This is a genomic window from Luteimonas sp. 3794, assembly GCF_031456825.1.
Classification (GTDB): Bacteria; Pseudomonadota; Gammaproteobacteria; order Xanthomonadales; family Xanthomonadaceae; genus Luteimonas.
Genome location: NZ_JAVDVJ010000017.1, coordinates 1 through 54,483 on the forward strand (window position 1 = coordinate 1; position 54,483 = coordinate 54,483).

At 67.9% G+C, this 54,483-nt stretch carries 60 protein-coding genes (1 of these 60 only partly in view); 29 read left to right on the top strand and 31 right to left on the bottom strand.

What is annotated here, in order from left to right; translation table 11 throughout:
- Positions 1–187 precede the first annotated feature (187 nt).
- Together J2X52_RS16135 and J2X52_RS16140 are read left to right on the top strand one after the other, a co-directional pair.
- Entirely contained in the window at positions 188–637 is a 450-nt protein-coding gene (locus J2X52_RS16135) for a DUF192 domain-containing protein (protein WP_310155720.1), read from the top strand.
- A 45-nt stretch (positions 638–682) separates the two neighbouring features.
- Positions 683–1,528, top strand: a complete 846-nt coding sequence (locus tag J2X52_RS16140) for a tetratricopeptide repeat protein (RefSeq protein ID WP_310155723.1) — start codon at positions 683–685, stop codon at positions 1,526–1,528.
- Positions 1,529–1,592: 64 nt separating this feature from the next.
- Here J2X52_RS16140 and J2X52_RS16145 read toward each other — a convergent pair whose 3' ends face one another.
- Positions 1,593–1,832 carry a rubredoxin gene (locus tag J2X52_RS16145; protein ID WP_310155726.1) on the bottom strand — a complete coding sequence of 80 codons (240 nt, stop codon included), beginning with the start codon at positions 1,830–1,832 and terminating at the stop codon, positions 1,593–1,595.
- Positions 1,833–1,860: 28 nt separating this feature from the next.
- On the opposite strand from J2X52_RS16145, the gene thiE reads away from it, so the two are divergent.
- From thiE to J2X52_RS16165, 4 genes are read left to right on the top strand one after another with little or no spacing between them, the layout of a single operon-like run.
- A complete protein-coding gene (gene thiE, locus J2X52_RS16150) occupies positions 1,861–2,487 on the top strand; it encodes a thiamine phosphate synthase (RefSeq protein ID WP_310155729.1) in 627 nt (208 codons plus the stop codon).
- Between the two features lie 23 nt (positions 2,488–2,510).
- The gene (gene hemL, locus J2X52_RS16155) at positions 2,511–3,806 is read left to right on the top strand and encodes a glutamate-1-semialdehyde 2,1-aminomutase (RefSeq protein WP_310155732.1); all 1,296 of its coding nucleotides are present in this window, start codon (positions 2,511–2,513) and stop codon (positions 3,804–3,806) included.
- Positions 3,803–4,699, top strand: coding sequence for an ion transporter (locus J2X52_RS16160; RefSeq protein ID WP_310155736.1), 897 nt, complete (start codon positions 3,803–3,805; stop codon positions 4,697–4,699). The genes hemL and J2X52_RS16160 overlap by 4 nt, the downstream gene beginning before the upstream one ends.
- Positions 4,696–5,316 carry an HAD-IA family hydrolase gene (locus J2X52_RS16165; protein ID WP_310155738.1) on the top strand — a complete coding sequence of 207 codons (621 nt, stop codon included), beginning with the start codon at positions 4,696–4,698 and terminating at the stop codon, positions 5,314–5,316. Before J2X52_RS16160 ends, J2X52_RS16165 begins: the two co-directional genes overlap by 4 nt.
- On the opposite strand, the gene J2X52_RS16170 is transcribed toward J2X52_RS16165, so the two are convergent.
- The 3 genes from J2X52_RS16170 to J2X52_RS16180 form a co-directional block, all read right to left on the bottom strand.
- Positions 5,301–5,759 (bottom strand): HIT domain-containing protein, encoded by a 459-nt coding sequence (locus J2X52_RS16170; protein WP_310155741.1) that lies wholly within the window; start codon positions 5,757–5,759, stop codon positions 5,301–5,303. The genes J2X52_RS16165 and J2X52_RS16170 overlap by 16 nt on opposite strands.
- Complete coding sequence (locus J2X52_RS16175) at positions 5,740–6,966, bottom strand: acetylornithine transaminase (protein WP_310155746.1); 1,227 nt, start codon at positions 6,964–6,966, stop codon at positions 5,740–5,742. Before J2X52_RS16175 ends, J2X52_RS16170 begins: the two co-directional genes overlap by 20 nt.
- 261 nt (positions 6,967–7,227) lie before the next feature.
- Positions 7,228–8,046: an NAD(P)-dependent oxidoreductase gene (locus J2X52_RS16180; protein WP_310155748.1), complete on the bottom strand. Its 819-nt coding sequence runs from the start codon at positions 8,044–8,046 to the stop codon at positions 7,228–7,230.
- 106 nt (positions 8,047–8,152) lie between these two features.
- Between J2X52_RS16180 and J2X52_RS16185 the strand changes: the two genes are divergently transcribed.
- Entirely contained in the window at positions 8,153–8,893 is a 741-nt protein-coding gene (locus tag J2X52_RS16185) for a hypothetical protein (protein WP_310155752.1), read from the top strand.
- Between the two features lie 133 nt (positions 8,894–9,026).
- Here the strand turns inward: J2X52_RS16185 and J2X52_RS16190 are convergent, their stop codons facing one another.
- Positions 9,027–9,704: a serine/threonine protein kinase gene (locus tag J2X52_RS16190; RefSeq protein ID WP_310155754.1), complete on the bottom strand. Its 678-nt coding sequence runs from the start codon at positions 9,702–9,704 to the stop codon at positions 9,027–9,029.
- Between the two features lie 70 nt (positions 9,705–9,774).
- Between J2X52_RS16190 and J2X52_RS16195 the strand changes: the two genes are divergently transcribed.
- On the top strand, positions 9,775–11,793 hold the full coding sequence (locus J2X52_RS16195) for a bifunctional DedA family/phosphatase PAP2 family protein (protein WP_310155755.1): 2,019 nt from the start codon (positions 9,775–9,777) through the stop codon (positions 11,791–11,793).
- On the opposite strand, the gene J2X52_RS16200 is transcribed toward J2X52_RS16195, so the two are convergent.
- The 3 genes from J2X52_RS16200 to J2X52_RS16210 all read right to left on the bottom strand — a co-directional run bounded on the left by J2X52_RS16200 (position 11,761) and on the right by J2X52_RS16210 (position 14,627).
- Complete coding sequence (locus J2X52_RS16200; RefSeq protein WP_310155757.1) at positions 11,761–12,354, bottom strand: LON peptidase substrate-binding domain-containing protein; 594 nt, start codon at positions 12,352–12,354, stop codon at positions 11,761–11,763. The two genes, J2X52_RS16195 and J2X52_RS16200, sit on opposite strands and share 33 nt — an antisense overlap.
- A gap of 31 nt (positions 12,355–12,385) precedes the next feature.
- The gene (mpl, locus tag J2X52_RS16205) at positions 12,386–13,903 is read right to left on the bottom strand and encodes a UDP-N-acetylmuramate:L-alanyl-gamma-D-glutamyl-meso-diaminopimelate ligase (RefSeq protein ID WP_310155760.1); all 1,518 of its coding nucleotides are present in this window, start codon (positions 13,901–13,903) and stop codon (positions 12,386–12,388) included.
- A gap of 145 nt (positions 13,904–14,048) precedes the next feature.
- Positions 14,049–14,627, bottom strand: coding sequence for an adenylate kinase (locus J2X52_RS16210; protein WP_310155763.1), 579 nt, complete (start codon positions 14,625–14,627; stop codon positions 14,049–14,051).
- Between the two features lie 122 nt (positions 14,628–14,749).
- Here J2X52_RS16210 and J2X52_RS16215 point away from each other — a divergent pair, with 122 nt between their 5' ends.
- The 4 genes from J2X52_RS16215 (at position 14,750) to J2X52_RS16230 (ending at position 20,365) form a co-directional block, all read left to right on the top strand.
- Positions 14,750–16,006, top strand: a complete 1,257-nt coding sequence (locus J2X52_RS16215; protein ID WP_310155766.1) for a 6-phosphofructokinase — start codon at positions 14,750–14,752, stop codon at positions 16,004–16,006.
- An 87-nt stretch (positions 16,007–16,093) separates the two neighbouring features.
- Positions 16,094–16,906 (top strand): bifunctional DNA-formamidopyrimidine glycosylase/DNA-(apurinic or apyrimidinic site) lyase, encoded by an 813-nt coding sequence (mutM, locus tag J2X52_RS16220; RefSeq protein ID WP_310155769.1) that lies wholly within the window; start codon positions 16,094–16,096, stop codon positions 16,904–16,906.
- A gap of 60 nt (positions 16,907–16,966) precedes the next feature.
- The gene (locus J2X52_RS16225) at positions 16,967–17,536 is read left to right on the top strand and encodes an ECF-type sigma factor (RefSeq protein ID WP_310155772.1); all 570 of its coding nucleotides are present in this window, start codon (positions 16,967–16,969) and stop codon (positions 17,534–17,536) included.
- A gap of 9 nt (positions 17,537–17,545) precedes the next feature.
- Complete coding sequence (locus tag J2X52_RS16230) at positions 17,546–20,365, top strand: serine/threonine-protein kinase (RefSeq protein WP_310155775.1); 2,820 nt, start codon at positions 17,546–17,548, stop codon at positions 20,363–20,365.
- Positions 20,366–20,375: 10 nt separating this feature from the next.
- Here J2X52_RS16230 and J2X52_RS16235 read toward each other — a convergent pair whose 3' ends face one another.
- Entirely contained in the window at positions 20,376–20,999 is a 624-nt protein-coding gene (locus tag J2X52_RS16235; protein WP_310155777.1) for a thymidine kinase, read from the bottom strand.
- A 79-nt stretch (positions 21,000–21,078) separates the two neighbouring features.
- On the opposite strand from J2X52_RS16235, the gene J2X52_RS16240 reads away from it, so the two are divergent.
- Complete coding sequence (locus tag J2X52_RS16240; protein WP_310155780.1) at positions 21,079–23,055, top strand: UvrD-helicase domain-containing protein; 1,977 nt, start codon at positions 21,079–21,081, stop codon at positions 23,053–23,055.
- A gap of 81 nt (positions 23,056–23,136) precedes the next feature.
- On the opposite strand, the gene J2X52_RS16245 is transcribed toward J2X52_RS16240, so the two are convergent.
- The gene (locus J2X52_RS16245; protein ID WP_310155782.1) at positions 23,137–23,793 is read right to left on the bottom strand and encodes a DUF480 domain-containing protein; all 657 of its coding nucleotides are present in this window, start codon (positions 23,791–23,793) and stop codon (positions 23,137–23,139) included.
- Between the two features lie 121 nt (positions 23,794–23,914).
- On the opposite strand from J2X52_RS16245, the gene J2X52_RS16250 reads away from it, so the two are divergent.
- Together J2X52_RS16250 and J2X52_RS16255 are read left to right on the top strand one after the other, a co-directional pair.
- Positions 23,915–24,835, top strand: coding sequence for a 5'-nucleotidase, lipoprotein e(P4) family (locus J2X52_RS16250; RefSeq protein ID WP_310155785.1), 921 nt, complete (start codon positions 23,915–23,917; stop codon positions 24,833–24,835).
- A 747-nt stretch (positions 24,836–25,582) separates the two neighbouring features.
- Positions 25,583–26,578: a hypothetical protein gene (locus tag J2X52_RS16255; RefSeq protein ID WP_310155787.1), complete on the top strand. Its 996-nt coding sequence runs from the start codon at positions 25,583–25,585 to the stop codon at positions 26,576–26,578.
- A 64-nt stretch (positions 26,579–26,642) separates the two neighbouring features.
- Here J2X52_RS16255 and J2X52_RS16260 read toward each other — a convergent pair whose 3' ends face one another.
- The 8 genes from J2X52_RS16260 to J2X52_RS16295 form a co-directional block, all read right to left on the bottom strand.
- Positions 26,643–27,338 (bottom strand): DUF6683 family protein, encoded by a 696-nt coding sequence (locus J2X52_RS16260; RefSeq protein ID WP_310155790.1) that lies wholly within the window; start codon positions 27,336–27,338, stop codon positions 26,643–26,645.
- Positions 27,339–27,363: 25 nt separating this feature from the next.
- Positions 27,364–28,086, bottom strand: a complete 723-nt coding sequence (locus J2X52_RS16265) for a hypothetical protein (protein ID WP_310155792.1) — start codon at positions 28,084–28,086, stop codon at positions 27,364–27,366.
- Positions 28,083–28,415, bottom strand: coding sequence for a hypothetical protein (locus J2X52_RS16270; protein WP_310155794.1), 333 nt, complete (start codon positions 28,413–28,415; stop codon positions 28,083–28,085). The genes J2X52_RS16265 and J2X52_RS16270 overlap by 4 nt, the downstream gene beginning before the upstream one ends.
- Positions 28,416–28,494: 79 nt before the next feature.
- Positions 28,495–29,277: a hypothetical protein gene (locus J2X52_RS16275; protein ID WP_310155796.1), complete on the bottom strand. Its 783-nt coding sequence runs from the start codon at positions 29,275–29,277 to the stop codon at positions 28,495–28,497.
- A 27-nt stretch (positions 29,278–29,304) separates the two neighbouring features.
- Positions 29,305–29,631, bottom strand: a complete 327-nt coding sequence (locus tag J2X52_RS16280; RefSeq protein ID WP_310155798.1) for a hypothetical protein — start codon at positions 29,629–29,631, stop codon at positions 29,305–29,307.
- Between the two features lie 101 nt (positions 29,632–29,732).
- Positions 29,733–30,233: a hypothetical protein gene (locus tag J2X52_RS16285; RefSeq protein ID WP_310155801.1), complete on the bottom strand. Its 501-nt coding sequence runs from the start codon at positions 30,231–30,233 to the stop codon at positions 29,733–29,735.
- Positions 30,234–30,450: 217 nt separating this feature from the next.
- Positions 30,451–30,753 (bottom strand): hypothetical protein, encoded by a 303-nt coding sequence (locus J2X52_RS16290; RefSeq protein ID WP_310155803.1) that lies wholly within the window; start codon positions 30,751–30,753, stop codon positions 30,451–30,453.
- Positions 30,754–30,756: 3 nt separating this feature from the next.
- Entirely contained in the window at positions 30,757–30,984 is a 228-nt protein-coding gene (locus J2X52_RS16295; RefSeq protein ID WP_310155806.1) for a hypothetical protein, read from the bottom strand.
- A gap of 202 nt (positions 30,985–31,186) precedes the next feature.
- On the opposite strand from J2X52_RS16295, the gene J2X52_RS16300 reads away from it, so the two are divergent.
- Positions 31,187–31,852, top strand: coding sequence for a GNAT family N-acetyltransferase (locus tag J2X52_RS16300; RefSeq protein WP_310155808.1), 666 nt, complete (start codon positions 31,187–31,189; stop codon positions 31,850–31,852).
- 73 nt (positions 31,853–31,925) lie between these two features.
- On the opposite strand, the gene J2X52_RS16305 is transcribed toward J2X52_RS16300, so the two are convergent.
- The 11 genes from J2X52_RS16305 to J2X52_RS16355 form a co-directional block, all read right to left on the bottom strand.
- The gene (locus J2X52_RS16305; RefSeq protein ID WP_310155811.1) at positions 31,926–32,648 is read right to left on the bottom strand and encodes a hypothetical protein; all 723 of its coding nucleotides are present in this window, start codon (positions 32,646–32,648) and stop codon (positions 31,926–31,928) included.
- Between the two features lie 22 nt (positions 32,649–32,670).
- Positions 32,671–33,156, bottom strand: a complete 486-nt coding sequence (locus tag J2X52_RS16310) for a hypothetical protein (RefSeq protein ID WP_310155814.1) — start codon at positions 33,154–33,156, stop codon at positions 32,671–32,673.
- Positions 33,153–34,511: a FliI/YscN family ATPase gene (locus tag J2X52_RS16315; protein WP_310155816.1), complete on the bottom strand. Its 1,359-nt coding sequence runs from the start codon at positions 34,509–34,511 to the stop codon at positions 33,153–33,155. The genes J2X52_RS16310 and J2X52_RS16315 overlap by 4 nt, the downstream gene beginning before the upstream one ends.
- Complete coding sequence (locus J2X52_RS16320; RefSeq protein ID WP_310155818.1) at positions 34,508–35,179, bottom strand: FliH/SctL family protein; 672 nt, start codon at positions 35,177–35,179, stop codon at positions 34,508–34,510. Before J2X52_RS16320 ends, J2X52_RS16315 begins: the two co-directional genes overlap by 4 nt.
- 24 nt (positions 35,180–35,203) lie before the next feature.
- Complete coding sequence (locus J2X52_RS16325; RefSeq protein WP_310155822.1) at positions 35,204–35,827, bottom strand: hypothetical protein; 624 nt, start codon at positions 35,825–35,827, stop codon at positions 35,204–35,206.
- A 3-nt stretch (positions 35,828–35,830) separates the two neighbouring features.
- The gene (locus J2X52_RS16330; RefSeq protein WP_310155824.1) at positions 35,831–36,577 is read right to left on the bottom strand and encodes a hypothetical protein; all 747 of its coding nucleotides are present in this window, start codon (positions 36,575–36,577) and stop codon (positions 35,831–35,833) included.
- A gap of 61 nt (positions 36,578–36,638) precedes the next feature.
- Positions 36,639–37,061 (bottom strand): hypothetical protein, encoded by a 423-nt coding sequence (locus tag J2X52_RS16335; protein ID WP_310155825.1) that lies wholly within the window; start codon positions 37,059–37,061, stop codon positions 36,639–36,641.
- A 36-nt stretch (positions 37,062–37,097) separates the two neighbouring features.
- Positions 37,098–37,421: a hypothetical protein gene (locus J2X52_RS16340; protein WP_310155828.1), complete on the bottom strand. Its 324-nt coding sequence runs from the start codon at positions 37,419–37,421 to the stop codon at positions 37,098–37,100.
- Between the two features lie 65 nt (positions 37,422–37,486).
- Positions 37,487–38,740 (bottom strand): FHA domain-containing protein, encoded by a 1,254-nt coding sequence (locus tag J2X52_RS16345; RefSeq protein WP_310155831.1) that lies wholly within the window; start codon positions 38,738–38,740, stop codon positions 37,487–37,489.
- A gap of 84 nt (positions 38,741–38,824) precedes the next feature.
- Positions 38,825–40,942 carry a type III secretion system export apparatus subunit SctV gene (sctV, locus tag J2X52_RS16350; protein WP_310155834.1) on the bottom strand — a complete coding sequence of 706 codons (2,118 nt, stop codon included), beginning with the start codon at positions 40,940–40,942 and terminating at the stop codon, positions 38,825–38,827.
- A 214-nt stretch (positions 40,943–41,156) separates the two neighbouring features.
- A complete protein-coding gene (locus tag J2X52_RS16355) occupies positions 41,157–41,582 on the bottom strand; it encodes a flagellar biosynthetic protein FliO (RefSeq protein WP_310155837.1) in 426 nt (141 codons plus the stop codon).
- Positions 41,583–41,651: 69 nt separating this feature from the next.
- Between J2X52_RS16355 and J2X52_RS16360 the strand changes: the two genes are divergently transcribed.
- From J2X52_RS16360 to J2X52_RS16390, 7 genes are read left to right on the top strand one after another with little or no spacing between them, the layout of a single operon-like run.
- Complete coding sequence (locus J2X52_RS16360) at positions 41,652–42,761, top strand: ATP-binding protein (RefSeq protein ID WP_310155840.1); 1,110 nt, start codon at positions 41,652–41,654, stop codon at positions 42,759–42,761.
- Positions 42,762–42,764: 3 nt separating this feature from the next.
- On the top strand, positions 42,765–43,361 hold the full coding sequence (locus J2X52_RS16365) for a response regulator (protein WP_310155844.1): 597 nt from the start codon (positions 42,765–42,767) through the stop codon (positions 43,359–43,361).
- Complete coding sequence (gene sctQ / locus J2X52_RS16370; protein WP_310155846.1) at positions 43,354–44,418, top strand: type III secretion system cytoplasmic ring protein SctQ; 1,065 nt, start codon at positions 43,354–43,356, stop codon at positions 44,416–44,418. The genes J2X52_RS16365 and sctQ overlap by 8 nt, the downstream gene beginning before the upstream one ends.
- Before the next feature lie 3 nt (positions 44,419–44,421).
- Complete coding sequence (locus J2X52_RS16375) at positions 44,422–45,423, top strand: EscR/YscR/HrcR family type III secretion system export apparatus protein (protein ID WP_310155848.1); 1,002 nt, start codon at positions 44,422–44,424, stop codon at positions 45,421–45,423.
- Positions 45,420–45,686 (top strand): type III secretion system export apparatus subunit SctS, encoded by a 267-nt coding sequence (sctS, locus tag J2X52_RS16380; RefSeq protein WP_232117257.1) that lies wholly within the window; start codon positions 45,420–45,422, stop codon positions 45,684–45,686. The genes J2X52_RS16375 and sctS overlap by 4 nt, the downstream gene beginning before the upstream one ends.
- Positions 45,686–46,471, top strand: a complete 786-nt coding sequence (sctT, locus tag J2X52_RS16385) for a type III secretion system export apparatus subunit SctT (protein ID WP_310155852.1) — start codon at positions 45,686–45,688, stop codon at positions 46,469–46,471. The genes sctS and sctT overlap by 1 nt, the downstream gene beginning before the upstream one ends.
- 47 nt (positions 46,472–46,518) lie before the next feature.
- Entirely contained in the window at positions 46,519–46,656 is a 138-nt protein-coding gene (locus tag J2X52_RS16390; RefSeq protein ID WP_310155855.1) for a hypothetical protein, read from the top strand.
- 697 nt (positions 46,657–47,353) lie between these two features.
- Here the strand turns inward: J2X52_RS16390 and sctU are convergent.
- Complete coding sequence (gene sctU, locus J2X52_RS16395) at positions 47,354–48,556, bottom strand: type III secretion system export apparatus subunit SctU (RefSeq protein ID WP_310155858.1); 1,203 nt, start codon at positions 48,554–48,556, stop codon at positions 47,354–47,356.
- Between the two features lie 283 nt (positions 48,557–48,839).
- Here sctU and J2X52_RS16400 point away from each other — a divergent pair, with 283 nt between their 5' ends.
- The 5 genes from J2X52_RS16400 to J2X52_RS16420 all read left to right on the top strand — a co-directional run bounded on the left by J2X52_RS16400 (position 48,840) and on the right by J2X52_RS16420 (position 53,955).
- Positions 48,840–49,154: a hypothetical protein gene (locus J2X52_RS16400; protein ID WP_310155861.1), complete on the top strand. Its 315-nt coding sequence runs from the start codon at positions 48,840–48,842 to the stop codon at positions 49,152–49,154.
- 93 nt (positions 49,155–49,247) lie between these two features.
- Positions 49,248–49,925 (top strand): hypothetical protein, encoded by a 678-nt coding sequence (locus J2X52_RS16405; RefSeq protein WP_310155864.1) that lies wholly within the window; start codon positions 49,248–49,250, stop codon positions 49,923–49,925.
- 66 nt (positions 49,926–49,991) lie between these two features.
- On the top strand, positions 49,992–50,912 hold the full coding sequence (locus tag J2X52_RS16410) for a hypothetical protein (protein WP_310155867.1): 921 nt from the start codon (positions 49,992–49,994) through the stop codon (positions 50,910–50,912).
- A 43-nt stretch (positions 50,913–50,955) separates the two neighbouring features.
- Positions 50,956–53,706, top strand: a complete 2,751-nt coding sequence (plsB, locus tag J2X52_RS16415) for a glycerol-3-phosphate 1-O-acyltransferase PlsB (protein WP_310155869.1) — start codon at positions 50,956–50,958, stop codon at positions 53,704–53,706.
- Between the two features lie 39 nt (positions 53,707–53,745).
- Entirely contained in the window at positions 53,746–53,955 is a 210-nt protein-coding gene (locus tag J2X52_RS16420; RefSeq protein ID WP_310155871.1) for a hypothetical protein, read from the top strand.
- 64 nt (positions 53,956–54,019) lie between these two features.
- Here the strand turns inward: J2X52_RS16420 and J2X52_RS16425 are convergent, their stop codons facing one another.
- Positions 54,020–54,232: a YdcH family protein gene (locus J2X52_RS16425; protein ID WP_310155874.1), complete on the bottom strand. Its 213-nt coding sequence runs from the start codon at positions 54,230–54,232 to the stop codon at positions 54,020–54,022.
- Positions 54,233–54,392: 160 nt separating this feature from the next.
- Between J2X52_RS16425 and bamE the strand changes: the two genes are divergently transcribed.
- Positions 54,393–54,483, top strand: partial view of an outer membrane protein assembly factor BamE gene (bamE, locus tag J2X52_RS16430; protein ID WP_310155876.1) — the start only. The gene runs 506 nt beyond the window's last position; 91 of the gene's 597 nt are visible here — the first part of the coding sequence; the start codon lies at positions 54,393–54,395; its stop codon lies off the right edge, out of view.

Sequence of the window (54,483 nt, forward strand, 5' to 3'; positions counted from 1 at the left end):
AACACCGCGTGAAGGCTGTTGTCGTTCTCGCCCCGATTCAACCGCTGCCCCGAAGTGCAGCCCGTCAAGCGGGGGGCGAATTATGCATAGATGAATTGAATTTTGGAACCCTTCGCGCAAGATTTTTTTCTTGACGCTCGCAGAGCGCTTGCCGAAGGTGGGAGCCGTCCCTCCTGTTGGTGCTGCCATGCGCGCTCTTCGTCTTCTTCTGCTCTCTGTGCTTGCGTCCTTCCTGCTGCCCGCGTGTGCCAGCGGCGGGGACTGGGTCGAACTTGCGGGCAATCGCTACACCGTCGAAATCGCCGCGACCGACGAGGCGCGCGCACGTGGGTTGATGTTCCGCGACGTGCTCAAGGACGGGCACGGCATGCTCTTCATCCATGACAGCGAGGCGCCGCAGGCCTACTGGATGAAGAACACGCGCATCGCGCTCGACATCCTCTATTTCGACGATGCCCGCAGGCTGGTGTCGCAGCAGCGCGATGTCCCACCGTGCTCCGGCGGCAATCGTTGCCCCTCGTATCCGAGCGAAGGCCCTGCGCGCTATGTCCTCGAGCTCAATGCAGGGGAAGCGCAACGGATCGGCTTGAAGGACGGCGAGACACTCACGCTGTCGCCGTCGATCCCGGTGCCCTGATCCACGCGTTTCGAGCGACTGGATCGCCACGCGGACGTCGACATCATGAGTGCGGAATTGCAGCTGCCCGAGTGGGCGTCGTTATCGGGCACCCCTGACACGGCGATGCCGCTGTTCGCCTGTGCCTTGCTGATTGCGCGCGACGAATACCCAGGGCTCAGTGTCGCCCGGTGCGACGCGGTCCTGCGGGCGCATGCGCGCCACCTGCAGATCGAAGTCGATGCTATCGGGCCGACGCCGCTGAAGATGCAGGCGATCAACCGGCATCTGTTCGAGGAGGCGGGCTATGCAGGCAACCACGACGCCTACTACGATCCGCGCAACAGTTATCTCAACGAGGTGATCGAGCGCCGGCTCGGCAATCCGATCACGCTCGCGGTGGTGCAGATGGACGTCGCGCGCCGGCTCGGCGTAGCCATGGAAGGCATTTCCTTCCCGGGCCACTTTCTGGTCAGCCTGCCGGTTGGCGACGGCATGCTGGTGATGGACCCGTTCAACGGCGGTCGTCCGCTGGGTATCGAGGAACTGCGGTCCCGCGCCTCGCCGCACGTCGACGGTGGGCCGCCGGACGACGACACGCTGGCCGGGCTGTTGCGCCCGGCGACGCCGCGGATGATGCTGATGCGCATGCTGCGCAATCTGCACGGTACCTACGCCGAAGCGGAAGACTGGGCGCGCGCCGTGCGTTGCGCCGACCGGCTGCTGTCACTATCTCCGGATGCGCCAGAGGCACTGCGCGACCGAGGACTGGGGTATCTGGCGCTGGGGCACGTGAGCGGCGCGCGCGAGGATCTGCGGCACTACGTGATGCGGTATCCGGATGCGGCCGATGTGGATACGGTGCGCGAGCAACTGATCCAGATCGGACGCGCGCGCGACCGCGCGCATTAGATGTCGTATCAGCGGGCCCCAGCGCGGCAAGCGCCGGGATCGACGACGCGCTCAGTGGTCGAGTTCAGAGCGCCATCATTTCGAAGTCGTCCTTGGTGACGCCGCAGTCGGGACAGGTCCACGTCTCGGGCACATCGTCCCACCGCGTGCCGGGCGCGATCCCTTCATCCGGAATGCCGACGGCCTCGTCGTAGATGAAACCGCAGACCACGCACATCCATGTCTGGTAGGCGCCCTGCGTCGTTTGATCGTTCATCGGATAATGGCCACATGCGGCATTGGAAACGGGGCCGCATTGTCCCATCGCGCTCGCCCCACCGGAACTCACGTCGATGAACGCTTCCCCGCCCGTCCCGCGCGGCCTCTACCTGCTTACGCCCGACGAGCCCGACACCGCACAGCTGCTGGCCCAGGTCGCAGCCGTCCTGCCGCATGCGACGTGGCTGCAGTACCGCAACAAACGGGCCGATGCCGCGCTGCGCCGGGCACAGGTGCAGGCCCTGCTGCCGCTGTGCCGCGCGACCGGCGTACCGTTGATCGTCAACGACGACTGGCGGCTTGCGGCAGATCTCGGTGCGGATGGCGCGCATCTGGGCGAGGACGACGGTGCGCTCATCGACGCGCGCGCGGCACTGGGCGCCGACGCGATCCTCGGCGCCTCCTGCTACGACGACCTTACGCTTGGCCAGCGCGCGGTCGAGGCCGGCGCGAGCTATGTCGCGTTCGGCGCGTTCTTCCCCTCATCGACCAAGCCCGACGCCCGCGTCGCGCGCAAATCGTTGCTGCGCGATGCGCAGACGCTCGGCGTGCCGCGGGTGGCGATCGGTGGCATCACGCCGGAGAATGCCCGGCAGCTCGCAGCCGCCGGCGCCGATCTGGTCGCCGTCATCAGCGGCGTCTTCGCCGCGCGCCATCCGGCGTCCGCCGCGCACGCCTATCGCGCCGCGTTCGACCTTTGAATCTTCTTCCTTCTGGAGTCTCCATGGATACGTCCCGCTCGCATGCCCTGTTTGAACGCGCCCGCAGCTTGCTGCCCGGCGGCGTCAATTCGCCGGTACGCGCGTTCAAGTCGGTCGGCGGCGAACCCTTCTTCGTGCAGCGCGCGGACGGCCCCTACCTCTTCGACGTCGACGGCAACCGCTACATCGATTACGTGGGGTCCTGGGGGCCGATGATCGTCGGCCACAACCACGCGGCCGTGCGCCAGGCGGTCAAGCGCGCGATCGGTGACGGCCTGTCCTTCGGCGCCCCGACCGAAGCGGAGATCACGATGGCCGAGCGCCTGACCGCGCTGGTGCCGCCGATGGAGATGGTCCGCATGGTGAACTCCGGCACCGAGGCCACACTGTCGGCGATCCGACTGGCGCGCGGTGCGACGGGGCGCACCAGCATCGTCAAGTTCGAGGGCTGCTACCACGGTCACGGCGACTCTTTTCTGGTCAAGGCCGGCAGTGGCGCACTCACCCTGGGCGTGCCCACCTCGCCGGGTGTGCCGAAAGCGCTGGCCGATCTGACCCTGACCCTGCCCTACAACGATTTCGATGCGGCCACCGCGCTTTTCGACGAGGTGGGCGCCGACATCGCCGGCCTGATCATCGAACCCGTCGTCGGCAACGCCAACTGCCTGCCGCCACGCGAAGGCTATCTGCAGCACCTGCGCGATCTGTGCACGCAGCACGGCGCGCTGCTGATCTTCGACGAGGTGATGACCGGCTTCCGGGTCGCACTGGGCGGCGCGCAGGCGCGCTACGGCGTGACGCCGGATCTGAGCACGTTCGGCAAGATCATCGGCGGCGGCATGCCGGTCGGTGCCTATGGAGGACGTCGCGACCTGATGGAACAGATCGCGCCGGCCGGGCCGATCTACCAGGCCGGCACGCTGAGCGGCAATCCGGTCGCGATGGCGGCGGGCCTGGCGATGCTGGAGCTGGTGTCCGCGCCCGGTTTCCACGACGCGCTCGAAGCAAGCTCCAACGCGTTGTGCGACGGTCTGGAAGCCGCCGCGCGCGAGGCCGGCGTGCCGTTCACCACGACGCGCGTCGGCGGCATGTTCGGCCTGTTCTTCACCGACCAGGCGTATGTGGACACGTACGCACAGGCTGTCGCCTGCGATACCGCCGCGTTCAACCGGTTCTTCCACGCGATGCTCGAGCGCGGCGTGTATCTCGCACCGTCGGCATTCGAGGCCGGCTTCATGTCGTCGGCCCACGACGCCGCCGTGATCGATGCGACGCTCGCGGCCGCGCGCGGCGCGTTCGCCGAACTGGCAGCCGCATGAGCGCGCCCGCGCCCGAGACGGAACGCGACGAACGCGCCAATCCGTTCGAGCGCGACCTGCTGCCTGCAAGCCCCGATGGACTGCGCAACCGGATATACCGGTTGCTGTTCCACCACGAGACGCCGGCCGAGCGCAATTTCGACATCGCGCTGATCGTCACCATTCTGGTCAGCGTGATCGTGGTGCTGCTCGACAGCGAGCCGGCGGTGAAGGACCGCTGGCATTCCGTGCTGCTCGCCGCGGAGTGGGCGTTCACCATCGTGTTCACCATCGAATACGGCCTGCGCCTGTGGGCGGTGCGGCGACCGCTGCGCTATGCGACGAGCTTCTTCGGGGTCATCGACCTGCTGGCGATCCTGCCCAGCTATCTGTCGCTGCTGTTCGCCGGCAGCCAGTACCTGCTGGTGATCCGCGTGTTGCGGCTGTTGCGCGTGTTTCGCGTGCTCAAGCTGGTGCAGTACTCCAGCGAGGCCAGCGTGCTGATCACCGCGATGGCCCGCAGCCGACGCAAGATCTCGGTGTTCGTGTGCGCGCTGATCACCATCGTGGTGATCTTCGGCGCACTGATGTACGTGGTCGAAGGCCCCGAGCACGGCTTCACCAGCATCCCGACCGGCATGTACTGGGCGGTGGTGACGATGGGCACCGTCGGCTTCGGCGACATCTCGCCGGGCACGCCGTTCGGGCGCTTCGTGACCTCGATCCTGATCCTGATTGGCTACAGCATCATCGCGGTGCCGACCGGCATTTACACCGCGGAACTCGCCAGCACGTTGCGCCCGAAGCGGCGCCACGTCCGCTGCCGCGAATGTGGACTGCAGGACCACGAGCAGGAAGCCTGGCATTGCCGCCGGTGCGGGACCAGCTTGCCGCCGGAAGAACCGACGCCGTGAGAACCCCGCCGCCGGTGCGGCTGGTGCTGTTCGATTTCGACGGTGTGCTGGCCCGCTTCGATCGCGCCGCGCGCATCGCGGTGCTCGCGCAACATGCCGGCTGCACGCCGGCGCGGGCCGCCTCGGCCCTCTACGACAGCGGCCTGGAGCGCGCGTACGACAGCGGCCTGCTCACTACCAAGGCGTATCTGCAGCAGCTCGGCGCTGGGCTTGGACATGCCGTCGACGCGGGCACATGGATCGACGCGCGTGTCGCCGGCAGCCATGCGGACCCGGCCGCGCTGGCACTCGCGGCGGCCGTCGCTGCGCGCGTGCCGATCGGCGTGCTGACCAACAACGGCGCGCTGATGGCCGATGCGATGCCCCGCATCGTCGCGCCGCTGTTTCCGGCGCTCGAGGGCCGTGTGCTGTGCAGCGGCGCGCTCGGTGTGCGCAAGCCGGATGCCGCCGCGTTCGCCAGGACACTGGCGCGGCTCGACGCGAGGCCGGCCGGGACGCTGCTCGTCGACGACGTGTTCGCGAACGTGCAGGGCGCGCGCGCCGCGGGACTGCATGCCGAGACGGTGATCGACGCGCGATCCATGCGGAAAGTGCTGCGGCGCTACGGCTTGGCCTGACTCTTGGCGAGCGCGGCGCGCAGCGCGGTGGCGAGCGCATCGAGTGCGTCGCGAGGTGCCGGTACCGGCGGCGCGGCCGGATAGATCCGCAGCAGACCATCGCCGATGCGTCGCGGCTGCACGTGCAGATGCACATGCGGGACTTCCTGTCCGCCGGCCTCGCGGTTGGACTGCCACAGGTTGAGGCCGTCCGGCGCGAAAGCGTACTCGGTCGCGCGTGCGATGCGGACCGCGACGCGCATCAGCTGCACGGCGGTGTCTTCGTCCAGGTCCAACAACGTGTCGACGCGCTGGCGCGGCACCACGAGTACGTGCCCGGGCACCGCCTGGCGCAGGTCCATGAAGGCGATCACCTGATCGTCTTCGTGGGCGAGGCTCGCGGGCAGCGCGCCCGACAGGATGGCGCAGCCGTCGGCGCTGGACTCAGCCGGTGGCGACGACATCGGCAATCGCCGCGCGCAGCCGCGCCAGGCCGTCGGCGATGTCGGCATCGGTGATGTTCAGCGCCGGCACGAACCGCAACACGTCGGGGCCGGCCTGCAGCATCAGCAGGCCGTGGCGCGCGGCGTGGTCGAGGATCGATGCGGCCTTGCCGGCGTGTTTGGGGCGCAGCACGGCGCCGAGCATCAGGCCGCGGCCACGGACTTCCGAGAACAGACCGAACTCGGCATCGAGCGCGGCGAGGCCATCGCGCAGCGCGCGCGATTGACGCTCGACGTTCGCGGCGATTTCCAGCGACGCCAGCTTGCGCAGGGCGACGCGCGCGACAGCGGCCGCCAGCGGATTGCCGCCGAAGGTGGTGCCGTGATCGCCGAACTGCATGGCCTCGGCCACCTTCGGGCCGGCCAACAGGGCGCCGATCGGAAAGCCGCCGCCGAGTGCCTTGGCCAAGGTGACGATGTCGGGCACGACGCCGTCCTGGACATGCGCGAACAGGGTGCCGGTGCGGCCCATGCCGCACTGGATCTCGTCGAGCACCAGCAGTGCCTCGTGCCGGTCGCACAGCGCGCGCACCGCGGCAAGATACCCATCGGCAGCCGGCATCACCCCGCCCTCGCCCTGCACGGGTTCGAGCATGACGGCGGCAACATCGCCATTGGCCATCGCGGTTTCCAGCTGGGCGATGTCGTTGAAATCGACGTAGCGGAAACCGCCGGGCAGCGGCTCGTAGCCGGCCTGGTACTTCGGCTGCGCGGTCGCGGTGACCGCGGCCAGCGTGCGGCCGTGGAAGCTGCCGCGCGCGGTGACGATGACGCGGCGATCGGGACTGCGGCCCTGCGCGGTGGCCCACTTGCGCACGAGCTTGATCGCGGCCTCGTTGGCCTCGGTGCCGGAATTGCACAGGAAGGTGCGCGTGGCGAAGCCGCTGGCCTCCACAAGCTCCGCGGCCAGCCGCAGCGGCGGTTCGCTGAAGAACACATTGCTGGTGTGCCACAGCTTGCCGGCCTGCTCGACCAGCGCCGCGACGAGGTCAGGATCGTTGTGGCCCAGGCCGCAGACGGCGATCCCGGCCGACAGGTCGACATACTCGCGGCCTTCGCTGTCCCAGACGCGCGCACCATCACCGCGCTCGAGCACGAGTTCGCGTGGCCGGTAGACGGGCAGCACGTGGCGCCCGGCGAGGGCGATGAGATCGGCGGCGGAGGACATGGACGGCAGCTTCGAAAGGCGTGGGGCGCCGATTGTACGGGGGTGGCAAGCACACGACGCAGAACATCCCGAAGGGGGCGGCAGAAGATGCCTGGCGGATACAGATGGCTGTTTGCGGGCGCTCCGCGGTGGATTCCCAGCCCTCACCCGATGCGCTTCGCACGTCGACCTCTCCCGGAGGGAGAGGCGCTGCGTCGCGTCTCTGAAGAGACTTCGAGCGAATCGGCTGCGCGGAAGCAGAGTGAAACAGCAGATCCGCGCTCAGTCGAGAAACAGATCCGGCAGCAACGGCTGCGCGGGATCGATTGCGTAGATGTCCAGATCGGTGACGCCGGCTTCGGCGAGGACCTCGTCGTCGATCAGGAAGCGGCCATGGAATCCGGTCGCCTCACGGACCAGCACCGCGTGCGCGGCGTCGGCCATGATCGTCGGGCTGCGGCCGTTGCCGCGCTCGACACCGGGAATCATGTTCAGCGCGTCGGTGCCGATCAGCGTGCGCGGCCACAGCGCATTGACCGCGACGCCCTGTGGCCCGAACTCGGCCGCGAGGCCCAGCGTGACGAAACTCATGCCCATCTTCGCCAGCGTGTAGCCGGTATGCGGCGCCCACCACTTGGGGTCGAGCGACGGCGGCGGACACAGGGTGAGGATGTGCGGGTTTGACGCCTGCAACAGATGCGGCAGGCAGGCCTGCGCGCACAGGAAGCTGCCGCGTGCGTTGACCTGCTGCATCAGGTCGAAGCGCTTCATCGGCGTGTCGAGCGTGCCGCGCAACCAGATCGCGCTGGCGTTGTTGACGAGGATGTCGATGCCGCCGAAGGCGTCGACCGTCGCCGCCACCGCGGCGCGCACCTGGTCTTCCTCGCGGATGTCGCACCTGAGTGCCAGCGCCCGACCGCCGGCCGCCTCGACGCTACGCGCGGCGCTATGGATCGTGCCGGGCAGCTTGGGATTGGCGACCTCGGACTTGGCGGCGATCGCAACGTTCGCGCCATCGCGCGCGGCACGTTCGGCGATCGCCAGCCCGATGCCGCGCGAGGCGCCGGTGATGAAGAGGGTCTTGCCGGCGAGGGTCGACATGCGGCGGTCCTGTACTGCAACGGAGTCGTCGCCATTATGCGCACGGTCGCCAAACTGTTCAGCGAGCGGCGCGATACTGGCGGCCTTCCCGCCGCAGGATCCGCCGATGCGCCATGTTGCTGCCCTTGCGCTGTTCGCCCTGACTCTGGCCGCGTGCGATGCCCCGCCGCTTGCCGCGCCACCGGCATCGACATCGGCATCGGCATCGGCCGCCGATGATCAGGCGGCCACGCCACCACCGACGCCGTCGCAGGCCGATACGGCTAACGACCTTGCGGCGGCGGCCGAGGGTGACGTGGTACTCAGCGCGCAATCGATCTGGCAGGGCGATCTGGCGGCGTGCCGCACGGGCGCAGGCGCCGTGGATGCCTGTCTGCTGTCGACGATGCGCGCCAGCGACGCTTCGCCCGAGGCGCTCGCGGCCAGCACGCGGCTGGTCGCGCTCGGCAATCCCGGCTATGTCAGTGACTGGCGCGAGCTCGAGGGCGTCGGTGTCGCCGAGATCACCTATCCCTTCCGCGCCAATACCAACCAGGGACTGTGGCTGGTCGACGCCGACGGTCGCGCGGTGGATGTCGACCACAACGTACTGCCCGCCGGCGCGGTGCGGCTGCGCGGCGAACTCAAGCCGTTTCTGGATGCGCATCCCGACGCAATGCCCTTCGCGCCGGCGCAGGCGGTCGGTAGCGAACCGCTGCCCGGCGGCGGCGTGCGCCTGCGCTTCGACGTGCCGATGCGCACCTGCCATGCCTGCCCGGATGTCGGCAAGCTCGAACTGGGCTACGACTTCGACGCCGACCGTCGCTACGAGGGCCGCAGCGTCATTGCGCTGCGTGCGCCCGGCTGAGCCCGCGGCGCGGGTCGGGGCGGGGTGACGGGCCGCCCACGCATGCGTGGCGGCGCACAGCACGGCGCAGGGGTGCCTGTCAGGGAACCGTCATGCGTTCAGCAGACAGGCACTGCCGAACGTCGACCCGCGCTCAGGGCTTCGGCCCCTGCCCCTCGTTGTCTTCCCACTTGAGGATCTTCCGCGTCACCACGCGATAGACCGGCTTGCCGGTGCGGAACCAGACATCGCGCAGCCATGAGGTGCGTTTGAGCACGCGCCTCTCGACCGGGGTGAGCGACGCGCGGCAGTACATGCGCTTGTGCTTGAGCAGGTGGCGCAGGTCCTCGCGCGCCAGCAGCCGCATCCAGCGCGAGCGTGGATGCCCGCGCACCGCGAGCTGGAAATCGATGATCGCCGGGCGACCGTCCTCAAGCACCAGCCAGTTGGCTTCCTTGGCGAGATCGTTGTGGGCCAGGCCGCGGCGATGCAGGCCCTGCAGCAGCCGGCGCGCGCGGCGGAAATAGATGAGATCGCCGTGCGGCGGACGCTGGTACATCGCGTCGCCGGGCATGAAGCTGCGGTCGAGTTGGCGGCCGTTCCAGCCCAGCAGCTGCGGCACGTCCTGCATGCCGGCCACTGCCGCCAGGCCACGGGCCTCGCGCCTGGCCAGCCACCACGCCGGCAACCGCAGCCACAGCGGCACATGGCGCAGGTCGCGCCGCACGAACAGGCCGCCATCGGCCCCGCGCATCAGCGAGATGCGGCCGAAGCTGTCGGATTTGAGCGCCTGCGCTTCGGTGGGCGCGGCGGGATCGGGAGCGGTCGGCATCGGCGCATTGTACGAGCGCGGGTCATCCGCCGGACCGGGACCGGTCATCGCCCGCTGTCATACTTCGGCGATGCTCACGGACTTCTTCAACAGTCTCGTCACCTGGGTCGGCAACCACCCGCTCGCCGCCGGCCTGGTGATCTTCCTGATCGCGTTCTGCGACTCGGTCATCGTGCTCGGCGTGATCGTGCCGGCGCTGCCGCTGCTGTTCCCGATCGGCGTGCTGATCGGGCTGGGCGAGATCTCCGGACCCTACGCGGTCGCCTGCGCCGCGCTCGGTGCACTGGCCGGCGACGGGGTCAGCTACTGGGTGGGTCGCCGCTGGGGCCATGGCGTGCGTGCGGTGTGGCCGTTCCACAAGTATCCGCAACTGCTCGACCGCGGCGAGACGCTGTTTCGGCGCAATGCGGTCAAGAGCATCGTGGTCGCCCGCTACGTCGGCGCGATCCGCCCCTTCGTGCCGGCGATCGCCGGCATGGCGCAGATGCCGTTGCGGCGCTATCTGCCGGTCAGCATCGCCGCCTGCGTGTCCTGGGCCGCGCTGTTCCTGGCGCCGGGCTGGCTGTTCGGCGCGTCGTATGACGCGGTGGCCGCCGTGGCCGACCGGCTGGCGCTGGTGCTGGGCGCATTGCTCGCGGTGCTGGCGCTGGCCTGGGCGATCATCATCTACACCTATCGCTGGTTCGACGCGCATGCCAATTCGCTGCTGGCGCGGCTGCTGGCGTGGTCGCGGGCACATCCGACGCTTGGTCGCTACGCGATCGCGCTGGTGGATCCCAAGCGCCCGGAATCGGCGTCGCTGGCGATCCTCGCCGTGTGCCTGCTGGCGATCGGCTGGGCCTGCTTCGCCCTGCTGGCGACGGTGATCATGCGCGGGGAGCCGCTGCTGATCGACCAGACCGTGTTCCAGTTCATGTACGAACTGCGCAACCCGCTGGCCGACCGCCTGATGGCCGGGCTGGCCTCGATCGGCGATGTGCACGTGCTCGGCCCCGCGGTCGCGCTGACGCTCGCGTGGCTGATCTGGCGCCGCCGCTGGCTGGGCGCCGCGCACTGGCTGGCCGCGCTGGCGTTCGGCATGGCGCTGACCGCGCTGCTGGGCGCGGTGATCGACATGCCCAAGCCCCCCACCGTGCACGGCGGCTTCGGCTTTCCTGCCGTCGAGATCACGATGTGCACGATCGTGTTCGGCTTCTTCGCGGTGCTGATCGCACGCGAACTGCCCGGTCGCACCCGTGTGTGGCCGTATCTGGTCTCGGGCGTGGTCGTGGCGGTGCTCGGTTTCGCGCGGCTGTATCTCGGCGCGCACTGGCTCAGCGACATCGTCGGCGGGATGCTGCTCGGGGTGGTCTGGCTGCTGGTACTGGGCATCGCCTACCGGCGCCACGTCGAGCGTTCGTTCTGGATGCGGCCGGTCGCGGCGATCTTCTACCTCACCTTCGCCGCCGCCGCGTTGTGGCACGCGCCACGCGCGGTGGATCCGCTGCTCGCGAAGTTCACCCCGAAGCCCTCGGCCGTCACCCTGCCGGCGCAGGCCTGGTGGGCCACGGAGTGGACGCAGCTGCCGGGTCAGTTGCGCGAGCGCGATCCCGCCCATCGTTGGCCGCTGGACCTGCAGATCGCCGGTCCACTGGCGCCCCTGCAGGCCGAGCTCGAAGCGCGGGGCTGGCGCGTCCAGCCACAGGCCGGCTGGATGCGCGTGATCAATCTGCTCGACGACAGCGTGCCGCAGACCGAGCAGCCGGTGCTGCCGGCGACGCTGGACACGCTGGCGGAAACGCTGCTGATGCGCCGCGACAGCGACGCGGACCGGGTCGAGGTGTTGCGCCTGTGGCGTGCGCCGGCAGTTCTCGATGACGGCACCGAGCTGTGGGTCGGCACCAGCCAGTCGATGCTCTACACCCGTCCCTTCAGTGCGTTCGGCCTCTGGCAGCCGCAGGCCGACGCGCACGGCGTGCACCGCGGTCTGCGCGATGTGCTCGACACATTCCCGTCTCGCGAAGACGTGCATCCGCAGTCCGGCGTACCGACGCTGCGGGTGCGCACAGGCGCGGGCTCACTCGTCGTCGACGACGTCGACCAGCCGTAACAGGGTGTCCAGACGCTCATCGGGGTCGTCGAGCTGCAGTAGCTGCTGGCGGTGCGACTGCTCGAGCGGCAGCAGCTCGGCAAGCCGCCAGCCCACCCAGGCCGCATCGTCGAAGTGCGGCTCGGGAAACGCCTGGTCGGCGCCGTCGATGTGCTCAAGGATCTTGCGTAGCACCACGCCGAGCAGCGCGTGCTCGGGCTGCAGGTCGATCCCGGGGTCGGCGGCGCACCAGTCGACATCGGCGATGATCAGGCCACTGTCGCGCACCCGTGTGCGGCGCACGTGGAACCGCCGCGCGCCGCGCACGCGCAACGTCAGGATGCCATCGGCGCCGGTGTCGAAATCCTCGATCCGGGCCTCGGTGCCGATGCCGGCCGGGGTCGCCGGCGCGCCGGCTTGGTCACCGTCGAGGATCAGGCAGATGCCGAACCCGCTGCCGCGTCGTCCGCATTCGCGGACGAGATCGAGATAGCGCGGCTCGAACACGCGCAGGCCCAGCGCGGCCCCGGGGACCAGCACGGTGCGCAACGGAAACAGCGGCAATGAGGTGTCGTCTGGCATGCGCCCAGTGTACGCAGGGCGCTGCGAAAGCTCAGTCGCGCAGGTGTTGCGCGAAGCGACGCGGGGCGCCGTCGAAGCCGCCGTTGGACATGAAGACCACATGGTCGCCGGACTGCACGCGCGCGGCGAGCTCGGCCAGCAGCGCGTCGACATCGGCGACCGCATGCGCTTCGCCGCGCACGGCGGCCACGACCGCGCCGGCATCCCAGGCCAGTTCCGGGCGATGCAGGAACACCACCGCATCGGCCAGATCGAGCGACGGCGCCAGCGCATCCGCGTGGGCGCCCAGGCGCATCGAATTGCTGCGCGGCTCCATCGCCACGACGATGCGCGCATCGCCGACTTTCGCTCGCAGCCCGGCGAGCGTGGTCGCGATTGCGGTCGGGTGATGGGCGAAGTCGTCGTAGACGGTGATGTCGCGCGCGGAGCCCAGCACTTCCATCCGCCGTTTGACGCTACGGAACGCCGCGAGTGCAGGCAGCAGCGACGTGATGTCGACGCCCACCGCCGCGCAGGCGGCGAGCGCGGCAAGTGCGTTGAGCACGTTGTGGTCGCCGAGCAGGGGCCATTCGACCGTGCCGATCGACGCGCCATCACGCAGGACTTCGAACACGCTGCCGTCGTCGCTGCGCTTGACCGCGCACCAGTCGAACGCCGGGTCGAAACCGAACCGTTCGACCGGCGTCCAGCAGCCCATCGCCAGCACTTCGTCAAGACGCGCGTCGTGACCGTTGACGATCAACCGTCCGCGCGCCGGCACCGTGCGCACCAGATGGTGGAACTGGCGCTGGATCGCGGCGACGTCCGGGAAGATATCCGCGTGGTCGAACTCGAGGTTGTTGAGGATCGCGACCGTCGGGCGGTAGTGGACGAACTTGCTGCGCTTGTCGAAGAAGGCGGTGTCGTATTCGTCCGCTTCCACTACAAACAATGGCCGGTCCGCAAGGACTGGCGCGTTCGATTCTTCTCCCTTTGGGGTGAGGACGTGGTGCTCGCGAACCACCGGTTCGCTCACGGCCGAACGCCCGGCGTGCTGCGCCGGGCCGGGGCGCGACGCGAGTTGGCGCGAAGCGCCGGATGAGGGCGACGCCGAGGATCCGCCCAATCTCGCCGACACGCCGAAATCCTCGGCGACGCCCCCGATCAGGAAGCCCGGCGCGCGGCCGGCGGCTTCGAGCAGATAGGACAGGATGGTCGTGGTCGTGGTCTTGCCATGGGTGCCGGCCACCGCCAGCACTTCTCGCCCGGGCAGCACGTTGTCGCGCAGCCACTCCGCGCCGGACGTATAGGCCCGCCCGGCATCAAGCACCGCTTCCACCGCGGGATTGCCGCGCGAGAGCGCGTTGCCGACGACGACCTGGTCGACGTCGTCGCCGATGTGCGCCGGGTCGTAGCCCTGGTGCAGGGTGATGCCCAGCGTTTCGAGCTGGGTCGACATCGGCGGATACACGGCCTGGTCGCTACCTTCGATCGCGTGGCCGAGTTCGCGCGCGAGCGCGGCGACGCCGCCCATGAAGGTGCCGGCGATACCCAAGATATGAAGTTTCACGAAGCCGATTCCTGGACGATCAGAAGACAAGCGGCGAAGTCATGCATGCCCGGCGCCGTCTCCCCCTCTGGAAGAGGGATGGGGTGAGGGACGCGGTCGGCATGCTCGCAGGGCCCGCCCGGACCATGCCGCCGCTGCGCGACGCTCAGGCCGCCGCCTGCTCCCGACCGATCGCCTTGACGATGCGGTCGAACACGTCGTCGAGCGAGCCGACGCCGTCGACGACGGTCAGCTGGTCATGATCGCGATAGAACGCGATCACCGGCGCGGTCTGCTGGTCGTAGACGTTGAGACGGTGACGCACGGATTCGGGGCTGTCGTCGGCGCGGCCCTCGGCCTGGGCGCGGCCGGCGAGGCGGGCGATGATCTGCTCGTTGTCCACTTCCAGCTGCACGGCGGCGTCGAACGGCGTGCCCAGCTTGACCAGCAGCGCGTCGAGCGCGGCCGCCTGGGCGAGATTGCGCGGATAGCCGTCGAGGATGAAACCCGAGGCCGTGTCGTCGCGCGAGAACCGGTCTTCCAGCATGCCGAGCAGGATCTCGTCGGACACCAGATCGCCGCGCGCCATGATCGCCTTGGCTTCAAGGCCGAGCGGCGTGCCGGCCGCCACTTCGGCGCGCAGCAGATCACCGGTGGAGATGTGCGGCACCCGCAGATGGTCCTTCAACCGCGCCGCCTGCGTGCCCTTGCCCGAACCGGGCGCACCGAGAAGAACCAAACGCATCGAACGCTCCTGCAACTGTGGGGAATCGCGCCACCGCCCCGACGTACACTCGGATGACACGGCGGCAGACGGCCGCGCCAGCTTACCGTATCCCGCCACGACCCATTGAAAGGACACGCACAATGACGTCCGGAACCCTGCTCTACGCCCAGTCCGGCGGTGTCACCGCCGTCATCAACGCCACCGCGTCCGCGGTGCTGCAGGAGGCGCGCAGCCGGCGCGTCAAAGTGCTCGCGGCACGCAACGGCATTCTCGGCGCGCTGCGCGAGGATCTGGTCGATGCCTCGAAGATTCCGCTGGCCACGGTGCGCGCGCTCGCGCATACGCCGGGCGGCGCGTTCGGCTCGTGCCGTTACAAGCTCAAGTCGATCGAGGCCGACCGCGCCAAGTACGAACGCCTGATCGAGGTGCTGCGCGCGCACGACGTGCGTTGGTTCCTCTACAACGGCGGCAATGATTCGGCCGACACCGCGCTCAAGGTTTCGCAGCTCGCCGCGCAGTTCGACTATCCGCTGACCTGCATCGGCGTACCGAAGACGATCGACAACGATCTCGCGGTCACCGACTGCTGCCCGGGTTTCGGTTCGGCGGCGAAATACACCGCGGTCTCGGTGCGCGAAGCCGCGCTCGACGTCGCCGCGATGGCCGATACCTCGACCAAGGTGTTCGTCTACGAGGCCATGGGCCGGCATGCCGGCTGGCTGGCCGCGGCGGCAGGCCTGGCCGGGCAGGGTCCCGATGACGCGCCGCAGATCATCCTGTTCCCCGAACGCGATTACGACGAGGCCGCGTTCCTCGCCCAGGTGCAACGCGTCGTCGAGCGCGTGGGCTGGTGCGTGGTCGTCGCCAGCGAAGGCATCCGCGACAAGGACGGACGCTTCGTCGCCGATGCCGGCGGCGGGCAGGACGCGTTCGGCCATACCCAGCTCGGTGGCGTGGCCTCGCATCTGGCCGGCCGGGTCAAGGACACGCTGGGCTACAAGGTGCACTGGACGCTGCCCGACTACCTGCAGCGCTCGGCACGGCACGTCGCGTCGAAGACCGATGTCGACCAGGCGATGGCGGTCGGTCGCGCCGCGGTGCAGTTCGCCCTCGCCGGCCGCAACGCGACGATGCCGTCGATCAAGCGCACGTCGGATGCGCCTTATCGCTGGACCATCGAGGCCGCGCCGCTGGAGAAGGTGGCCAACCACGAGAAGATCATGCCGGCCGGCTTCATCCGCCGCGACGGCTTCGGCATCACCGCGGCGGCGCGGCGTTATCTCGAGCCGCTGATCCGCGGCGAGGCGCCGCCGCCGTATGGTCGCGACGGGCTGCCGAAGTACGTGACGGTGGATGCGCCTGCCGTGCCCAGGTGCCTGCCGGACTGGACCGGCTGAGGCCTTTCGGCGCGGCGTTCAGCCCGGCACATTGAAACCGGCCGCGCGCGCCCGATACAGACCAGTCCCCGCACGCCGCCGGCCCCGATGCCCGAACTGCCCGAAGTCGAAACCACCCGCGCCGGCCTGACGCCGCATGTGCTCGGCCGCACGATTCGCAGCGTCGTGCTGCGGCGGCCGGACCTGCGCTGGCCGATCGCCGGCGAAGTCTCGAGCGTGTTGCCCGGGCAGCGCGTCGAAGCGATCCGTCGACGCGCGAAGTACCTGCTGCTCGACACCGATGCCGGCAGCGCGCTGCTGCACCTGGGCATGTCCGGGAGTCTGCGCGTGCTCGATCCCGACGTGCCGGTGCGTGCGCACGACCATGTCGATATGACACTCGATTCCGGCCAGGTACTGCGCTTCAACGATCCACGCCGTTTCGGCTGTCTGCTGTGGCAGCCGCGCGGCGAAACCCATGCCCTGCTGCGCGATCTCGGTCCGGAACCGCTCGACGATGTCTTCGATGGCGACCATCTGTTTTTCGCCAGTCGCGGCCGCCGGGCGCCGGTGAAGACCTTCCTGATGGACCAGCGCATCGTCGTCGGCGTGGGCAACATCTACGCGGCCGAGGCGCTGTTCGCCGCGGGCATCTCGCCAGTGCGCGACGCCGGGCGCATTTCGCGCGAACGCTATGCGCGCCTCGCGGCCGAGGTGAAGCGGATTCTGGCCTATGCGATCAACCGCGGCGGCACCACCCTGCGCGATTTCATCAGTCCAGACGGCGCGCCCGGCTATTTCGAGCAAGAACTCTCCGCCTACGGGCGCGGCGGCCTGCCCTGCCCGGCCTGCGGCACCCCGCTGCGGCAGGCCCTGGTGGGCCAGCGTGCGACCGTCTGGTGTCCGCGCTGCCAGCGCTGAGGACCGACCGCTGCCGCGCTGGAGAAGCGCTATAGTCGCGACGCGGGACGAGGGCCGGTCATGCGCGAGAGTCAGACTGCCGAGATCACCCAGTGGCTGGATGCCGCGCGCGGCGGCGATCGCGACGCGCTCGATCGCGTGCTCGCCACGCTCTACCAGGAACTGCACCAGATGGCCCGGCGCCAGCTCGCCGGCCAGCATGGGCACACGCTCGATGCCACCGCGCTGGTGCACGAGGCCTACCTCAAACTGATCGGCCGTCACGAAGCGCGCTTCGATGACCGCGCGCATTTCTTCGCCTATGCCGCCTCTGCGATGCGCAGCGTCGTCGTCGACTACGCGCGGCAGCGCCTGGCGCAGAAGCGTGGCGGTGATCTGCATCGGGTGACCGAACTGCCGGAGAACCTCGAAAGCGGCCTGCGGCTGGACGAGGACACGCTGGCGCTGGACATCGCGCTGACCCGATTGGCCGCGGTCGATGTGCGCCTCGCCCACGTGGTGGAGCTGCGTTATTTCGCCGGCCTGTCGGAACTGGAGATCGCCGCGCTGCTGGAGCGGTCGGAGCGCAGCATCCGGCGCGACTGGCAAAAGGCGCGGATGTATCTGCTGGCGTCGTTGCGGGAAGACTGAGCGCTGCGCATGGACAGCACGCGCTGGCAGCGGCTGTCCCCGGCCCTTGATGCGTTGCTCGAACTCGACGCCGATGGGCGCGCCGCGTCGCTTGCCACGTTGCGCCAGGGCGACCCCGATTTCGCCGCCGAACTCGAAGCCCTGCTGGCGCTGGAGGCCGATCGCGAGGATTTCCTCGCCGAGCCGATCGTCGCCGCGCTGTCGGGCATGTTGCCCGGCCGCCATGTCGGCCCCTACGAACTCGAACGCCTGCTCGGCGAAGGCGGCATGGGCCAGGTGTGGCTCGCGCGACGCGCCGACGGCCTGTACGAGCGCCGGGTCGCGCTGAAACTGCTGCGGCCGGGGCTGGCTGATCCCGACCTGCGCCTGCGCTTCACCCGCGAGCGGCAGATCCTCGCGCGCCTGGAACATCCGCACATCGCGCGCCTGCTCGATGCCGGCATCAGCATCGATCAACAGCCCTATCTCGCGCTGGACTACATCGACGGCGAGCCGGTCACCGACTGGTGCAGGCGGCATCAGCCCGGGGTCGCCGACCGCATCCGGCTGTTCCTGCAGGTGTGCGACGCGGTGAGCCACGCGCACACCAACCTGATCGTGCACCGCGACCTCAAGCCGTCGAACATCCTGGTCACCGCACTCGACGACGTGCGGCTGCTCGATTTCGGCATCGCTAAGCTGCTCGACACCGCCGGCCAGGCATCGGAGGCCACGCGCACCGGCCTGCGCGCATTCACCCTGCACTACGCCGCGCCCGAGCAGATCCGCGGAGAGCCGGTCACGACGATGACCGACGTGTACTCGCTCGGTGTGGTGCTCTACGAACTGCTCGCCGGACGCAAGCCCTACCAGCCCGCGCGCGCCAGCGATGCGCAGTGGGAACAGGCGATTCTCGACGCCGATCCGCCCCGGCCTTCGCAGGCGCTGCTGCGCGGCACGGAGGACGGCGTGGAGCCGGTGCAGCGCAGGCGCATGGCCCGTGCGATCGCCGGGGACCTCGACACCATCGTGCTGCGCGCACTTGCGAAGGCACCTGCCGATCGCTACGCATCAGTCGAAGCATTCGCGCTCGACCTGCGCCGCTGGCGCGAGGGCAGGCCGATCCTCGCACGGCCGCAACGCCTGTCGTATCGCGTGGGCAGATACCTGCGCCGGCATCGCTGGGCGGTCTCGAGTGCGACGCTGGTGGCCTTGACCCTGGTCGCATCGATGGTCGCGGTGACCTGGCAGGCGAACCAGGCGATCGAGGAATCGGCACGCGCGCAGGCGATGCAGGATTTCGTCGTCGGCCTGTTCGAGCAGGCCGGCGCCTCGGCCGGTGGTGCACCGCTCGACATTCGCCAACTGCTGGAGGCCGGGGTGCAGCGGGGTGATGCGGAACTGGCGCACCAGCCCGTCGCCCGCGCCGAACTCTATGGCGTGATCGCGCGACTGCGGCTCGGGCTGGGCGATTACGAGCAGGCGCTGGCGCTGCTCGAGCGCCAGTCGATGCTGGTGCGCGGCATGCCCGATCCGCCCCCGAGCCTGCGCCTGCAATCGGCCAGCGATCACGGGCGCACCTTGCGGTTGCTGGGTCGGCCACGTGATGCGATTGCCTGGATGCAGCCGCAGCAGTCGCTGGCACTTCAGCGCGAACAGGTGCTGCCGCGCCAGGCCGCCGAACTCTATACGCAGCTGGGGCGCGGCCGACGCGACATCGGCGAGCCGGACACCGCGCGCCTGCTGTTCCGCCGCGCACTGGCCTTGCGGCGCGACAGCCCGGTCCCGGACGAAGCCGGCACGATCGAAAGCCTCGCGGATCTGGCCTCGCTGCACAGTGCCGCCGGCGAAATCACGGCGGCGCTCGCAGCCACCGACGACACCCTCGCACGGCTGCGACAGCGTCTCGACGCGCGGCATCCACTGGCGGTCGAATTGCTGCGCACCCGCTGCGCGCTGCTGCGCGCGGACGGCCGGACGCGTCCGGCCGAGGCGAGCTGCCGCGAGGCGCTGGCGCTCGCGCTTGACCTGCATGGCGCGCGGCATCCGGCGACGCTCGATGCACGCCGGCAGCTCGCCGCCCTGCACGTCGACCAGGGGCGGTTCGCCGAAGCCGATGCGGAATTCCGTGATGCGCTGGTCTGGACCGTCGCGCGGCTGGGCGCACGCCACGCCGATGTCGCCCGCATCCACAACAGCCTCGGCATCGTGGCCTGGGAGCGCGGCGACGAAGCGGCCGCACTCGAATCGCTGGCACGTACGGTCGACATCTGGCGCCAGACCAGTCCCAACGCCTTGCTCGCCGACGGCCTGTTCAACCACGCCATGGTGCTACATGCGGCGGGTCGCGATGCCGAGGCGCATCCGCTGCTGCTCGAATCGCTCGCGCTGCGCCAGGCACGCTTCGGTGCACGCCACGGACTGGTCGGCGACACGCTGCGGATGCTCGGGGAAGTGGACGCCGCGCTGGCGCCCGGCACCGGCAGCCCGCGTCTCGATGCGGCAGCAGCGATCACCACAGCCGCCTACGGCCCGCAGCACCCCAATACGCTGCGCGCCGTGCTGTCGCGCGCGCGCGTCGCGGCGGAGGCCGGCAACCGTGACGCGCTCGCCGGGCTGGACCGTCTGGCGCACACCCCGCCGGACGACAATGAACTGCGCAAGATCGCGTGGATTGCCCGCGCGCATGCCGCGGCCCTGCGCTGCGGCACGGCAGGCGCCACGAACGCCCGCAACGATCTGGCCGTGCTGGCCGCCCAGGTGCGCGCCGCGCAACCGGAAGGCGGGGTGATCAGTCGGGAGATCGATGCGGCGAGGCAGCGCTGCGGCGCGCTGCTGGCGCGTCGCTGATGCGGTCGGGTCAGACCAGCGGCAGCGGCGGCTGCACCGGCTCGATCCGCCCCTCGCCCCGCACGATGCGCTTGAACTCCGCACGGCTCACCGACACATAACGCTCGTTGCCGCCGATCTCGACCTGTGGCCCGTCCTGCACCGCGTAGCCCTGCTCGTCGACGCGCACGGTCATCGTGGCCTTCTTGCCGGTGTGGCAGATGGTCTTGATCTCCGACAGTTCGTCGGCCCACGCCAACAGGTGCTGGCTGCCTTCGAACAATTCGCCGCGGAAATCGGTGCGCAGGCCATAGCACAGCACCGGGATCCGCAGTGCATCGACGACTTCCGACAGCTGCCAGACCTGGGTTTGCGACAGGAACTGCGCCTCGTCGACCAGCACACAGTGCAGGCTGCCATCGCCGTCGACCAGCGCGCGGATGCGGCCGAGCAGATCGTCGGTGCGCTCGAACGCGATCGCATCGGCCGACAGCCCGATCCGCGACGCGACGCGCCCTACGCCCGAACGATGGTCGAGCCGCGGCGTCAGCAAGGCGACCCGCATCCCGCGCTCGCGATAGTTGTGCGCGCTCTGCAGCAGCGTCGTGGTCTTTCCGGCGTTCATCGCCGAGTAGTAGAAGTACAGCTTGGCCATGCGGCCATTCTACCGGCGGGCTTCAGGCCCGGCGGAAGCCCGACCGCTACAATGCGCGTCGCTGACTCGCGTGGTCCCGATGCACGGTCTCAACCCCCAACAAGCCCAGGCGCTCGGTCATGTCGAGGGTCCGTTGCTGGTGCTCGCCGGCGCGGGCAGCGGCAAGACGCGCGTGATCGTGGAGAAGATCGCGCATCTGATCCAGTCGGGCCGCTATCCGGCCAAACGCATCGCGGCGATCACGTTCACCAACAAGTCGGCCAAGGAGATGCGCGAGCGTATCGCCAAGCGGATCCGTGGTGATGCGGCGGACGGGCTGACGATCTGCACCTTCCATGCGCTCGGCCTGAAGATGCTGCAGATCGACCACGCCAAGCTCGGCCTGCGGCGCGGTTTCTCGATCTTCGACGCGGACGACAGCGCGTCGCAGATCAAGGATCTGCTGCCGGGCGTCAAGCCGGACATGATCCAGCTGCTGCAGGGCCTGGTGTCGAAGGCGAAGAATGCCGGCCTGTCGCCGGAGCAGGCGCACAACGTGGCGATCAGCGCGCGCGAGTTCGAGGCGGCGGCGCTGTATGCGCGCTACCAGGAACGGTTGACCGCGTTCAACGCGGTGGATTTCGACGACCTGATCCGCCTGCCGGTGCAGTTGCTCGAATCCGACGACGACGCGCGCGACGCGTGGCGCGAGCGCATCGGCTATCTGCTGGTCGACGAGTGCCAGGACACCAACGACGCGCAGTACCGCCTGCTCAAGGCGATCGCCGGGCCGAAGGGCAACTTCACCTGCGTGGGCGACGACGACCAGAGCATCTATGCCTGGCGCGGCGCGAATCCAGAGAACCTGACCGCGCTGGGCGAGGACTATCCGACCCTGCGCATCGTCAAGCTCGAACAGAACTACCGCTGCAGCAACCGCGTGCTGCGCGCGGCGAACGCGCTGATCGCCAACAATCCGCACGAACATCCCAAGACGCTGTGGAGTGCGCAGGCCGACGGCGAGCGCATCCGCATCTGGGAATGCCGGGACAGTGCGCACGAAGCCGAGAAGGTGGCCGGCGAAATCCAGTTCCTGCAGTCCTCGCGCCAGGTGGAATGGAGCGAGTTCTGCATCCTGTTCCGCAGCAACCATCTCTCGCGCCCGCTGGAAAAAGCACTGCAGCTGCTGCGCGTGCCGTATCACCTGAGCGGCGGCACCGCGTTTCTCGATCGCGGCGAGGTCAAGGACGCGATGTCCTGGCTGCGCATGCTGGCCAATCCCGACGACGATTCCGCCTTCCTGCGCGCGGTGCAGTCGCCGGCGCGCGGCGTCGGTCAGACCTCACTGGCGCGACTGTCGGAACTGGCGCGCGCGGCCGACGTGCCGATGTCGCGTGCGATCGAGTCGATGAGCCTGCTCAAACAGTTGCCGCCGCGCGCGGCGAATGCGCTCAGCGAGTTCGGCGACATCCTGCGCGGGCTGCGCGAGGACGCGCGCCGACTCCCGGCCGGCGAACTGGTGCGCGAACTCAACGAGCGCTCCGGGCTGATTGCGATGCTCAAGGCGCAATGCAAGAGCGACGACCTGTTCCGGATCCGCTCCGGCAACCTCAACGAACTGGCCGACTGGTTCGAAGGCGCACGCGGCGCAGGCCCCGGCGAACTGGCCTCGCAGCTCGCGCTGCTGAGCCATGCCGACAAGGGCGACCCCGGCAACCAGGTGCGGCTGATGAGCATGCACGCGGCCAAGGGACTGGAGTTCCGCTACGTCTTCATCATCGGCATGGACGACAAGACACTGCCGCACGAGTCGAGCATCGACGAGGGCCGCATCGACGAAGAGCGGCGCCTGCTCTACGTGGGCATCACCCGTGCGAAGGAGCAGCTGTGGCTGAGCCATCCGCGCGAAACCCAGCGCTGGGGCCAGAAGCTGCGGCTCACGCCGAGCCGGTTCTTCGAGGAGCTCCCCGCCGCCGAGGTCCAGCGCGACGGTGCCGATCCCGTCGCCGACGCTGCCCGCAAACGCGAGCGCGCCGACCACGGATTCGCTGCGATCCGTGCGCTGCTCGACAGCTGACCTGTAGGAGCGGCCTTGGCCGCGAAGCGCTTTCCCGGTGAAGCCTTCGCGGCCAAGGCCGCCCCCACAGGAGTCCAGCGGTCAGACCGGCAAGCGTGCCGTCAGCGCGTCCAAGGCGTCGCGCAACGCGGCGACCTCGGCTTCGAGTGCGTCGACACGGGCCGCCAGACCCGCATCGCCTGCAGATTCGCGCGCGGGACCGGATGCGGCGATGGCGGCCACATCGACCGGACCGCACAGCAGATGCGCATAGCGGTCCTCGCGCCGCCCGGCCGACGGCGGAATTCGCACGACCAGGCCTTTGCCGGCCAGACGCTCGAGATGATGGCGCGCGTCGTCGGCATCGGCGAAGGGATGCATGCGCTCGCTGCGCGTCACCAGCTCGGCGAGGGTCTGCGCGCCGCGCAGCATCAGCAGCGCCAGCAGCACGACCTGCGGCTGCGGGACATCCAGTGCGGTGCCCAGCACGTGCTCGTGCCGCTCGGCGCGCGAGGAGAACGACTGCCGTGCGAACCGGTGGCTTTCCAGTTGCCGCAGCGCGTGCTGCACATCACCGAACGAAGCCGACATTACCGGCTCGCGCGCGGTCTTCTGGTTCGCCGCCGACTGCGCGGCGTTGACGGTCAGCGGATACACGTCCGGCGTGGTCGCCTGCTTTTCCACCAGACAGCCGAGCACGCGCGCCTCGATCGGGGTGAGTCTGGGCCAGCGGTCCTGGTCCTGCGCCTGTGCGTCCATTGAAGTTCCAGCCTCGAAGGGGGCGACAGGATGCGCCCCGCATGCCGGCCTGTCATGTTCGCAACGACTGCGGCCGTTAAACTCGCGTGTTCACACGATGACGACGGACCCGCCCATGCGCATGACCGCACCCGCCCTCACCCTGCTTGCCGGCGCATTGCTGCTGGCCGCCTGCAAGCCGACGACGCCTGCCGCTGCGCCTGCGGACCCCGCTGACCCAGCCGCGCCCACCACCTCCGCGCCGCAGGCGCCGGCCGCGACCGACCCCAGCGACAACCTCAACGCGGTGCTGTGGATCCAGCGCTCCGAGGAATACCGCGCAAACAGCCTTTCGATCTTCCGCGCCGCCGCCGACCACCTCGACGACGCGCTGGCCGAGAAGCACTGGGATGCCCTGGTGCCGGAAGAGCGCGAGTTGATCGGCGATGCGACCGCGCTGCCGCCGGCCGTGATCATGGACATCGACGAAACCGTGCTCGACAACTCGCCCTACCAGGCGCGCCTGATCCAGAACGGTCTGGAGTACGACGAAGTCACCTGGGCGCAATGGGTCGCCGAGAAGAAAGCCAAGCCGGTGCCGGGCGTGCTGGAGTTCGCGAAGGCGGCCGAGGCCAAGGGCGTGACCATCCTCTATCTCTCCAACCGCGCCCAGCACCTGCAGGAGGCAACGCTGGCGAACCTGCGCGCCGAAGGATTGCCGGTGAAGGACGAAAGCGTGTTCCTCGGCCTGGGCACCTTCGTCGAGGACTGCGAACAGAACGGCACCGAGAAGACCTGCCGCCGTCGCCTCGCCGGTCGCGACTACCGGGTACTGATGCAGTTCGGCGACCAGCTGGGTGACTTCGTCGACATCGTCGCCAACACCACCGAGGCCCGCGGCGAGCTGCTCGACACCTATGGCGACTGGTTCGGCGAACGCTGGTGGATGCTGGCCAATCCCAGCTACGGCGGCTGGGAACCGGCCCAGTTCAACAACGCCTGGGACCAGCCTGCAGGCGCCCGCCGCGAGTTGAAGCGCAACGCGCTGGATCTTGCGAACTAATGGAATCAATAACTTGAATCATAGTATTTCAAGTATTGTACTAGGTTCTCGGACGCGGTAGCCTGCGTCCGCCACACCATGTCCTCCGGCCCTGCCGGCTTGAAGGGAGACGAGAGTCTCCCTTTTTTTATGTTGCGACTCCCGTCGCAGAACAAGGCGATCTAGGGTCGACCCCAGGGTGTGGACGCGCTACGCGCCGCCTAACCTCGAAGCAAGCCACCAGCGAAGTGGCCCCCTGCGCGTTCCTTCCCGCCTGCCATCCAGCCCCCGGAGGCAATGGTGTCCCTACCCGGCCCGCCCGGCCCCCTCGGCCCGCCGAAGCTGCCGCCCCTGCCTGGCATGAGCCGCGGCGGTGCCAGTTCCGCGGGTGCGCCTCTGGCGCAGCATTTCGGCGGCTTCATGCAATCGCTGCCGGGGCGTCTGCTTCCGAGCATCTTTCCCGGAACCCAGGCCGGCGGCCAACCGGGCGCGACCGCGACACCGCAGTCGACTGTGGGCTCGCCCATGCCTTCGGCACCGCCAGGACTGCCCACGTTCAATCTCCCCGCTGGCGCGCCGATTCCGCCCCCGCCGCCGCCCTTCAGCGCCCCGGCCGGCCACGTCCCCGGGACGAACCCCGCCCACACTGCGCCGCAGATCGGCGGCGGGCTGATAAACGCCGCCGCGACCCCGCTTCGCAACATCCTCGCGCCGCCTTCCACGGCGCCGGGCGCCGCCGCACCGGGGACGGCATTCGGCCCGGGCACCATGGCCGGCCCCGCACAGGGCCTCGGCAACCTGCCCGGCAACGCCGGGAATGTCGCCAACGCCGCCGTCAACGTGGCGCGCACGGTTGCCAATGCGCTGCCCGGCGTACAGAACCCGATCCCGACCCAGATGGCGCCCACCCAGCAGCCGACTGTCCTGGCGCAATCCGCGTCCGCGCCGGCGGCCTTGCAGGCGCCGGCGGTCCCGGCCCAAGTATCCGCGACCTCGCCGCAGAGCGCGGCACAGGCGCCCCAGCCCGCGGTGCCCCCGACCCAGCCGCAAACGCCGGGTATGCTCGCGCAGCAGGCGACATCGCCGCCGCCCCAACAGGCGCAGCCTGCGCGAACGGACGCCATGTTCGCGCCTGCAGGCAATCCCGCTGCAGATCGTGCGGCGGTGCCCCAGCAGGCGCAGCCACCCTTGCAGGCCAATACGCCGAACGCACCACCGGGCGCTGCCCTGCTCGCAGCCGCTCCGCTGGCCACGACCGTGGCGCAGGCGCCTGTTGTGCAACAGCTTGCAGGCAACCCCCAGGCGCAGGCCTCCGGCAACCCCATCGCGGGCACGGCATCGCTCGATGCGGGCGGCCCCGTGCGCGCCGAACTCACCGGCACCGGCACCTACACCCTGGATGGTCCCGGCCTGCGCCGACGCGGGCGCATGAAAGTCGGCGCGCAGGACATGGGGCAGTGGATCCTCGCCGCTGCCCAGGGACGCCTGCATCTGGTGCGCCCCTACGATGCCGATACACCGCGCGAAGTCGCCAAGGCGTTCCAGTGGCTGTTCTGGGTGCTGGCCATCGTGGCCTACGGCTGCCTCGGCCTCGTGCTCGTCAGCTTCCTGCTGAGCTTCGGCGATCTGCCCGCGGCGCCGACCTTGCGTCGCTGGACGGGCGAATTCGCCTGGGCGGGACTACTGGCGGCGCTGGGCGCCTGGTGGCTCGGCCGGCAGCTCATCCGGATGCAGCGACCGCCGCCTGATCCGATCCGTCGTTAGTGCTTGACCCCAAAAGAAGGGGCGCCGCATGCGGCGCCCTTTGTCTGTCACGGCCTCACGGCATTCAGCGCGTCACCAGCCCGCCATCACCGAGCGAAACCCGCTGGAGATCCACACCATTGCCCTGCAGCCCCTGACGCACGCTCGCCGCCAGCGCGGTCAAGGCCTGGCGATTGCCGTCCCGCTTCATCGACTGGTAGGTCAGCGCCGACACCATCGTGAGATAGGCGGTTCGCTCGGCCTGGGCCTGCTTGTCGGCATCCGACATTGCGGCTACTTCCGGCACAGCCGCGAGCGGGCCGATCAACTGGCGCCGCACCGCCCGCTGCCCTGCTGGCGACTGGCGCGAATCTCGGTCGTTGACGACTTCCCACGAGATCAGCAGATGCGCGGCCAGCACGTCACCCAGGTTTGTCGGGTCGTAGCCGTAGCGGCGCAGGATCTTGTCGAACTCGCGCAGCATCTCGCCCGAGCCGATGACCTGCTCCAGATCCGCGACCTGCTGCGGATTGCGACCGAAGGCGCGGATCGTTTCCTGCTGCACACGCGCGCTCACCGCGGCGTCGCGACGGAACGACAGGGCCTCGACGGCCTGCGCATCGACCTGCGCCGGCGCAGGCGCCGCAATGGCGCGCTGCAGCGCGCGCTGCACGGCGGCATCCCCGTCGGCCGCATGCGCCGCACCTGCGCACAGCACGGCGACGCAGACGAGGACGCACCACCGCACGATGGCCGGACGGAGCTGAAGGATCTGTGTCACAGGTGTTCTCCTTGAAATGGCCACATCAGCGCTCCTCGAAGCCTTCTGCGGTAAGCGTGAACTTGGCGAGATCGTTGTTCGAAATGCGTTCGAAATCCTGCCGGACCGTCTGTTTGAACGCATCGGCGCTTGCCCCACCCGTCGCCCGCACGCGCGCATGTTCACGCGTCAGCGTGGCCGCCATCAGTTCGTAGACGCGGCGCCGGAGTTCGAGTTCGCTGGCCGATTCCCTGGACCGGGCGCCGCCCGCGGCCCCTTCGATCTGGCGACGCACGCCTTCGGCCTGCGCAGGCGAGGCCTCCATGCCGGTGTAGGCCTCCCAGTTGGCGAGAAACAGGAGCGCATTGGCCGACACCAGGTCACGGGAGAAACCGAGCGAACGGTAGCGCTGCTCAAGCCACGCATCGGCTGCGCCGGATTGCACATAGGCCGCCACATCGGACACGGCCAGTCCGCTCAACGCCGCCCAACGCTCGGCGAAGTCACGATCGGCCGGCTGCCCGGACCCGGCGTTCGCATCCGGACCCGCCTTGCCCTCGGCGATGCCACGCTGAAACCCGGCCTCGTAGGCTTCAAGAAAATCCGGTGTACGGGCTTCCGGCCGATGCCCCCCGCCATGCCCTTCGCCATCTCGCGCATCGCTGTCGGGGGCGCAGCCCGCCATCAATACGGTGGCCATCAGCAGCGACACGACGTGGCGTCGCCGCATGCGGCCGGGCCACCCCATGCGCGCAGGCTGCGCGGTCATCGCGCGCGCGCGTCCTGACGCCCGGCATCGAATGCCCATGCCTTCGCGCTGTCCACGCCATCACGCGCCACGCGCTCGAGATACTCCGCTTCAAGCGCGAGCAGGCGCTCACGCCGGCTCATTCCGCTTCCCGCATAACCGCGGATCGGCCGATCGGACGCCCCGTCCAGATCCGCCGCATTGCGCAGGGCCGACTGCGACATCGCGTTCTGACCGTGGCCCATTCCCAGCTGCTGGGTCGCGCCCGGATCCCATTGCGCCAAGGTCGGCGCCGCGGCCCATACCGATGCGGCCACAATCGTCGTCATGATTCCGCTTGATCTGCTCATCGAATCACCTCGTCGAAGGTTTCAAATCGCGCATCCGCCGGAGACCGGATCACAACCGGGCCACCGGCGCACCAGGACCTCACCCGACACACACCGGGACTTGGACAGTGCTCATCGAGTCGCCGCCGATATTCGCGATCATGCGCGGCTGATAGTGGACAACACGGCAGGGCGTCCTGGCGCTCGCAGGCGGCTGGGCGCGCGAGTGCTCGACCCCGCCCGGCGCCTGATGCCGCAGTGTGTACTCGAACACGAACCCCACAATCCCATTGGCAGCGGACCGGGAGTCGGCAGGCGGGCCGATCCTGACCACCAGATCAAATGCGTCCGCGCTGAGCTGCCCCGAAAAGGCGTACCGGTCCCCTTGAAACAGTCCGCCTCCAGTGATGACCCCATCGGTGTCGATGCGAAGTTGTAGATCAGCGCCCGTGGCCAGCCAACTGCCGTCCTGGACGCCGCCCTCCATCACAAAGCCCGCACTGCCGGTGGGCGCCGGATCGCGTCCAGAACCCGCCAGATCTCCGTAGACCACCAGTCGTGAGCGACCGCCGGAAAGCGATTGAAACTCCGCTCCGCCCCGGCCACTGCGACGCATGGCATCGGTGTCCGGCAGTTCGGCATACACCTCGAGCGGGCCTGTATACGGCCGCTGCTCGAATACGGGTGGTGCCCCGGAATCGACGGCGCATGCACTGCCGAAGAAAGAAAAGCAGAGCGGCGCGCACAAGGCCCACGACTTCAAGCGACGCAGTGCCATCTCGGCGCCCCTCGATATTCGATGCATCCACATTCGCGATGCTGGCTGATCACGCAAGGTTGCAATCATTCCGTATTCCACAACAGGAAAGGGCCAGGCGGACATCCACCTGGCCCTTTCTGTATCCGCCGCTTACTGCTTGCGAGCGTTGGCGGTCAGGCCTTCACCGATCGACTTCAGAGCGGTCGAAATGGTGTTCGACAGCATGCTGAACATCTGTGACTCAGCCTGAAACTTGGTCTGGAGTTCACTGAACTTCTGCGCATCTTCCTTGCTGTCGGAGCCGGAATACTTCTCCATCTCCTTCGACGTCTGGACCATGTTGCCGGCCTTCTCCCCCAGCATCGTGCCCAGCGCTTTCGCCATTGCGACCAGCCAGGACTCGCCGCCACCGCCCGACTCCTTTGTGGCATTCAAGCCGGCGGCGCCTACCGAAATGTTGACATCTACATTGACCATTGGGATGACTCCATACGTGGTTGAAAGGAATCCGGGTGACGCTTTGCGTCTATGTCTCGATCATGCATGCCGCCCCTCCCGGTCGCCAGCTGGGGCGTACCCTAGGCAGCCGAGCCGGACGCGGCATTCAGCGCCAGCCAGGCACGCGCGGCGTCTTCGCCCTGCTCGCGGGAGATACGCGCGAACTCGAGTGCGCGATTGACCGCATCGTTCTCGAACACGCTGTAGACCTGTGTAAACGCGCGCTCCACCTCTTCGCCGCCAGTGCTGTCCAGCAAGCCGTGCGCATTCAACATATTGATAGCGTCGGTCACCTCCGCACGGACATCGCCGGCTGACGCGCCGTCCACTCCAACCTGTCCTTGCTGCTGTAGCGCCTCGTCCATGCGCGCCAACATACTTTCGCGGCTGGCAGCATCGATGTCGCGCTGTTCCCGCAACTCGGCTTCAAACCTGCTCAGCAGCGAAGCCCGCAATGCGGCGAAGTCGGTGTCCTGGGAAGATGCGGCTGACATAGGGGACGATTCCTTTTGAGTGGGCGTGCGTGCATCGCAGTGAAACGCGGCGCGGCGATGCGAGACGGCAGAGTAGATCGATCGCATATGACGGGCGCGTCATACAACTGGACTCCGATCATGACGACTGGCGCGACGCCCTGCATCTAGGTGCGCCCCTAGTGCGCGACAGCGGATCCGGGAACCCGGAATCCGAGCGTCGTCGTCGGGTATCGGCGGGACTTCGTATTCACCAAACAGAAACGGGGCCGCGTTTCCGCGGCCCCGCTTTTCCACACTGTCAGCGTGCGGTTTTCCGATCGGATCAGGCGTCGCTTCTGGCGGAGGTCAACGAGTCCACCATCCGCCTGGCATCAGTACCTTCCCGCTCCCCCATCTCGCGGGAACGCTGACCAAGCCAGACATCGGCAGCCTCTCGACCGTCGCGTTCCACACGTTCTTCGTATTCGGGCACCAGCGCCTTGAGCTCGACCTGCACCGCTTCCAGACGCTCATCCATGTGCCGGATGAGGGTGTTCTCATCATCCGCGTCGATCGCACCCTGCTGCCGGAGCTGGGCAAGACCATCGATCCACGCCTGCCGCTGGGCCTGCTGGTCGTGCTGCATGGATTACTTGCCGCCGATATTGAAGTTGAAGTTGAAGCCGCCCTTGAAGCCTTCGCTGACCGCATCCTGCGCCGACTGCGGCAGACCCAGACCATCAAACAGGCCACTGAGGGCCGAATCGAAGAGCTGGCCGACCAGGTCGCCGAGCAGGTTGCCCACGAGGCTGCCGAGCGGGCCGCCGAGTGCGGTGCCGACCAGAGAACCAATACCGGAGAAGACGTCGCTGGACATGATGAAACTCCTTTGGATTGAAAGAAAAAAACGCTTGTAAACCCTGCGCGCCAACGTTTGGGATCTGGACTCAACGTGCGCGACTGCAGATGCAGTGTCTTCCCATTGCGTCCATACGACAGCTAGGTCGTACCCCATCTAGGGTGCGCCCTAGTTCACGCGCTCTCGACACACCCCAGTTCTACCGCGCTATAACGGCGACATGCCGACGAACCCCACGCAACCTGTGGCCCCGACATCTGATCCGGCGCCCCCTGCCTTCTCACGCGACGACCTCCCCGCGGAAGGCCGCGACTATCCCACCGAGGAGCACCTGCGCTCGCGCCGTCTGCGGCTGCATGGTTTCGCCTTCCGGCACGTGATCGACCTGCTGCAGCTGGGCCGCGAGGAACGCGTCACCCGCATGCTGCTCGACGATCCGATCGCCACGCTCGACGATGCGATGGGCCTGGTGGTGTGGGCGAACAAGCTCTACCGCGAACGTCCGGGCCTGGGGCTGTGGCACACGCGGGATCGGGCGGGCCGCTTCATCGGCATGTTCTCGCTGACGCCGAGCGGCGATGCGGGTGATGTCGCGATCGGGGTGCGGCTACTGCCTGCGGCCTGGGGACGCGGTTATGCGATCGAGGGTGGCGCCGCCTTGTGCACGCACGCGTTCGAAACGCTGGCAATGCCGGCATTGATCGCGCAGTGCGCACCGGACAACCGTTCGGTGCCGCCGCTGTTGTTGCGCCTGGGGTTCACGGAGACCGCGGGGGGCGCGCAGTTCGGAAATCCGGCCCGGCGGTTCCGCATGGCGCGGGCGGACTGGCGTGGACTCCGCCCCCGACGCGAGACGCCCGTGGTGGAGGCCGGCGACGCATCGTAAGGAGGCGATCCACACGGATCGCCGGAGCGTGCTGCCCTGCTGGAATGCCCGCGCACCACGGCGCCGACGCGGATCAGCCGTGGTAGTGCGGATCGATCGTCAGCGTGCCGAGATTCTGCTGCGCGAAGCGCTTCGCGAGCTGCGGGCCTGCCTCGCGGATCGCATCGAAGCTTTCGCGCGAGCGGCTGTCGGCGCGCAGCACCCAGCCGTCTGCGTTCTTGCTCAGCAGCAGGTCGGTACCGGGCAATGTGGCGTCGGACATCCGCAGCAGCACCTGTCCGTCACCACCGGGATCGCGGGCATCATGCACCGCCATCTGCCGCACGTGCTTTTCCATCATGTCGAACAACTGGCCCGCATTGGAGGCTGCCGCTGCAGGTGCTGCCGCGGGCGCGCCGTCGCGCAGTGCCATCTGGGCCTGCAGCATCGCGGCCGATTCCATGCCTTGCGCGTGCTGCGAACCGAATCCGTTGTCGTGCTGCTGGCGGAAGCTGCGTGCGTCGACGACATCTGACAACGACTGCCGCGACTTGAACGCTTCTTGCTGACTGGCCAGTTCCGCCATCTCGCCCTCCTGCAGTTCGCCTTCGCCCTGCAGCATGCCGCTGGCCAATTCCGCCTCGCCCTGCAGGCCCGGCATGTCGCCACGTGCCTGCTGCATCATCGAACGGAACTGGTCGACCCGTTCGCGCGGCGGCGCGTCCTTGGCATCGGCCTTGGCTTCGCGGTCGACCTGACGGTTACGCGCAGCCTGGTCCGGCGGCCTGGAAGCGGAATCGTTGCGTTGTACGCTCATCATCGTCTCCTCGTGTCCGTGCCTACTGCTTGCGCGCCATGTATCGCGCCTGCATCAAGTCTTCGTTGACCGCTTCTTCCTGCCGTTCGAACAGTCCACGCTGTTCGCGCTTCCACAGATCGCGGCGTTTCTCGAGCGCATCCTGCCGGCCCTTGGCACGGAAGAACGCATCACGCGCGTCCTGCACCGCGGTTTCAGCCTGACGCACCGCTTCCTGGGCTTTTGACAGTCGTTGCTGCGCGCCGACGATCCGCTCACCGAGCAGATCGATGTGGGTCTCGCGCTGTGTCAGCGCGGCCGGCCACGGCACACCCGATGGCGGTGGATCGAGCAGACGCGCGCGGTGCCCGCTGCGGTCGCGCTCCAGATCCGTGAGTTCGCCCTGCACGCGCGTACAGGCTTCGATGCATTGCTGCAATGCGCGCTGTTTCTCCAGCACCACGATGCGCGCCGCTTCGGTCCGGTGCTCGCGCAGTTGCAGCAGTGTCTGGAGCGGGTAAGGTTTCATCCGAACAGTTTCCGCAGCGCGCCGGACGATGTTTCGAACGGCACCAACTCATGTTCGGATTGCTGCAGCAGTGTACGGATCGGACCGATCTTCTCGATCGCAATGTCGGCGTCCGGATCGGTACCACGCTTGTACTCGCCCAGCTGCAGCAGCAGTTCGATGTCCTGATGCTTGGCCAGATACTTGCGCAGTTGCCCGGCCGCGCGCAGATGCGGCTGGTCGACGACACGCGGCATCGTGCGGCTCAGACTGGTGAGCACGTCGATCGCCGGATAGTGGTAGGCCGCAGCGAGTTTTCGCGACAGCACGATATGACCGTCGAGGATCGAGCGCACTTCCTCGACGATCGGATCACCGCCGTCCTCGTCTTCGGCCAGAACCGTGTAGAACGCGGTGATCGAGCCCTTGTCGTTGTTGCCTGCACGCTCGAACAGCTTCGGCATTTCGCTGAACACCGATGGCGGGAAACCGCGACGCGCCGGCGGCTCGCCGATCGCCAGGCCGACGTCGCGCAGCGCACGCGCGAAACGCGTGACCGAGTCGACCAGCAGCAGCACGCGCTTGCCCTGATCACGGAAATGTTCGGCGATCGCGGTGCCCACCCACGCCGCGCGGCTGCGCTCGAGCGCCGGGCGGTCGGATGTCGCAACGACAACCACCGACTTCGCGAGTCCTTCCGCGCCCAGGTTGTCGCTGATGAATTCATTGACCTCACGGCCGCGTTCACCGACCAGCACGATGACGTTGACGTCGGCATCGCCGCCGCGGGCCAGCATGCCGAGCAGCGTGCTCTTGCCGCCACCGGCGACGGCGAAGATGCCGATACGCTGGCCTTCACCCGCCGTCATCACCGCATCGATCGCGCGCACGCCGGTGGAGAACGGCCGATCGATCAGCTTGCGCGACAACGGGTTGGGAGATGCGGCATAGATGGGCGCGTCGATGGTTGCTCCCAGTGAACCCTTGTCGTCGATCGGCGCGCCATGCGCATCGAGTACGCGACCGAGCAAGCCTTCGCCCACCGGTACTGAGGCCTGCTTGCCGGTCGCATAGACCTCGGTCGTCGAGGCGATGCCGTCCAATGGTCCAAGCGGCGTCAGCAAGGTGTGCTGCCTTGCAACGCCGACCACTTCGGCGGCGAGTTCAAAACTGCTGTTCCCAGGGTTACGCAGATAGCAGAGCTCACCGATCGCGGCGCGCAGCCCCGTCGCCTTGATCAGCGTGCCATAGGCCTCGCTGACGCGGCCCACGCGCTCGATGGCTTGCACCTGCCCGAGCGCGTGCAACAGCGGATCGCTGACGACGGCGCTGGCGCCGAGTTCGTCGAGCAGCGACAGGGCGGGGCCGGGATTCATGCGCTCGCCACCGCACTGGCCTGGGCCAGCGCCGTCCGGATCGCCTCGATCTGCTGACTGACGCCCGCGCGCACCTCGCCGGCCTCGGAGACGACCACGCAGCTCAGCGGATCCAGACTCTCGTCGTCGACCAGCTCGATCACGCCGACGCCCGGGTGCGCCTGGCGCACCGCGCCAAGGCCCTGCTCCACGCCAGCGCGCGCATCGGGATGTACGCGGATCATCAGGAACTGCTCGGCCTGCGCGGATTCGACCGCGCGCATCACCAGCGCCGGCACGACCTTCGAGGCCTCGAAATCCGGTGCGATCCGCGCGACGATCGCGCAGGCGAGATCGCCGATGCGACCGGCCGCATCGCCCAGCACGCGCGCGCGGCGCTCATTGAGCGAGGCCAACTGCTCGGTCATCTGCTGCTTCACGCGCTCCAGGCCTTCGGCGAATCCTTCCGCATAGCCCTGTTCGCGCGCCTTCTGTACTTCCGCCTGCGCCTCTTCATGGAGTGCGTTGACCCGCGCCAGCAGGGTGTCGAGTTCGCCGAGCGATTGCCACTCCGCGGCGCGCACGATCGGCGCCGACACACCGCGCCGAAACTCGCGGCGTTCGAAGACCACGGCCGCGCCCGGGGGGCGTCGATCGGGCGGGGAGGAAGTGGTGTCGGGGGTCGGCATGCAGGCTCCGGGACGTGGACGGGATCAGGCCGCGACCGCGCGATTTTGATGGTGCGTGTGGACGACGAGCAGGGGCTTTTCGGGCAGATGCGCGAGAGGCAGTTCGCCCGGCGGATGCATCAGTTGCGCCCAGTCGGCGAGCGCGGGTTCGCGCTGGCGCGCCCAGACCTGCAGTTCCGCGCGCCCCTGCCGCTCGAAGGCGTCGAGCAACCGGGGACCGCACGTGTCGGCGCCCGCCAACGCCTCGGCCAGGGCTGCGGCCAGCCGGCCCTGCAGCTGTGGATCGACCTTCGCATCCCAAACGCTGCGGTCGAGTGCCAGCAGGTAGCTGGTCCCGAGCACCGACTTGACGCGCTTGACCGCATCCCGACGGATCTCCGCTCGGATCGCCGGGGCATACGCCAGCACGCCCAGGTCGCGATGCAATGCCAGTAACCGCGCCCGGTTCCAGCGCGCGATCACTGCCGAGAATCCTTCGGGAGAAGGTGCGAGCAGATGCGCGGCCGGGCCGTCCGCGAGGGCGCCGGCCAGCAAGCGACACCCGAGACGGCTGCTGCGTGCACGCTGCAGCAGCGCGTCGTCCAGCCCCGCCCCGTCGGCTTCATACCACCGCGGATCGACCTCGGCGAGCAGCGCATCCAGCGACACGGCTCAGCCCTGCCAGCGCGCCGGCGGGGTTTTGTCCGCAGTGGCGGGCTTGCGGGCCTTGAGGCGCCCAGCGAATGCGAATGCCACCGCCAACAGCGCGACGACCAGCGCCGCGATGACGATCGCCATCGGACTCACCGCCGACAGGGCCATCGCCGTCCCGCTGGACGATGCGGCCTCCGGCGGCGCCGGCATCGAGACGAACTTCACTGAAACCTGATTGATGTCGGTCAGGCCTTCGACGCCGTCCTTCACCACGATCTTGATATCGGCCTCACGGTCGCGGACATTCGCGCCGGCCTGCTCGAAGATCCACACAGCGGCCGAAGTCTTGCCATTCGAGCCACCGAGCGGATCGCGCTCGGGCAGTGCGAGATGCACGCGCGCCCGTGCGACGCCCGGGAGCATCGTCAGGGTGTGGCTGATCTCCTGCTGCAACGCATGCAGATAACGACCGCGCTCGTCGGTGGCCGAAGAGGCGAAGCCCTCCTTCTTGAAGATGTCGCCAAGGTTCTGGAAGTTCTCCCGCGGCAGGCCGCGCGAACCAAGCACCGCCATCGCCTGCGGAATATCGCCTTCGGCGACGAACACGTCCCAGCCGACCTTGGTGGCCGACGGCTTCTTCTGGGCCTGGATGCCCGAGCCGATGAGCGCACCCATCATCTCGTTGGCCTGGCGCTCGTCCACCGAACTGTAGAGCGCCGTGCCGCCGCAGCCGGCGAGCAGCAGGCAGGCGAGCAGCATGCCCATCCACGCGGACCATCGTTTGGATACGCTGGGTTGTGAAACGCGCATGCCGGTCACCTCTCGATCAGGACTGCTGGCGGAACAGCTGCTGGATACCATCGGACGTCCGGTTGGCGACGTTCGACGTCATCTCGCACTGGAACAGGAAATGGTGGGACTTCATCGTCATCTCGATGACCTGACCGGGCGTGAGTTCGCCCGAATTCTGGGTCATCGTCTTGGCCAGATCCTGGATGCTCGAGGCACCACCGTTGAGGTTGTCCATCGCCGACATCACCATACGCATGCCTTCGGAAGGCTCCGATGCGCCGACGCTGGCCACACCTTGCGGCGCATTCGACGCCGCGGCGGAACTCGTGCCTGCCCGGTCCATCGCCTGGGCGAACTGTCCGACCTCGTACGCGGCGGCCACCGGCTGGTGGGCGCCCGCGCCCGATGCCCCCTGTGCCGCGGCTTCGAGTCCAACGGCCTGGATCGCGTCGACCATGATCTTCTCCTTGCTGCTGTTGTCTGCGGGAATCGCTTACTGCTTGCGGCCCAGCGTTTCGAGCGCCTGGCCCACGCTGTTCTGCGAGGTCGACGCGTTGTTGGACAGGAACTGCATGCGCAGGCTTTCGGCGGTCAGCTGGACCACGTTCGACGGCTGGTCTCCGCCTTGCCCGATGACGTCGGAGAGGTTGGTGATCTTGGTCGCCTGCTGATCGAGGGTCTGGCCCCAGGCGCGCGACATGGCTTCATACCAGCTCGACGAGCTTGCACCTCCGCCCGCCTTGCGCACGCCGGTGTCGCCCTGCATCGAGGCGCGACCGATGAAGCTGCCGATCTGATCGTTGGAAATCGTAGTCATGGGAAGTACTCCTAGCGGTGATCTGGAAGTGGTTGCGGTGTTGAACGTGGTTCAAATGCAGGCGGTCACTGCTGCGTCGGCGACGCAGGCGCGCGATTTGCCGAGGCCGTCGGCACCGGCACGCCCTGGCCCGCGTTGACGTTGGCGACAACGGATGCGAACCGGGGATCGCCGGATCCGTCGCCCGCACCGGCGGTCGCCGTCTGTGTGGCGTCGTCTTCAGGTGCGGGGGGCGGGCCGGGAATGATCTTGATCGTCGTGCCATCGGCAGCCAGCACATGGGCGAATTCGCCGATGGCCACGAGCATGCCCTTGCCGGGAATTTCCTCGCCGGCCACGAATCGACGGCCGTCGGAAGACAGCAGGTGCGGATTGTCGCCCCGCACAATCTGCACGATGTGCGCCTCGGGCGGCGCCTGGGGCTGTGCCGCGTCGTCCTGCGGCAGCACGCCATTCGGCGTCCGCGGGAGGATGCGCTGCACACCCGGAATGTCGGCGATTGCCCGGGAGCGGGCCAGCTGCTCGATCTCGGCGCCATCCTTGAATTCACCGACGACTTCGACATCGCCATTGCCGACGTAGCGGGCCTGCACCGGAATCGACTGTCCGCGGAACATTTCCGCGACGTCGTTGGCGATGTGCTCGCCGGTCCGGATCTGCAAGGTCGCGTCGATGTTCTCTGCGCGCACCTGGTCGCGCAACCGCTCGAGCGTGGCGATGTCGTCGACGGCCCCGGTGACAGTGGCGCCACCATCGGGCGCATCGGCGATCTGCACATTGGTCACGCGGTGATCCTGCAGCAACGCCGACAGCCGCTCGCGCTGGTCCGGCCCCTGGTCGGGCGCAGGAAGCACGGCCGCGAAGATCGCCAGCGAGGCGAGCGACAAGGCTGCGATGCCACCGATCCACGGCAGCTTGCGCACGAAGCCGCTGCGCGGCGCCTGCGTAGCCTCCTCGTTCGGCGCGAACACGGTCACGAATTCGTCCCAGGCCGGGTCGTTCTCGCGGCCGAAGGCAAGCACGGCTTCGCCGATCCGGACCTGCTGCACAGCCGACAGCTCAACCGGATCACCCGGATGGATGTCCAAGGCACCGACCTTGACCGGCGCATCGAGCGCACGGACGAGGAACCGGCCACCAACGAGACTGATCAGCGCGTGGTGCGCGGCGACAGCATCGTCGGCCAGCACGATGTCGCAGTCCTCTCCACTGCCGACGAGAATCATCTCCTCGTCGGCCAGCACGCGGCTTGCGCCTGCGTGGAGGCCGTCGACGATGCGCAGCACATTGTGTGACTGGGTTTGCGTGTGTTCGGTCATGTCAGCCCTCTCATCGCCTGCGCTGCGCCTGCCGCCGGACATCCGGCGAAGACGGCGCGCATGCCCCGTAATGATGCGATTCGGTCATGCATTGATCTGGCCCGCCTGCACGATGCGCAGGTCCGGTGCGAGTTCCTGATACGACAGCACAGGCAGATCGAAGAAATCGACCTCCATGAGCTTGCGCAGATGCCGGCGCACGTCCAGTGAGCACAGCAGCACCGGCTTGATGCCGGGTGCCTGACGGCCCAGGTGCGCGCGCACCTCGTTGCCCAGGCGTCCGGCCAGTTCCGGCGAGATCGCAAGCTGGCTGGCACCGCCCGCCACGCGGACCGATTGCCGCAGCTTGTCCTCGAGTTCCGGATGGATCAACAGTACATGCAGCGTCCGCTCGTCATCTGAATAGCGATCCGCGATTTCCCGCTTCAAGGCAACGCGTACGTACTCGGTCAGCAGCACGACGTCCTTTTCGCGGCCGCCGACGTCGGTGATCGCCTCGAACGCATCGCGCAGATTGCGCACCGGCACGCCTTCTTCCGACAGACGGCGCAGCACATCGGCCACGCGCTGCGGGGCAACCACGCGCAGCATTTCCTTGACCAGATCCGGATAGTCGCGCTGCATCTTCGCGAACAGGTTGGATGTTTCCTGGATGCCCAGGAAACCGCCCATGCGACGGCGGATCGCAGCGGTCATGTGCGCGCCCAGCACCTCCAGCGGCGGCTGCGTGCCCTCACCGCCCTGCACCCATTCGCCTGCGACCACCGCCGGATAGAAACCCGGCAGCCTGTTGGCGTCCAGAGCGGTCGCCGGCTGCGGCTGCAGCACCGCATCGCTGCGCAGTCGCCCGGTGGCAATGCGCGCACCGAACGCCGTCAGGCGGTACTCGTCTTCGCCGAACGTCGCCACGATGCGCAGCGACGGCACCGGCACCGGCACGCCGTATTCCTCACGCAGGCGCTGGGCGATATCGACCGCGCGCGCCTCTAGATTGTGCGCACCCAGCGACTGCGCCAGCAATGGCGACACCTGCAGCTGCAGCGGCGCGGGCGGCGCCAGATCGTCATGCTCGACCGAGGCGTGCATATCCGCAACCACTTCTTCGTCGGTCACACGGAACGCACGGCGCAGCAGTTCGAACTGGTAGCGGTAGTGGTAGGCGCTGAAGGTCAGCAGGCCCAAACCGAGGACCAGGAACACCGGCCACGGAAAACCCGGCACCAGAGTCATCAGCAGGGCGAGGATGCCGGTGATCAACACCACGCGCGGCTGGTTGGAGACCTGCCGGGTGATCGCGTCGCCCAGATGGCGATCTTCAATCTCGCCCGTGGTCCGGGTGACGACCAGGCCGGCTGCGATGGTCGCCAGGATCGCCGGAATCTGCGACACCAGGCCGTCGCCGATGGTCAGGATGCTGTAGACGCGCGTCGCCTCGGCCAGCGGCATTCCCCGCTGGAGCACGCCGATCGCCAGGCCACCGAGCAGATTGATCAGGATGATGACGATGCCGGCGATGGCGTCGCCCTTGACGAACTTCATCGCGCCATCGAGCGAGCCGTGCAACTGGCTTTCGGTTTCGAGCAGGCGGCGCTTCTTGCGTGCCTCGTCCTTGTCGATTAGGCCGGCGCGCAGATCGGAGTCGATCGACAGCTGTTTGCCCGGCATCGCGTCCAGGGTGAAGCGAGCCGCGACCTCGGCCACGCGCTCGGCGCCTTTCGCGATGACGATGAACTGGACGACGGTGATGATCAAAAACACCACCATGCCGACGACCAGATTGCCGCCGGCCACGAGGGTGCCGAAGGTCTCGACGATGTGGCCGCCCTCGGCATGCAGCAGGATCGAACGGGTGATCGCGATCGAGATCGCCAACCGGAACAGCGTGGTCAGCAGCAGCACGCTGGGGAAGCTGGAGAACGCCACCGGGCTGGGGATGTAGATGCCCAGCAGCAGCAGACCGAAACCGATCGAGATGTTGACCGCCACCAGGGTGTCGATGATGACCAGCGGCAACGGCAGGATCATCACGCTGATGATCGTCACCGCGGCAAAGGCCAAGACGATGTCGCTGTAGCCCAGCTTGCCGCGGGGCGCAGCGCCCGCGGGCGCGCCGATCAGGGTGGCGAGGAATGCCTTCACCGCGCCGCCGTCCAAGAGATCGGGACGACGCTCGAAGCGCCGCCTGTCCGGGCGACGACGCACGTGCCGGAAACGGCCGCTCCACTCACCCTGGTGTCCATTCGGCGCATAAGCCCCTGCCCTCGTGCGTCACATTGTGCCCCTGTACGATAGTCACCCTATGTTATGTACAGGTAAAACCCATGTTGCAAGGAGGTTCCAGTCGAACTGTGGAATGCGTGTGAAACCGTTTGCGACCGAGCAGAGCTGAGATAAAAAACTCAAGCGTCACAGTGACTTAACGATTTCCGGCGATATTGGACATTGAATGCGCGGTGGCCACGGAGGCCGCTGCGGCGGGGTCGCCCAGATCCTCCATGTCGAGATCCGTGATGAATGTCACAGAGTGGGCCCCCACGCCGATCGCAAACACCCGGCCGGCGCGAGACTTGACGAGCACCACGCGCTCCCGGGGACCTACAGGCAGGATCTGCAGCACCGACAGCGGGGCATCAACGCCTGACAACCCGTAGCGTCGCCGCACCACCCGCAGCAGGAACACCAGGCCCGCGATGATCAGGACGAGGGGAATGAGGATGGCCAGCAACTCTCCGATGAACGAGTCGCTTTGCGGCCGGGAGGATGCGGTGGCGGCCTGCGCCGACACGGCGGGCAGCACGGCGGTGGATATGAGCGTGAAACAGGAACGGGCGACGCGGATCATGGGCTCTCACGGAAGGGACACCCCGCTGGTGCGCGGTCACGTTAGCAGTCAAACGATGTCGCGCAGCGCATGACGCCGCCGACCGGAACGCGGCGCGCGCGGCCGGCCGGAAGTGCCGCCGCAGATGTCGACAAAAGCGCCGCGGCGCTGACCGAGGTGCTCGCAGCGGTCCCCTTCGCCTGCGCCGCATTCGACCGCGGCACCGGCGTGCGCGTGGCCGCGAACTGCCGATTCGAAGGCGATCTGGGCACACTGCCCGGCCATGCGCAGCGCGACGCCTTGCTGGCGACGCTCTACGGCGACGTCACCGGCGATGCGCGCGGCGAGGAAGTGCGCGCGCCCGGCAGCGGGCGCTGGTATGCCCTGCACTGGCGGGACCTCGATTGCGGTGGGCGCGCCCTGTCGCTGCTGACGGCCGTGGACATCAGCGAGCGCATCGAAACGCTGGATTCGCACAAGTCGCAGCAGGAGAAGCTGCTGTTCACCTCGCGGATGATGTCGGTCGGCGAAATGGCGGCGACGCTCGCCCATGAACTCAACCAGCCGCTCGCCGCGATCGTGAACTATCTCAACGGCAGCCTGCGACTGGTCGACCAGGCGGGCGGCCCGGTGCAGGTCGAACGCGCCCTGCAGGCCGCGCGCACCCAGGCCGAGCACGCCAGCGCGGTGATCGCCCGCGTGCGCGAGTTCGTCCGCGCACGCGAACCGCGGCGCGATGCGCAGGATCTGCCGCTGATCGTCGACACCGTGCTCGAACTGCTGCGACTGGAGGCCGAACGCCTGCAGCTGCGTGTGGAACTGGCGCTCGCGCCGCAGCTGCCGCAGGTCTACGCCGACCGGGTGATGGTCGAGCAAGTCCTCCTGAACCTGGTCAAGAACGCGATCGAAGCCATGCGCGAAGTCCCCGCCGCGCAGCGTGGCCTGCGCATTGAGGCGCGGGTGAATCTGGATGGCGATGTCGAGGTGCGGGTCTGCGACCGCGGACCGGGGCTGAGCCAGGCGGAGAGCGAGCAGCTGTTCTCGCCGTTCTACACCACCAAATCGGATGGACTCGGTATCGGTCTGGCGATCTGCCGTTCGATCATCGAATACCACGAAGGCCGTCTGTTTTTCGAGGCCAGGGATGGCGGCGGTAGCGTGTTCGGGTTCACGCTACCCACCCCGGACAGGAGGATCTGACGCGTGACCGCAATCTGTGTCTATCTGGTCGACGACAACGACGGCTTCCGGGACTCCACCGCGTGGTTGCTGGAAACCGCCGGTTTCGAGGTGCGCGCATTCGCATCCGGCGCGGCGTTCCTGACCGTGTTCGACAGCACCCGCCATGGCGATGGCGAGTGCCTGGTGTCCGACATCCGCATGCCGCAGATGAGCGGTCTGCAGTTGCAGGACGAACTGCTGCGCCGCGGCTCCACGTTGCCGCTGGTGTTCGTCACCGCGCACGGCGATGTGCCGCTGGCGGTCGAGGCGATGCGCAAGGGTGCGTCGAACTTCCTCGAAAAGCCGTTCAGCGATGATGCGATCGTCGATGCGATCCGCAACGCGCTCAGCCGCGAACGCACGCAGGCAGGCTCGCCGCAGGGGGACGCGCTGGCGAAGCTGAGCCCGCGCGAGCGTCAGGTGCTGGATCTCGTAGTCGCCAGCAAACCCAACAAGATCATTGCCGACATCCTCGGCATCAGCATCAAGACAGTCGAACTGCATCGGGCCAACATGATGAGCAAACTGGGCGTACGTTCCCTTCCCGAACTGATGAAGGTGGCGCTGGGTCATGGCTGACGCGACGGCTGCACCCGGCTCCCCGGCCGCCCCGCACGCACCGCTGCGCGAACGCCTGCCACGGCTCTCGCCGCTGCAGGCCGAGGTTCTGCGCGGCCTGCATGCGCGCGCCCGGCACTGGACCACGCCGACTGGCGTCCTGCGCCTGCGCAGCGGTCGGGCGCCGGCCGTCGCCACGATCGACGGCGGGGTGTTCGAACTCGACGCCGATGGCACGCGCCTCGCCCTGCAACTGGCGTCGCCGCCGCGCGCGGACGACGACGGCCTGCACTGGCAGGACCATCGCGGCCGCGCCCGCGTACTGGCCTGGAGCCTGATGCACGAAACCACGCTGGTGCAGATCAGCGAAGCGCTCGGCACCTCGCTGCTGCCGCTGCCCGATGCGCCGCTCGAAGCACCCGCGACCGACGCCATCTGGCTCGCGCTCGACTTCACCCCTGCCGATGGCAGCGCCGCGCTCAGCGGCGCGCTGCGCGCGCCGGCCGCCTGGCTGCAGGCGGTGCTCGCCCGCACCGATGCCGAACCGCGTCCGCCAATCGATCCGGGGCACTGGCGCCAGTTGCCGACCCTCGCAACCATCGCGCTCCCCGCGCCAGCGCTCACGCGCGCGGATATCCGCGGCCTGCGACCCGGGGATGTGATCGTCGTCGGCCACGTCAGGATGCCCCCCCTCCACGCGAATGCGGCCGGCCTGCGCTGGCCGCTCCGAGCCGCACCCGATGGCTGGCGCATCGACGGCCCGCCCACCCCACGCCCCCGCCACCAGGAGACGCCCCGCATGAGCGAGACCGACGCAACCGAAATGCCGCAGACCGAAGACACGCCCGCCGTCGAAGATCCATCGGGGCGGTTGCCGGTCGAGGTGGAATTCGAAGTCGGCAAGGTCGAACTGCGCATGTCGGACATCGCCGGCCTGCAACCCGGTTACGTGTTCGCATTGCCGACGCATCTCGAAGGCGCCAACGTCACCATCCGCGCCAATGGCCAGATTGCCGGTCAGGGCGAACTGGTCGCCGTGGGCGATACGCTGGGCGTCCGCCTGCTGTCCTGGAGCTGAGGCATGGATTTCAGCACCTTCTCGCCTGCCCTCGTCCTGGTCACGGTGGTCAGCCTCGCGCTGGCACCGTTCGTGGCGGTGATGGTCACGTCGTTCACCAAGATCGTCGTGGTGCTGAGCCTGCTGCGCAACGCGCTCGGCCTGCAGCAGGTGCCGCCGAACGTGGTCATCAATGGCCTGGCGATCGTGCTGTCGATCTACGTGATGTATCCGGTGATCCTCGATGTCCAGGACGCGGTCAATGCGCGTCTCGAAGGCCGGCCGCCGCCGGCCTCGGTGCAGCGCCAGATCGATGCCCGCGCACAGCAGCAGGCGATCCGCGAAGGTCGGCCGATCGACGTGCGTCCCGCGGCGGCGGCACCGGCTGCCGAAGCCGACGCGCCGGCGCCGACCAGCCCGGCGGCCGCCGACGCGCTTGCCGCGGAGGCGCAGGCGCAGGGCACGCCAGCGGATGTCGACCCGATGTTCGCGGCCGTCCGCGGAGGATCGAGCAACGATCCACGCGAAGCGGAACCGGCGGAGCAACCTACAGGTCTGGCCGAGCAGGTGACCGCCCCCGGCGCCGCCGCGGGCAGCGCGCCGGCCGCGGCGGGCGGCAGCTTCGACACCAACCGCATGCTGCTGATGATCGATGCCGGCAAGGAACCGCTGCGCACCTTCCTGATCCAGCATTCCAGCGATTCCGAGCGCGCGTTCTTCCTCCGCAGCGTGCAGCGCATGCTGCCGCCCGAGCGCCGCGACGGCCTGACGCCCGACGACTTCATCGTCATCGTGCCGGCCTTCACCGTCAGCGAGCTCACCGCCGCGTTCCAGATCGGCTTTCTGATCTTCCTGCCGTTCCTGATCATCGATCTGGTGGTCGCCAACATCCTGCTCGCGCTGGGCATGATGATGCTCTCGCCCACCACGGTCTCGCTGCCGTTCAAGCTGCTGTTGTTCGTGCTGATCGACGGCTGGGCCAAGCTCGTGCACGGCCTCGTGCTCACCTATGGAGTGACCACATGAGCGACGTGCTGGAGTTCACCAAGGAGGCCCTGTGGCTGGTGCTGCTGCTGTCGGGCCCCCCTGTGGCCGCAGCGGCGTTGATCGGTCTCGTCGTTGCGTTCCTGCAGGCCGCCACGCAGTTGCAGGAACAGACGTTTCCCTATGCGCTGAAATTCCTGGCCGTGGTGATCACGCTGTTCGTCACCGCTTCGCTGATGGGCGGCACGCTGTACGTGTTCGCCGACCGCATCTTCATCGATTTCCCCGGCCTCGTTCGACGCTGATGGACTTCGGCACGAACCCGATGCTGGCGCTGGCACTGACGCTGCCACGCATCGCCGGCGCGTTCCTGATGCTGCCACTGCTGACCACCGAAACGGTGCCGGCGATGGTGCGCAACAGCTTCATGGTCAGCTTGGCGATCGTCGCGATTCCGATCGCGCTGGCAGGCGCGCCATTGATCGAGGCGGCGGGCACCTCGCACTGGTCGTTGATCGTGCTCAAGGAAACCTTCATCGGCATCTCGATCGGGTTCTGCTACGGCATCGTGTTCTGGGCGATCAGTTCGGCCGGCGTGATCATCGACACCCAGGTCGGCATGTCGATGGCGCAGATCTTCGATCCGATCCAGGGCCACCAGACGTCGCTGCACGGCGAATTCCTGTCGCAGTTCTCGACCTGGCTGTTCATGGCCAGCGGGGCGTTTATCGTGTTCCTCGATCTGCTGATGACGAGTTACACGGTCTGGCCCGTGATGAGTTTCTTCCCCGATCTACGCATGAGTGGGATGGCGTTGTTCGTCGGCCAGTTCGGCTACATGATGACCGCGATGCTGCTGATCGCCGCGCCGGCGATGGTGATCCTGCTCGTCATCGACCTGTCCTTCGGCCTGGTCAATCGCTATGCCCCGCAGCTCAACGTGTTCGCGCTGACGATGCCGATCAAGGCGTGGCTGGCGACGGCGATCATCCTGTTGATGATCGGGGTGTTCGTTGAAATTGTGATGACGCGACTGGTCGACAACAGTGGCTTGATCGAGGCGCTCAAGCACGCGTTCAGTGCGACCTAGGCGCCGACGCTTCAACGCGTGCACGTGCGTTGAGCTTCGGCTCTGACGTGAGCTCTGCCTCTGACCTTTGCTTTGGCTTTGGCTTTGGCTTTGGCTTTGGCTTTGGCTTTGGCTTTGGCTTTGGCTTTGGCTTTGGCTCTGGCTCTGGCTCTGGCTCTGGCTCTGGCTTCCAGCTTTTGATTTGAATCGAGCCGTAGAGCGAGCCGAGCACCGGAGCCTGGCGTGGCCGAAGAGCAGCCCATGTCTGAGCGCAGCGAGTTTGGGCTGCGTGCCGCGTCAGGCGAGGAGCGGAGGGTACCGATGCGGCTCCATCGCATCGGCTCGCGTCCGGCGAAGACGGTTTTGCTTACTTTTGCCAAGACAAAAGTAAGCCGCGCGACAGCGCGGAAGCCCTGTACTTGATCTTCGCTTCTGCGATTGATTCATCTGCCTTCGCCCCGAACATCGAAGCCGCAAAGCGACGAGCGAAGAGCCTCAAGCAAGTGCAGGGCTTTCGCCCGCTGCGCGTGCGAGTCCCTTTTGGATGGACCCAAAAGGAACCAAAAGGTCCCTTCGCCGGACGCGATCCGCCGCGATACAGCCGCGGCGGTCCCCTGCGCTTCTCGGGCGACGGGGCACGCAGCCCAAACTCGCTACGCTCAGACATGGGCTGCTCTTCGACCCCGCCGCCCTGCGATGCTCGGCTCGCTCTACGGCTCGATTCAAGTCAAAAGCACAGCAAAACCCAGAACCAAAGCCGAAGCCAAAGCCAAAGCCGAAAGCAAAGGCAAAAGCCGAAGCAGGCTTGAAACGCGAAAAGCAGGAGCCCCGCATCAGCGCGTGCCGGGCGCGCCCGGAAAGAGCCGAAAAGGAAAAGCGGCGCCTCGGCGCCGCAACACATTTCTATAGCATTGGATCCCGCGGATCCTCAAACCGGACCGTCACTGCCGGATCATCCGCCAGCGGCGGTGGCAACGCCTCGGGATCCGCCAGGCCGATCTCCTCGCGCATGTCCGGCGGCGGGTCGAACTCCGGCGGCTCCGGGCGATGCTCGCCCATGCGCACGCCTTCGGCCCAGTACAGCACCTGCGCGACAGCTTCGAAGAAGTCGTCGCTGATGTAGTCGTCGATCTCGACGCGCGCATTGAGGCCGCGTGCGAGCGGAACGTTTTCCAGGATCGGCACGCCGGCTTCCTCAGCGACGCGCTTGATCTCTTCGGCCACGTGGCCCTCACCCTTGGCGACGACGAGCGGCAGGTCGTCGCCCTGTTCGTACTGCAGTGCGACCGCGATGTGCGTGGGATTGGTCACGATGACATTCGATCCTCGGACGGCATTGAGCATGTTCTGTTGCGACCACTCCTGGTGCAACTGCTTGCGGCGCTGCTTCACATAGGGGTCGCCTTCGTTCTCCTTGACCTCCTGCTTGATGTCGCGCCGGCTCATGCGCAGCTTCTTCATGTACGAATACTTCTGGTACGAGGCATCGACCGCGGACACGAAGAAGAAGACGAAGATCGTCCAGATGCCGATCCACTTGAGCGCATGCCAGATGGCGCTGCCCATCGCGGCAGGTTGCGCAAACGGCAGGTGCAGCAGGCTGGGCAACATGCCCCACAACACGAAGCCGCCGATGGTGAGCAGCGCCGCGCTCTTGAGCACGCTCTTCACGAGCTCGACGAGGTTGTCCATCGAGAACATCTTCTTGATGCCGCCGACCGGATTCATCTTCGACACGTCCGGCGTCACCTTCTTCATCGACAGGACCGGGCCGACCTGCAGGAACTCGACGATCAAGGCCAGCAGCACCGCGAGCAGCAGCAGCGGCAGCGTGACGGCGAGCAAGGTCTGGGCCGCCAGCGGGCCGATCGTCCGCAGCGCGATGTCGAAGGGCTGGTTCATCACATTCAGACTCTGATCGAACAGCCCGCTGATCCGCCGGAACATGTAGCCCATCAGCATCCAGCCACCGGCCAGCCAGCCCATGATGAGCACGGTGCTGGTCAGCTCCCGGCTCTTGGCAACATTGGCGTCCTTGCGCGCGTCCTTGAGCTTCTTGCTGGTCGGTTTTTCGGTTTTGTCGGCGCCCTCGTTCTCTTCGGCCATCCGCACTCCGATCGATCGACTGCGCGCGGTATCGCGCGTGTGGACCGGAGGCTAGCATGGGCACACCGCAGGTCCGGTGGCGGGATGGACGGTCCGTCGCCGGTAAAGGCAGCACAGCCGCGGCCTGCGCTGTCGAAGCGGGATTCAGGCCCGGGCGCCAGGCCAAGGGCTTGCGCGGCACCCTAGGGGTAGCCCGAGATAGGCGTTCCATGGCAGCGGCGTTACAGTCCCGCCATCGCCGCAGAAGCGGTCATTCCCGAAAGGTTTCCAGGTCTCCGTTCCGATGAGCAGCATTCCGTCCGACGTCAGCTTCAATGCCGCCAGCCTCGACCGGTTGGGCGGGCATGTCGCGCTTGACGACCTGCGCCAACAGCCGGGTCACGGGCTCGCGCCGGCGGATGGTGGCTATGCGGAGGCCCCGCGGGGGCCGCAGGCCGATCCGGGTGAGGATGTGCTCAATGTCGCGGCCTGGGCGGGCGTGGCTGTTGGCGCCCGGCAACTGCCGGGCGATCTGGCATTCGAGGCGCGATTGTCCGCGGTGGACCTGTCGCAAGCGGCCGACCAAGGCGCCGACGCCATCCTCGAAGCACTCGCCTGAGGGTATCGGGCGCGCCTGCGGCACAGATTCCGCCCGCGGCTGGGTTAAAGTCCTGACGCTTCGACTTCTGCGCCTGCCGCACACCTCCCCGCCATGACTGCAGTCCCGTCCGCGCATGCACTGCGTGCCGCCGCCGATCGCATGGTGTCGGCGCTGGCGGCGCATGCCGATCCCGAGTACCGGCTCACGGTGCTCAAGCGATTGGTGCGACGGCTCGGCGAGGACCGCTACCCGGTGTTCCTGCGGCTGCTCGGCGTGGTGGCGGAAAGCGATGACACCCGGGCGCAACGTCTGTTGGCCGACACCATCGGCACCGCCCTGCGGCGCATGGACCTGCCCGGCGGCGCCCTGAGCTCTTGGGGCGCGACCCGGTTGCCGGACAGCACCGCCCCGGTGTCGGCCAGCGATTTTTCCGGGCAGTTCTTCGGCGGCACGCCCCGGCGCATGCTGGGCCCTGTGGAGTACCTCACCGTCTGGCACCTGCAGCGCACCCAGCGCACGGCGCTGTCGGCCGAGACCTTCCACACCAGCCTGTCGCGGATGATCGCGCTGCTGAACCAGTCGGAGGATGCACGCACGCTGTATCCGCAGAAGCTGGCCGTGGACGCGCAGAACGAGCTGGAAGGTGCGTATACCCGCGCCACGCGAGAGCGTCTGGCGGCGATCGCCAGCGCCTGGAAGGCCGGTCGCAGCCCGGACGAGATCGCCCAGGCCGCGCTTGATGCCCGCGCGACCGACACGCCGCACGGCTGGGTGCTGCGCGACCTCTGACCAACGCGCTTGTCCGGTCATCAACCGGCTTGCAAGATGCGATGTCCGGCTTCAGAGAATTCAGCCATGCCACCCTCCGCCTGCGCGCCCGCCCGGCGCCGCGCCACCACTGCGTTGCTGCTGCCGCTGATGCTGTGGCTGGCGGCCTGCCAGCGCGAGGATGCGGTCGAGGTAGCGCCTACGACCGGTGCTGCGACCCCGGTGGAGGCGGTGACCCTGCTCACGGCGCACCTGCGCGCCGGGGATCTGGCCGCGTTTGCGCAGGACGCGGCCACGCCCGATCTGCAGCCCGAACTCGACGCGGCCTGGCGCGCGGGCCGCACACGCTGGCCACTCGACGAGCTGCCACTCTCGGCGCAACTGCCGTCGGTGCTGGCGGCGTTGAACGCGCCACAGGCCGAGCGCGTGCTGCTGCAGACCTTCAACCGGCAGTTCGCCGGCGCCGAGCGGGAGATGCGCTCGGCCGCGGTAGGACTGGGCGGCTTTGCCATCCAGTACCTGGAACAGGGCGGCGACTTCAGTGAGGACGAACGTGCGCACTACACGCAGTTGATCGCCGCCGCCAGCGAGTGGGCCACTGCCGCGCCGCTTGCCGACCGCGGCCGCGCACGGGACACGATCGCCGCACTGGTGGCCGCCGCGAAGGAAGGGGGTCTCGCCAGCGACGCGGCCTTGGGCGCCGCCGGCATGCACGAGGGGCTGACCCGGTTGTCGCCCCTGTTCAATGCCGGCAAGCGTCGGCTGGCCGCCTACGGACTGGATCTGGACCAGACCTTCGACAGCGTGGAAGCCACGCTGGAGAGCCAGACCGGCGACACCGCACGGGTCCGCATGCGCTATCTGCTGGCGGGCCGACCGGTCGATGCGGTCATCGCCGTCGAGCGCCATGAGGGGCGCTGGTACCTCAGCGACTTTCTGACCCATGCCCGACAGGCTGCGGCGCCACCAGCGACCGCCGCACCGGCACCTGCGCCATCGGAACCCTGAGTGCGTGCCCACGGGTGCGGCCGGGACGGGCGGCTTGGGCATAATGCCGACGATGCCTGACCAACCGACCCTCGAGTTCCCGGACGGCGACAACGCCCGGCGCGCCGACCAGCGCCCGGCCGATGACGTCGTGGCCCCGCTTGCCTCGTCCGGACCCACAGCGGATACGCCGTCCGCGAACGACGGGCCGGCGCCTGCATCCGGTGCGACACCTGCAGAGGACGGGCCGACGGTTGCCGGCATCGCGCCGGGCGCGTTGCCGGTGCCCCTGGCTGCGCCGCGCCGCGCGGCGCGTCGTCCGTGGTGGGCCGGCCTGCTGGGCCGGATCATGCGTCCATGGATCGGCCTGAAGGTGGAACCGCAGACGCCCGAGGCGCTCGTCGACCACCGTCCGGTCTGTTACGTGCTCGAGGACTACGGCCTGTCGAATGCGCTGATCCTCGAACGCGCGTGCCGGGAGGCCGGCCTGCCGTCCCCGCTGCAGCCGCTGCCCGGCGATCCGCTCGGCCGCAAGCGCGCCTACGTGGCGCTATCGCGACGCAATGCCGGCGGCGCACTTGCAATGGCCACCGGCCAGCCACAATCGAAAGCGACGCACTCCGAATCGCTGGCCCGTCTGCTCGAAGCGCATCGCCGCGATCACGCGCTCGACGTGCAGGTGGTGCCGGTCTCGATCTTCGTCGGCCGCTCGCCGGACAAGAACAACGGCTGGTTCGCGGTGCTGTTCTCCGAGAACTGGACCATCGTCGGCCGTTTCCGCCGGCTGCTGGCGATCCTGCTCAATGGCCGCGACACCCTGGTGCGCTTCGCCGAACCGGTCGACGTACGCCCGCTGCTCGCCGAGGGTCTCGATCCCGAGCGCACAGTGCGCAAGCTCTCACGCGTGCTGCGCACCCACTTCAACCGCGTGCGCGAAGCGATCATCGGCCCCGACCTGTCGACCCGCCGCCTGCTGGTCGACAAGGTGCTGGCCTCGCCCGCGGTCAAGGACGCCATTGCCGACCAGGCGCGGCGGGACAACAGCAAGCCCGAGGACGCGTGGAAGAAGGCGCACGCCTACGCCTACGAGATCGCGGCCGACTACTCGCACCCGGTGGTGCGTTCGGCGAGCTACCTGCTCACCACGGTGTGGAACCGCATCTTCCGCGGCGTGCTGGTGCACCACATCGACACCTTGAAGGCCGCCGCGCCCGGGCACGAGATCGTCTACGTGCCCAGCCACCGCAGCCACATGGATTACCTGTTGTTGAGCTATCTGCTCTACAACCGCGGCATCGTGCCGCCGCACATCGTCGCCGGCATCAATCTCAACCTGCCGGTCATCGGCACCTTGCTACGCAAGGGCGGTGCGTTCTTCATCCGTCGCTCGATCCGGGGCAACGCGCTGTATTCGACAGTGCTGGCCGAATATGTCGCCCAGCTCGTCGCCGGCGGGTACTCGATCGAGTACTTCGTCGAGGGTGGCCGCTCGCGCACCGGACGCCTGCTCTCGCCCAAGGGCGGCATGGTGTCGATGACGCTGCGCGCATTCCTGCGTCAGCCCACCCGTCCGGTACTGTTCCAGCCGATCTATGTCGGCTATGAAAAGCTGATGGAGGGCGGCAGCTATCTCGACGAGCTGTCGGGCAAGAGCAAGAAGAAGGAATCGATCTGGCAGCTGCTGTGGAGCATTCCGCAGGTGCTGCGTTCCAACTACGGCCAGGTGGTGGTGAACTTCGGCGAGCCGATCGCGCTGGCCGATGTGCTTGCAGAACATGCGACCGGCTGGGACGGCAAGGCAGTCGCCGACAGCGAACGCCCCGAATGGCTGTCGCGTACGGTCGACGTCATCGCGGAGAAGATCAACGTCAACATCAACCGCGCCGCCGACGTCAATCCGATCAACCTGCTGGCGCTCGCGCTGCTCTCGACGCCGAAGCACGCGATGGGCGAGGCCGACCTGCTCGCGCAGATCACGCTCTCCAAGCAGCTGTTGGTGGACGTGCCGTACTCGGATCGCGTCACGGTGACACCGCACACGCCGCAGGAAATCGTCGCGCACGGCGAGGAGATCGGTGTGCTCGAACGCGTCGCGCATCCGCTCGGCGACGTGTTCCGCGTCGACGACGAAAACTCGGTGCTGCTGACCTATTTCCGCAACAACGTGCTGCACCTGTTCACCGCCTCGGCATGGATCGCGTGCTGCTTCCTGCACAACCGGCGCATGAGCCGGCACACGCTGCTGCGCCTGGGGCGCACGATGTATCCCTTCCTGCAGGCCGAGCTGTACCTGCCCTGGGACGAGGACACCTTCGCCGAGCGCATCGCCCTGACACTGGAAACCTTCGAGCGCGAAGCCCTGCTCGAGCGCGTCAGCGACGAGGACGACGGCATCTACGCCCGCAACGCCGGTCAATCCGATGAAGTCTTCCGCCTGCGTGCACTGAGCCACCCGCTGCAGCAGGCGTTCGAGCGCTACTACATCGCGATTTCCGTGCTGGCCAAGAACGGCCCCGGCACGCTCGGCGCCGGCGAACTCGAAAGCCTGTGCCAGCTCGCCGCCCAGCGCCTGTCGCTGCTGTACGCGCCGGCGGCGCCCGAGTTCTTCGACAAATCCCTGTTCCGCGGCTTCATCCAGAAACTCCGCGAACTCGGCCTCGTCAAACTCGACGGCAACAGCAAGCTCGTCTTCGACGACCGCCTCGCGATCTGGGCCAAAGACGCCAAGGTCATCCTCGGCCGCGAGCTGCGGCATTCGATCGAGAAGGTGAGCCCGGAAGCGGTGAAGCCAGAGGCGCTGTCGGCGCCGCAGTGATTCATCAAACGCGGTCGGATGACTCGCGGGAGGCGAGGCGTGACAGTTTTCGACGGTGATCTGTTCGGCATTCTTGATCTGTTCTCGTGGCGCGTGCTCGTACCGACGACCATCGGGATCGTGGCCGCCCTGTCGATCTACTACCTGGGTGGCCGAACAGGTGCGGCCGTCGTCGTCGCCTGCGTTGCTGGCGGCGCGGGATTTTGCATCGGCCTGCTGTGGGACGTCGTCCACAGACGATTCCGATGATGCGTCGAACACCCTGACCGCATCCACTCGAAAGCGCATGCGGGGAACGACACGAGTGCGCGCCTCAGGCCGGCTCGTCCGGAATCAGGTCCGACTCCAGTCGGGCGATGCAGTCCTTGAGCTGCAGCTTGCGTCTCTTCATGCGCTGCATCGCCAGCGCTTCTGGCGCCGGCGTGGCCTGCAGCTCGGCGATGGTGCGGTCGAGATCACGATGCTCGGTGCGCAGCCGCATCAGCAGCGCGATCCGGCTCTGGATGATGTCCGTGTCGGTCGACATGCGGTGCAGCTTATCCCAAGCTCGCGGTGGTTCGGAGGCTTGGCGGCGTGCGGGGACACTGCAACAATGCGCTGCGCCGCGCAGGGGGCCGGCGCGACCTCGGCGCATGCCGCGTGGTGCCCCTCTGCGGCAGCCCCGGCCGCTTCGCCAAGGAACCAGGATGTCCCTACGATCCAATCGCCGCGCGCCTTCGCGCATCGCTGCTTCACTGCTTGCCCTCGCCGCGCTTACGGCCACCGCACAGGTCTGTG

Excerpts from the sequence above, each read along its gene's own strand:
- J2X52_RS16135 (WP_310155720.1), top strand. The coding sequence starts at position 188 with ATGCGCGCTCTTCGTCTTCTTCTGCTCTCTGTGCTTGCGTCCTTCCTG.
- J2X52_RS16140 (WP_310155723.1), top strand. The coding sequence starts at position 683 with ATGAGTGCGGAATTGCAGCTGCCCGAGTGGGCGTCGTTATCGGGCACC.
- J2X52_RS16145 (WP_310155726.1), bottom strand. The coding sequence starts at position 1,832 with ATGGGACAATGCGGCCCCGTTTCCAATGCCGCATGTGGCCATTATCCG.
- thiE (WP_310155729.1), top strand. The coding sequence starts at position 1,861 with ATGAACGCTTCCCCGCCCGTCCCGCGCGGCCTCTACCTGCTTACGCCC.
- hemL (WP_310155732.1), top strand. The coding sequence starts at position 2,511 with ATGGATACGTCCCGCTCGCATGCCCTGTTTGAACGCGCCCGCAGCTTG.
- J2X52_RS16160 (WP_310155736.1), top strand. The coding sequence starts at position 3,803 with ATGAGCGCGCCCGCGCCCGAGACGGAACGCGACGAACGCGCCAATCCG.
- J2X52_RS16170 (WP_310155741.1), bottom strand. The coding sequence starts at position 5,759 with ATGTCGTCGCCACCGGCTGAGTCCAGCGCCGACGGCTGCGCCATCCTG.
- J2X52_RS16175 (WP_310155746.1), bottom strand. The coding sequence starts at position 6,966 with ATGTCCTCCGCCGCCGATCTCATCGCCCTCGCCGGGCGCCACGTGCTG.
- J2X52_RS16180 (WP_310155748.1), bottom strand. The coding sequence starts at position 8,046 with ATGTCGACCCTCGCCGGCAAGACCCTCTTCATCACCGGCGCCTCGCGC.
- J2X52_RS16185 (WP_310155752.1), top strand. The coding sequence starts at position 8,153 with ATGCGCCATGTTGCTGCCCTTGCGCTGTTCGCCCTGACTCTGGCCGCG.
- J2X52_RS16190 (WP_310155754.1), bottom strand. The coding sequence starts at position 9,704 with ATGCCGACCGCTCCCGATCCCGCCGCGCCCACCGAAGCGCAGGCGCTC.
- J2X52_RS16195 (WP_310155755.1), top strand. The coding sequence starts at position 9,775 with ATGCTCACGGACTTCTTCAACAGTCTCGTCACCTGGGTCGGCAACCAC.
- J2X52_RS16200 (WP_310155757.1), bottom strand. The coding sequence starts at position 12,354 with ATGCCAGACGACACCTCATTGCCGCTGTTTCCGTTGCGCACCGTGCTG.
- J2X52_RS16210 (WP_310155763.1), bottom strand. The coding sequence starts at position 14,627 with ATGCGTTTGGTTCTTCTCGGTGCGCCCGGTTCGGGCAAGGGCACGCAG.
- J2X52_RS16215 (WP_310155766.1), top strand. The coding sequence starts at position 14,750 with ATGACGTCCGGAACCCTGCTCTACGCCCAGTCCGGCGGTGTCACCGCC.
- mutM (WP_310155769.1), top strand. The coding sequence starts at position 16,094 with ATGCCCGAACTGCCCGAAGTCGAAACCACCCGCGCCGGCCTGACGCCG.
- J2X52_RS16225 (WP_310155772.1), top strand. The coding sequence starts at position 16,967 with ATGCGCGAGAGTCAGACTGCCGAGATCACCCAGTGGCTGGATGCCGCG.
- J2X52_RS16230 (WP_310155775.1), top strand. The coding sequence starts at position 17,546 with ATGGACAGCACGCGCTGGCAGCGGCTGTCCCCGGCCCTTGATGCGTTG.
- J2X52_RS16235 (WP_310155777.1), bottom strand. The coding sequence starts at position 20,999 with ATGGCCAAGCTGTACTTCTACTACTCGGCGATGAACGCCGGAAAGACC.
- J2X52_RS16240 (WP_310155780.1), top strand. The coding sequence starts at position 21,079 with ATGCACGGTCTCAACCCCCAACAAGCCCAGGCGCTCGGTCATGTCGAG.
- J2X52_RS16245 (WP_310155782.1), bottom strand. The coding sequence starts at position 23,793 with ATGGACGCACAGGCGCAGGACCAGGACCGCTGGCCCAGACTCACCCCG.
- J2X52_RS16250 (WP_310155785.1), top strand. The coding sequence starts at position 23,915 with ATGACCGCACCCGCCCTCACCCTGCTTGCCGGCGCATTGCTGCTGGCC.
- J2X52_RS16255 (WP_310155787.1), top strand. The coding sequence starts at position 25,583 with ATGGCCGGCCCCGCACAGGGCCTCGGCAACCTGCCCGGCAACGCCGGG.
- J2X52_RS16265 (WP_310155792.1), bottom strand. The coding sequence starts at position 28,086 with ATGACCGCGCAGCCTGCGCGCATGGGGTGGCCCGGCCGCATGCGGCGA.
- J2X52_RS16270 (WP_310155794.1), bottom strand. The coding sequence starts at position 28,415 with ATGAGCAGATCAAGCGGAATCATGACGACGATTGTGGCCGCATCGGTA.
- J2X52_RS16275 (WP_310155796.1), bottom strand. The coding sequence starts at position 29,277 with ATGTCCGCCTGGCCCTTTCCTGTTGTGGAATACGGAATGATTGCAACC.
- J2X52_RS16280 (WP_310155798.1), bottom strand. The coding sequence starts at position 29,631 with ATGGTCAATGTAGATGTCAACATTTCGGTAGGCGCCGCCGGCTTGAAT.
- J2X52_RS16285 (WP_310155801.1), bottom strand. The coding sequence starts at position 30,233 with ATGCGATCGATCTACTCTGCCGTCTCGCATCGCCGCGCCGCGTTTCAC.
- J2X52_RS16290 (WP_310155803.1), bottom strand. The coding sequence starts at position 30,753 with ATGCAGCACGACCAGCAGGCCCAGCGGCAGGCGTGGATCGATGGTCTT.
- J2X52_RS16295 (WP_310155806.1), bottom strand. The coding sequence starts at position 30,984 with ATGTCCAGCGACGTCTTCTCCGGTATTGGTTCTCTGGTCGGCACCGCA.
- J2X52_RS16300 (WP_310155808.1), top strand. The coding sequence starts at position 31,187 with ATGCCGACGAACCCCACGCAACCTGTGGCCCCGACATCTGATCCGGCG.
- J2X52_RS16305 (WP_310155811.1), bottom strand. The coding sequence starts at position 32,648 with ATGAGCGTACAACGCAACGATTCCGCTTCCAGGCCGCCGGACCAGGCT.
- J2X52_RS16310 (WP_310155814.1), bottom strand. The coding sequence starts at position 33,156 with ATGAAACCTTACCCGCTCCAGACACTGCTGCAACTGCGCGAGCACCGG.
- J2X52_RS16315 (WP_310155816.1), bottom strand. The coding sequence starts at position 34,511 with ATGAATCCCGGCCCCGCCCTGTCGCTGCTCGACGAACTCGGCGCCAGC.
- J2X52_RS16320 (WP_310155818.1), bottom strand. The coding sequence starts at position 35,179 with ATGCCGACCCCCGACACCACTTCCTCCCCGCCCGATCGACGCCCCCCG.
- J2X52_RS16330 (WP_310155824.1), bottom strand. The coding sequence starts at position 36,577 with ATGGGCATGCTGCTCGCCTGCCTGCTGCTCGCCGGCTGCGGCGGCACG.
- J2X52_RS16335 (WP_310155825.1), bottom strand. The coding sequence starts at position 37,061 with ATGGTCGACGCGATCCAGGCCGTTGGACTCGAAGCCGCGGCACAGGGG.
- J2X52_RS16340 (WP_310155828.1), bottom strand. The coding sequence starts at position 37,421 with ATGACTACGATTTCCAACGATCAGATCGGCAGCTTCATCGGTCGCGCC.
- J2X52_RS16345 (WP_310155831.1), bottom strand. The coding sequence starts at position 38,740 with ATGACCGAACACACGCAAACCCAGTCACACAATGTGCTGCGCATCGTC.
- J2X52_RS16355 (WP_310155837.1), bottom strand. The coding sequence starts at position 41,582 with ATGATCCGCGTCGCCCGTTCCTGTTTCACGCTCATATCCACCGCCGTG.
- J2X52_RS16360 (WP_310155840.1), top strand. The coding sequence starts at position 41,652 with ATGACGCCGCCGACCGGAACGCGGCGCGCGCGGCCGGCCGGAAGTGCC.
- sctQ (WP_310155846.1), top strand. The coding sequence starts at position 43,354 with ATGGCTGACGCGACGGCTGCACCCGGCTCCCCGGCCGCCCCGCACGCA.
- J2X52_RS16375 (WP_310155848.1), top strand. The coding sequence starts at position 44,422 with ATGGATTTCAGCACCTTCTCGCCTGCCCTCGTCCTGGTCACGGTGGTC.
- sctS (WP_232117257.1), top strand. The coding sequence starts at position 45,420 with ATGAGCGACGTGCTGGAGTTCACCAAGGAGGCCCTGTGGCTGGTGCTG.
- sctT (WP_310155852.1), top strand. The coding sequence starts at position 45,686 with ATGGACTTCGGCACGAACCCGATGCTGGCGCTGGCACTGACGCTGCCA.
- sctU (WP_310155858.1), bottom strand. The coding sequence starts at position 48,556 with ATGGCCGAAGAGAACGAGGGCGCCGACAAAACCGAAAAACCGACCAGC.
- J2X52_RS16400 (WP_310155861.1), top strand. The coding sequence starts at position 48,840 with ATGAGCAGCATTCCGTCCGACGTCAGCTTCAATGCCGCCAGCCTCGAC.
- J2X52_RS16405 (WP_310155864.1), top strand. The coding sequence starts at position 49,248 with ATGACTGCAGTCCCGTCCGCGCATGCACTGCGTGCCGCCGCCGATCGC.
- J2X52_RS16410 (WP_310155867.1), top strand. The coding sequence starts at position 49,992 with ATGCCACCCTCCGCCTGCGCGCCCGCCCGGCGCCGCGCCACCACTGCG.
- plsB (WP_310155869.1), top strand. The coding sequence starts at position 50,956 with ATGCCGACGATGCCTGACCAACCGACCCTCGAGTTCCCGGACGGCGAC.
- J2X52_RS16425 (WP_310155874.1), bottom strand. The coding sequence starts at position 54,232 with ATGTCGACCGACACGGACATCATCCAGAGCCGGATCGCGCTGCTGATG.